We start from the raw sequence: 57671 nt of genomic DNA on the forward strand, positions 1-57671 counted from the left end.
AAGCAGGCTTGCCTGAGGCCTGCTGGCTTTAATGTGTGCGCTCAGCTTCAAAATAATTATTCTCACCACTATCGGCGAAGGTATTTATTAATCGCATTCCGGCTGCATGCAAGTGAGTTTCGTAATTCGCTATTCCCAAAGACTGTGAGGTCATCCCCGTACTCGCATCGGCCCACTGACAAGATTGTAGCGGTGCGCTAAACAAAAAGCGCGCACCCGGTTTCAGAGCTTGCGCGACGCGGTGGATTAAAGCGATTTGCTCGGACTCACTCAATAAAAACATCAAGCCTACCGCCACCACCGCATCAAAATTCCGGCCAAAGAAATCACTGTCCTGCACCTTCCCGCATTGCACCGTCACGGTGGGAAAGCGCTTGCTGAATTCAGCAAGCAAAGTAGGAGAACTCTCAATCGCCCACACCTGCAAGCCAGCTTCATGCAATACGCGGGTAATCGGATAACCGCCACCGCAGGCGAGTTCTAAAATCTCCGCTTCGGTATCTAAGCTGCGACACCAAAGCGCCACAACATCCGCACCAATTGTAGAACGATCACGAGCGCGTAAAAACTCGACAGCATGTAGATCGTAAGCGGCAGCTGAATCTATGGTCATTTTTGTGTTGGTTTTGAAAAATCAGTCGGAAGATACCTATTCGGTCGATGTATTCCAAGTAAAGCGTCTTAACATCCATTATGCCAACCACATCCCAGCAGAAACTCACCGTTCTCTAGTGGGGTCAGTAAGATAGAGTTTGGACACGCGCTTTGATTCGAGACATATTTACCCAGCGCGGTTTTGGGAGTCTTAGCGGGAACAAGGCGCAATAATGCTAGCACTCTTCTATAGTCACCCGAAAATTTGGAATAAGTAAAAGCGCCAAAATCAAAATGCGAATTATCAGTTTCGGAAATGACCGCGTAAGTCGTCGCAGATGCGATAACAATAGGCTTGTTAAGAATGACAATCGCTTTATAAGAGGTGCCTTCCCCAAAAGCAGAAGCAGCGTAGCCCGCCTGAAAATTATTGTTTTTCTCGACCAAGTCATAAACCGCTTTTTCAGGAGCGCCCTTACAAACCAGCGCGTCGCGCAAGGTTTTTTCTACAGGGTTCTCTGACGCGAAAGTAGAAAAATGAAGTAGTGCAGCGACCAAAAAGAAACAGGATTTTGCGCTCATATTGCTCCTAGTATTGATTTAAATTTTGATGCCATTTTATTCCTAAAATAGATCCTACATAAAGACATGGCTAGGATTAAAATGGATCGAGGTGGAGCGCCAAGACCGGCGGCTAGAGTGGAACATGCTTCAGCCACCGAAAGCCAATCATCCCCAACATTGCACCAACAAACATCAGCAGCGCATACAGCTCGCCTGCACCGTTTGCAATTGCTGCGACAACGACACCCGCCACTGCACCAAACAATAAGCGATGCCAAACACCAACCACAGGTCGGCGCTCGTCATCGACGAGATACAGATAAAACATAGTGCCGACAACGACAAAGATTCCAGCAAGGGGACGAACAGCTGCCGGCTCACACCAAGGTCCTGGCAGGAAATGGAAGGCAGTAAATATAGCGCCCAACACCATGGCGAGAGCGAGTTCAAACCAACGCATGTGTCTACCAACATCTGAATCAAGCTAAGCCAAGCAGCGGCTTGGGCTGGAGTGAATTATTAAGGGACAGGTTTCGGTATCACACGAGCGAGCCACCATACTATACCTACAGCGAATAGGTTGACCCCTACCATCCAAGCTTGTCCGGTCTGGAAAAGTGAGTAATTGAAGCTACTGCCGAACAGGAAGTTGGCATTGGCCTTAAGCGGGTCGATCTGGATAGAGAAAGTGATGTGGAAGCCACTCACCAAAAAATATCCAAAGATAGGAGAACTAAAGGAGGGGATCTGAACGAGCCAATACTTGACTGTGGAGCGTTCCGCACCAGGTTGCTGTTCTAGCAGCCGTGAACCGCACCAGACACCCCACGCATATAGCGCAACGAAAGCAATGCAGAAGAGCCACTCGATTGGGTTACTGCGAGTGAACAGCACAGTGAGTGCGGCAGCCACTCCGATGGCACCTCCGCCAAGAGTAAGAATTCCAAGTGACCGTCGCTGCCAAAGTTTCATTCTGCATCCTATCGTTGAATTGAAATGCACATATGCAGATCAGTATTTTTTGATAAAGCACTTATTTGCGCGCCATTGTCGAAAGACATATTAAATGCCTTTACGGCGAGCTCCATTCGTATTTATGAATAACACGTTGCTCTGCATTGAAGTCTACGGTTACGGGAGTAATGCCTAACGAGAATGGAAGCTCATACCATAGTCTCAGGGAGCATGATTCACCGCATACTGATCTTGAGCCAGAATCATAGCCCACACTGTCGCTCTTTGGTTCTATGTGCGACGGGATTCCAAAACGATCTAGCACCGTTTTTAAGGAGTCGCCATTTTGAGTCGCCGCAAATGCAGCTAGATAGTGCTGTCGCTGATAAATGCTCCAGCCGAAATAACCAACTAGCATCCAAAGGATGCCAAATACGAAGGAAGCCACTAGTTTTCTCATTATCGACATTGAACGCTTTAGTTGAAAGGCACGTGCACCAAAAATTAAATGTGATGATACGCTAATTCGCGCGCTCTACTCGAATGCTCAGTTTTGGAGGACTTTATCGAAGCCTTGTGCCATTAGGATTGCAAGCCTCTTCATCTTTCCGAGTTGGATAATATTGTTTCTTATGATCCAAGCCGTAAAAAAGAATGCCGTGGATACCCATTGCATCTCGCTTTGGAACGCGGCGCGTCCAGATTCGATCGAATACGTCATCAAGTCCATTCTGCTGTGCACGTGCCAAAACCTCATCAATAAAAGCGATATCGTGACCCTCAACGAAAATCAATGAAAATTCTTCTTCCGTCGCGGCAAAAATATCAAAGACAGAATTGTCCGCGCCGTCAATAATTTGGATATTCTTCATATGCTATAACGTGGAGGTCACCGGCGCTGCGCGGCTTTATCGCGCAGCATCCGGTGGACCGAAAGGTTATGCAGCGCCGCAGACATTGCAATACCAGCTCAAGGCCGTGACGGCACGCGAAATAGCGACGCCTCTGATGGTGCCCTCCGATTCGTCGCCGCCACTTACAAGGGCAACCACGCGACGTTTCATATCCACGATAGGAGCGCCGCTGCACCCTTTAAATGACTTGTGCCCTGGGTGGTCAACAGGCAACTTAAATACGTGAAATGCCCCTTCACTACGAAGGAATCGGAGGTTTGGGTACACGTTCATTTCAGTTGCGAATGAATGGAGACCGTGCATCTCTGGTTTGACCTCGCCCGCAAAGGCATAAATCGCCGTTGGGCTTGGTTCAACGAGTTCTTCAATTCTGAATATGTGACGTGGGCGGACGTCCGTCACTGAGCGTGGCGTTCTGTGGGCATACGTCGACTCCAAATCTGCTGCGACTTCGGCGAAGCAGAAGTCTATGTCATTAAGAATGCCAGACCCCCTCTTAATTTCAGCCATATACGAGAAGCTCTTTGGCCAGTACATCTCAGTGCCTTTTTCGTTGTCGTAACCCAGTTCAATCGCCCAACCCTTCGATTCAGGCTTTACTGCATGACGCGCTGAGAGTATGAATTTTCGGCCCGCAGAGATAATCAAGCACCCCGACGCGATTCCTATCGGGTTGCCGAGTTCGTCGAGGTGACGCAGTGGAATGCTCGTGACGAGCACCCACTGCAACCACTCTTGGATAGGGCGACTAAGCTGCATAACTTGTTTTAAAGTGAAGGAAACCAAAGTTAACATAGCAATAAAAAATAAGCAACAAAGTTCCAAATCTCTTAAATGCCTCATCCAGCCTAGCTGAAATTTGTTATACCAACTCAATACCCGGTATAACAGAATCGAGAAAAAAGGCGTGAGCGTCTAGTTGTTAATCGACTTCAACGTACCTCAGCACTCTCCACTCGGAACAACTCACAAGCGCCAGCACCTGTGTCGTCACGGGTCAGCGAAGATTGCCATCGCCAGCCATCGGGTGCACTGACTGCTACCAGCTTGCCGCGCAATTTGACCACCTGTCCTGGTCTTACCTTTTTCAATATTTCTTCAACGTGCGCATTCGCCGGGATCATATGCATATTGGCGCTATGACTGGCGATCTCTGCGGGCGGGCGCGGTGGTTCGTTTTCCCAACGATAATAATAGAAACGATTGCGCTGAGAAATGCTCAAGGCGGACAGGACTTCTGAATCGGACATCGATCCCCAACCTAATGCCAAATCCACAGGAGACAAATCAGCCTCGCGCCCGCTGGAATACAATTCCTTAGACAAGACGCGCGCCTCAATATTGAAATCAGCTAAGGCCTTGATCGTGTAACTACCTTTCTGCCAGACCTCGCCACGATCAAGCATGTTTTGCACAGGATCACGCTGCACCAAAACGCCATTAGCTTGAAGTATCGGTTTTTGTGTGCGTTGTTGATATTGATACCAACCGCCCACGACGATCAATGCGACAAAGAACCAACGCCATGAGAACATGTTTATCCTAGTTAAGTAGAAGTCTTCTCATCATACCAAAGTAGGATTAGCGACAGAAGCTTCTCTCAAAACACATCGCATAAATTTATCGCCATCGTCGATGTTATGTGCAATCAACATAGCGATTTCATCATCCGAGTAAGAGCTAAAAGTAAACCCACACTTGGTATACGTACTACCAAGATCAGCGCTCCACACCAATTCAATCGTGCCGGGTGGCAAGCGAGCCGCGTCGCCACCGATCTGATTAATTAATGACATCTCAAAGCGCTGTCCTTTAACTGACTCCACTTTTTGCGTGAGGATTTGCAAACCGCCTTCGCTCACATCAATGAGTACGCCCGCAATACCGCTGGGATTGTCTTCTGGTTTAAATACCCAGACCGGCAAAAAATCTTTTTCTTTCTGCACCAAGAAGAACTGAGTACGTAGCTTAAAAGGAGGTCAGCATCCAGACTGGAAAAAGCACGCTAGCTGCTACAAACACACAAAGAAAAATCGCAGCATACCAACGCACGCCCGACACCACAGGTGTAGGCAATTTCTCATTCAGCTTTGCATCAGACCGAAGAAGCCCATGCGTTGGATGAAACCAAAATGCACAACAAAGCGCAGCCCAAGTGATGAAGATAGGTGGCATGGAGACACCCGCAAGAGTATGAAGTGGCAATTTCCCAGGCATAACAAACATGAAGATTGCCACCCAGACAGCAGCGATACCAGTCAGTGCAGCTGCGAGCAATGCCCAGCGAGTTGGATAGAGTCGTATCGCAAGATTAGTCAGTAAAGTTGGTTTCATCGTTCGTAGTTCTCTTTCAATAAAGCTTGAGGAATTAAATTTGACACACCCTGAAGCCTACTTAGGTTTTACAATCAGTCTGATGGGTGCAAGTTTAAGCTGACGCTTTTAGACATGTATTTCTCGAATCATAACAACAGCAAGTCCAATAAAGCTAGTCGTAGGTTGCGGCTGAACAAAGTGAAGCCCAACATTGTTCGGCACAATCGAGGTCTATTCAGCGCGATCAAGTTTCAGGCATATGAATACGCTTTCGGCATTCTTACCTACTGCTAGTTATACTCAAAGAACTGATACCACAAACCATCAAGCAAGGATTTGAATGTAGCTCTATGAGTTCTGGCGCCCATTAAGATGCACCAATCATTGAGGTTCTCTGAGTATAAAAAAACGCTGTTGCTTCCCATGTCAAAACTCAACGATCTAATATCGTGCTTTACTGCAAATTGGATCAAATCAATAACGGTGTCAGTTTGGAGTACGTCATTACCATTTGACGCCTGAGTTAAGCTTAAATTGAAAGGAAGAATCCCAATTGTAAAGTTTGATATCGCTAATTCAGATAGTGGCTGCGCCATAATTTCAATAAGAAATTTCTGAACACTTTCGCTGTCGGACTCAGTATTTCCAGTCAATAGCTGTCTATTTAACGACTCTAAAATGTCGCTTTCAATCGATAACATAGTGCTTGCTAACGCAACGGCGAAGGGCCGACCGTCCACAAATTTACAAAATACTGAGTTGTATTGCGTCCAGTTTGATCGATTATTTGGTTAGGTGGTTTCCTCATTAAATTTTATCCATATGAACTTTAAATTTTGGGTAAAGAATCACTGCTATCAAGATTGCTACAGGCAATAAAATATAAAAAACTGTTTGATTCTCACTTAAGACAAAAAAATATCGCGCAGTTCCAGCAACGACTGTAGCCCAAAATACACTCGCAACAAATACAAAACAAAATAGCCTGATACTTCGACGCACAGCATTCGAGCAGAATGGCAGCACGATAATAAAACCCAATAACATCCAATTATTCCACTGCATTATCGTTCTCTTCGTATCCACAGTTTGCGCAAAATGAGGCTTGTGATGTGCGGAATAGATGACCGCATTTTTTGCATTCGGGCCCCCAATTGAGATGCCTGTGATGATTGATTGTATCGAAGTGCACGCCATCCACACCAGTCATTTCAAAGAATTTCTTTGTAGCTTCAGGTTTACAGTTCGCTCTTGCTGTCGCCAAATCGCACTTGTGTTCTTCACGGTAGCTTTTTATAGCTTGAATCGCACCTGCAAGAAGCGGCGATACTTGATTCCACTCTTCTTCGTCTAAGAACGGCATGTTTGCTTTACACTTCCAGCAATAGTAAGTCCTCATGTCCTTAGGATGCCTAACGTCAAAGCCGCCCGGCACGTAGCAACCACCGCGAAGACATCCTTCTGTTGAGTGTCAGTGCCGAGCGAAATGTTATGAGTCACTGACGGTCTCCATGGATACCGCCAAAAAAGTGATGCCTGGATCTTGTTCGAAATTTTTCACTTCAATTCGTGCAGAGTCCCACTGGCGATCGGAAATGTCTACAATCGCCATTCCAGACAAGGAACCATTAAATCCTTCATCTATTCGCAGATTAGACACACCTGAAAAGCGCAGATGCCGATTTCTTCCTGGGCCTTGGGCAACTAACTCAATGTAACTGTCTTTCCAAGACTGCCAGTCGATGCGGTAATGGAAGTCAACGAGCGACATATTGCCAAAGTCTGCAAAAAGTACAGCATCATTCATACATTTCCCCGTGACTCATAACTTGTACTAAAGTGATAAAAACCGACGTTAACACATTCTTAAATCTTCATCAACAAAGTTCTCAATCTCACAAAACCCGCGCCACATCTTGCTCTTTTTTTGCTATACCTATCTCAAGACAGGTATATCTAAGCGAGCTATCGCCGCTGCTTCCAATATTGTTGGCACAAGATCTTTTTACGACACAAATTGTGATCAGAAGATGTTCTAGGCAATAGAATTTACAGTAATGTCAACTTTACTTTTAAGAGTGATTTTCATCACAAGCTCGTTGCCTCTCAAAAACATGACGAACGCTTCGAATTCATATATGCACATCAGCAGATTCTATAGATAGCCTTGATAGCAAACCCAAAACTTCCTCGATACTTTAGCGCCAAGGCTTAAGCGGAATGACAAGCTGACTATCCGAAAACCATTTGATCTCTAAAGGCTCTTTACCATCCTCGCTTGTCTCATCGCTGACGTCTTTTCCTGTTCCCATATTGACTTGCGCGTTTGGGTTCTTGTTCACGTCCAGCACCATGACCAGTCGACTGCCGGGTGGGAGTAGTTTTGCGGTCATTCGCGCATTCACAATCGGCACTTGCGTTTTCTTTCCTGGTGTCAGTAGCTTGCGTACCGACATATCGTGGGCGTAGCTGGCGCGACTAATATAGTAATTGAGAAAAACGACTTCTCCTTCAGGCGATATTGCATAAAAATTGTAGCCAATGTCCACGTCGCGTTTGTTAATGGCTATTGAAAAGTAGCCGGTGATGCTTCCCGCTAGTTGCATTGCTTCCGTCAATGGCTCGGTGATAAACACGAGCCCATTACTTTTTGGCAGCTGCTTATGAATCAGTGGCCACATACCAGCTTCATTATTGTTCGTGTTTCGATCGGCCAAATCCACTGTTTGCGAGACAAAACCGAGCGTATGCGGCTTGCTTTTCGACAGTTGATAGTGGCCATCCTTATCTTGGGTCGTATTCAGATAAAAGTGCTGCGCCTCTTGGTTTAATTTCTGTAATGATGGATGGTGCTGCCAAGTGTTACTGCCCATCAGTTGATAATTCACTTTGTCTTTTAGCAGTGAAGGACGCGGCTTGTTGTGGAGCACATAGTCAAACCATTGAAAAGTGATTTCTTCGGTGTCTTTTTCTAAGGCGACAGGATCGAGTTGGTAATTACTATGATGAGAATACGGCACACCTTGCGCCGTGCCGTGGTTATACGGGCCGATCAATAAAGTGTGATTCGCTTGTGGATGGAATTGGTAGTGCTGCTTCAAAAAATCGATGGCTGAAATTTGCCCACCATCGAAGTAGCCAGTGATCGATAACACAGGGATGCCAATCTTCTTATAGTCATTTTTGTAGGGCAGCATTTGTTGGTAATAGTCGTCATAGTCAGGATGATTAAGCCACTTCTGAAACCACGGATTAGGCTTGCCTTCAATTTTGTCGATATCTCGAAAAGCGCGCCCGCTCTTATACAAAGTCACAAACACATCATCCCAATACTTCCTATCGGCATAGACAGAATGATCCATGGTTTTGTTGTTTGTCACATGAAACGCCCATTGATAATTGGGAGTGATAAAAATATTGTTCTCGATGGGCAGACCCGTCAAAGGATTCGCGGCTGCGTAAGGTACAATGGTTTTTAATGCGGGGTGCATGTGTTTGGCAGCGGCCCACTGCGTGAATCCTAAATAACTACCGCCATACATCGCCACGCGACCATCGCTCCAGGCTTGTTGTGTAATCCAATCTATAACTTGCGTCGCATCTTCGCCGTCTTTTTCCCATGGAATGATGTCATCTGGGCTGAGTCGCTTTCCGCGCGTATTGGCAATCACACCGACGTAACCGTGCGCTGCTGCATGGATCGCTGTCTTGATGTGCCAAGCTTCATCGGCGTAAATAGAAAACTGAAAAGCGGCAGGACGCTTACCAGCGTTTTGCCTTGGCCTCACTACCACTGCCGATAAACTCACGCCCGATTTTGTCTTGATCAGCACATTCGGTTCAATCACATAGCGCTTCTCATTTTCAGCCGACAAGACTTGATTTCCTATCGCTAAAATACGCTCATAAACCTTGTAGAGCTGATAGTTGGTCACGAGCTTGACAATGTCCTTCTTCTCAATTGTCGCACCAGACTGAAGCTGTTTAAACAGGCCCAACATAAAGTCCTGCCCCATTTCTAATGACCAGCCTAAGCAATAGCTCACTTTGTATAAGTCTTCGTTTGAAAAAGCACCCAGTTTTGTCGTCATCAAAATCAAGAGTGCTTGCGCATCAATCTGATCAGGCTTAGGCGAGGCTTGCCTAAGCCATGCATCGCTTGAGTAATGAAAATAGCCTAAGGGATTTTTTTGTTTGGCGATGAGCTCATGCGTCTGTTGAAAATCGCCTAAGAAAGAAGCGATGGCGATTTTGTCGTCATCCCTACTCGCATCATCAGTACCTAGCTTCGATTGCTTTACCAAATCATTCAGTTCATGTCGAAAATGATCTGACTGCAATAAATAGTAGGCATCCGCTCTTTGCTCCATTTTTGCGTCAGCTAGGCTAGCGGGCTTTGGATAGGTTTCACTAGACCAGGCTTGTCCAACGATCATGACTTGCATAATCAGCACGATGAATGCCATGATCGTGGATGGCTTTAGTTGTCTCATATGTTTACTCCATGTTGGTTGAAGTGAACGATCATAAAAAAGCACCACAAAAATGTCGTGACGCCAACATTACTTTTCATGACTTTTGATGACTTGGGCGGTTTTTCGCGAATTCCTCATATGAAGCAGGCGCACAAAGCATGCTGAACGTGATATTTTTCTAACTAAGAACATCTCTACACCCAAAAATTCATGCGCTGGCAAATCGAACAATTCCTTTTTTGCGATCAACAACAAACCTTGAGCAGCAACGAGCAGGTACAGCAGCTTGAACCGATGGCAGTCGAGTTGTTAAGTTATCTCTGCCAACATCCAGATAGCATCGTCAGCCGAGATGAGCTGATCAACTCGGTTTGGCTTGGTCGGCTAGTGACCGATAGCGCGGTGAATAAAGTCGTCACCAAGCTCAGAAAATATTTTGACGACGATGCCAAAAGCCCGCGCTTCATCGCGACTTTTCCAAAGAAAGGCTATAAGTTCATCGCGCAAGTTCGCGCTATTGAGACCCACAAGCCCTTCGCAGACATCACAGAAGTTGGCCAGCCAGAAGCGGATCAAATGGATACCGCGAGCATGGATAAAAACGAGCATTCAAAGCAATCCGCCACAGTAGAAAGTTCACGAAAGTCATCCCGCAAATTTGAGTGGGCAGCCGCTGCCATGTTAGTGATTGCGAGCTTCATTGGTTTGGTTCAATTTATCTCAATGAAGCAAACAGCTGCGCCCACCACGAGCACCAAATCGCTGGCACTCACGCGTGACGCTGGTGCCGATGTATTCCCTAGTCTGTCACCTGACGGCGCGCTGTTAAGTTATGTCGAAGTGCGCGATAACAAAATGATACTCAAGGTAAAAAGACTTGCTGACGAAAGCGTCTTTATCATTGACCATGGCGAAGCAAAAACGACCTCGATTGGCCCCGCCGATTGGAGTGATGACGGCACGCAGATCGTCTATTTGGTCACCACACCCGAATCCTGCCAATACTTCATCCGAACTGTTCAAGGACCATCGTTTTCCGAACCGCAACTGATTCACAACTGCCCGGTTGGCAGCTATGGAAAAATAGAATTCACTCACGATGTGAATAAACTGATTTACGCCGAAGCGGAGGGGCGCAATGCGCCTTACTCTTTATTTGAATTCAATCGACAAACTGGAAACAAACGCCGACTTCCCCAGCCTGAATTAGTCATCGCTGGCAATAGTCAGTTTGACCTTCATCCAACACAAAATAAGCTATTGATCTCCTCTCCCGACAAACAACAATGGGAAGGTTTTTATGAACTCAATTTAGATAGCGACGAACTCAAGCTACTGTTCAAACTCGATGCCTATATTTGCTGTGGCATTTGGAGTCAGCAAGGCGATCGCGTGATTTTGATGGGCGAACATCCGGCAAATCAATTACTCAGTTACGATTTAGTCGGCAAGAATGCCTACCCGATTTATTCTGGAAGTTTAAATTTAAGAGCGCCAACACGACATAGCAACGGCAAGGACTACCTCTTTCCTGCTGGCGAATCGAATCAAAACATTCTCCAATTTCGCTTTGATACACAAAACTCAGAAGAGCTGGTAACGAACTCAGTCGATGACAGACTTGCGACTTTTTCAGAAAAAAATCAAACCCTGGCGTTCATTAGCTTAGCCACTGGCGGCGAGGAAATTTGGCTGCAGCAGACCGTATCCAGTATCGCATCCAATAGCGCAAACAATGCCGCAAAAAGACTCAGTCAATTTAACGACGGCAGACACTACATTGACCTGCAATGGCGACCCGATGGCAAGCAATTGCTGGCTCTAAGTCTGAATGAAATTCATCTCATCGACGCCATCTCAGGGCAGTGGTCTAAAGCGAAATTACCGCAAAGAGAAATGCGCGCAGTTTCATTCAAAGACAATCAAACCATCGCCTTTAGCATCAACGTCAATGGTAAGTGGCAAATCAACTACTACCATCTCGACACAGACACCACTTCGGTAGAAAAAGACGAATGGCAGTATGTGAAATTTTCTGAGCAAGATGACGACACACTTTGGATCGACCAAATAGGCGATCTCTATGCAGGAAATACACCCAAAAAAGTGTTGGAACTTGATACGCAAAAAATCGACTGGCTATCAGGACGCGTCTTCAACATCCAAAAACATGGCGACGCTTGGTACTGGCAACACCGCGCCAATCATCGTTTACAACTCTTGCAAAAGAAAGCCCATCAATCACCAAAAGTCATCGTAACCACAGACAGCTATCATTTCAATGTGAGTAAGGCTGGCGTTTACTATCATCAATCGCCGCCGCAGAATATTGATATTTATAGAACGGTGACGATGCATTAAAGGATTTATTTTTCAGTGTAGTTTTGGAGTATGCGATCTGAAGTAGCGTTGACATTAGAAGTTAGTAGATCAAACTCTGCAAGCGAAGAAATGTATAAAAATCTGAAAAATTTATACATGACGACTCAAATAGATATAGAGATTTCAGTTTTCTATACATATCCATCAAACGCCGCCAAAAAAGTTTGCAGTCGCTATAGTAAATTTCATGCAATACACTGACATGAAAGAGATTCATTTCAAAGCAAACAATGATGCAGAAATTTGGCGAGCAGAACCGAATCCAAAGTCGAAGTCAAACACTCACATTCTTCCTTACATTTGATTTTCCATTCAACTAAAGTCGTCAACCAAGAATGCCGAAGCGTTCAAATCAACACATTCATCATCATTCCGGCACTAGATTTCATGTATTTGATTTAATTTATTATTCCGTCAGTTGCTATTCATTAATTCATCAAGGTCCACAGCCTGAGAAATTTGCATGTGGCGGCAGAGCGCAATCTAGATTGTCAACACTATTTTCGTTGCCGTTAATCTACCGTCAAAATCCTTGGGTATTCGCGATTTAAGGTTACTGCTAGTACTCACCTCGGGAGACTCCGCCGCGCTATATGCTTACTTCCAATTCGTAGCGACTGCACACATTCGGCTACAGGTTTTAGGACGAGCCAGTATAAAACTGATGTAGAAGAACCAATCTCAAAGAATGTCTTACATTCGCCGATATCTCCCTCTGCGAGGGATAAAAGCGAATCAAGGACGGACATTGACGATCTTTGGAATCAAAACGATTTCATTAACTACCATATCGCAGTGCGTCGACCAATAATGAAAATGCGGGTGATGACTGGCGGCGACTTGGGTAATACAAGTGATACCCTGAAAAAGTCGGCCACCAATCTTCTAGCACGGGCTTGAGTAGCCCTTTGTCGATTGGCTCCCGCACCAAATCCTCCAGCATATACGCCAGCCCCATTCCAGACACCGCAGCATTGAGCAATTGCGATGCGCCATTGACGGTCAGTTGGCCATCGACACGCACGTTCAGTTCTCGTGAACCTTTCTTAAACTCCCAAGCGTACAACCCGCCGAGTGTGGGCAAGCGCAGATTGATACACAAGTGTTCCTTTAAATCCTGTGGCGTTTTGGGTGGAGGATACCTCTCGAAATACACAGGTGACCCGACCAGTGCCATGCGCACGTCCGGCCCAATGCGAACAGCAATCATGTCCTTGGCTACCTGCTCACCTAAGCGTATTCCAGCGTCATACCGTTGTTCAACGATATCGACCAGTCGGTTTTCCGAATTAATTTCTATCTTAATGTCTGGATAATCTGGTAGTAGCTTCGCTAGTTTGGGTAGGAGAACCCAGTTGGTAGCATGTTCTGATGCCGTAATGCGAATAGTGCCGGCAGGTCTGTCCCGCAATTCACTCAATGACGCAAGTTCGAACTTTATCTCTTCAACCCTAGGTGCAACCGTCCGCACTAAACGCTCACCCGCTTCTGTGGGCACGACTTTCCGGGTCGTACGCGTTAACAAACGTATGCCCAGCTTGGCTTCCAGTTCCCTAACTGTCTGACTTAATGCTGATTGGGATATGCCAAGCTGAGCTGCGGCTTTGGTAAAGCTGCCTTCCCTAGCCACGGCGATGAACGCCAGCAAATCGTTTAAGTTTTCACGTGCCATTAATAAGTATTCCTTATAAGTTCATGCAAATTATATCGTCTAATCAAATGACTGCTTATTGGTTAAAGTATCTATCACTAAGCTTGTCAAACCGATTCAATAAAGTTTCGAAATGGAATGTCTTGGAATAAAAGGTTATTCCATGCAGAAACGAAAACTGAGATCCAGATGCAGTGCAAGCCTTCTCCGACGTGGAAGCTTCCGCAAAATCCTAATTTGCCATATGACGAGATACGTGCCCAAGAGCCAAGCTTATATAGAGAGGAATCGAAAATGAAACATGTCACTTTAAATAACGGAAACAAAATGCCAATTCTTGGATTTGGGGTGTTCCAAATCCAAGACGCAAAGGAATGCGAACGCTGTGTTATTGACGCCATCGAGACTGGTTATCGCTTAATCGATACGGCCGCTTCTTACCTTAATGAAGACGCCGTGGGCCAAGGTATTAGGAACTGTGGCATTGACCGCGACAGTCTTTTTGTCACGAGCAAGCTATGGGTGGAAGACACTGGCTATCACCGCACCAAACAAGCCATCGATAAGTCACTGTCTCGGTTGCAGCTGGAATATCTGGATCTGTACTTGATTCATCAACCGTTTGGCGATGTCCATGGATCATGGCGCGCAATGGAAGAAGCGCATCGGGAAGGCAAACTCCGCGCGATCGGCGTGAGTAATTTCCACTCAGACCGATTGATGGACATCATCGCGTTCAATGAGATAAAGCCTGCGGTCAATCAAATCGAAATCAATCCATTCCACCAACAAGTCGAGAGCGCGTCCTTCATGCATAACAACAGCGTGCAAGCACAAGCTTGGGCTCCCTTTGCTGAGGGCCGGAATAACCTCTTCCAAAACGAAGTACTTACGTCCATCGGTGCAAAGTATGGCAAGTCTGTAGGACAAGTCGTGCTGCGCTGGCTGATTCAACGCGAGATCGTGGTGTTGGCCAAATCAGTAAAGCGTGAGCGCATGTGGGAAAACATGGACGTCTTTGATTTCGCGCTCGATAGCGATGACCAAGCCCTAATTGCCCAACTAGAAACAGGTCATAGCAGCTTTTTCTCGCATCGCGACCCCGCGATCGTCAAATGGATGAGCGAACGACACCTCGGCACCTGAGATTTGACGCAATCTCGTTTAACAGAAAGAGGCCAAAATGAAATTACCTACCGCCGCACTCATTGCCTTCATATCAATTGCATCACTATCTTTCGCCGAAGACGTGATACGCATCAAAGTTATGCGCGCCGGCACGCAAGCATCCACTATCGGCCCAGCAGAACACTTTACGGGCAAGGTACGAGTCGATTCACGATTTCAGGGAACCGATCCAGCCCGTATTGGAGGTGCGACGGTGTCATTTGATCCCAGCGCTAGGACAGCTTGGCATACACATCCTCTCGGTCAGACACTGATTGTTACAACCGGCACTGGACTGGTTCAGCACTGGGGTGGACCGATTCAGGAAATCAGACCCGGCGATATCGTATGGATCCCGCCCGGAGTCAAACATTGGCACGGCGCCTCGCCAAGCACGGCGATGTCACACATTGCCATCGTGGAATCGCTGAACGGCAAGACGGTCACTTGGATGGAAAAGGTCAGCGATGCGCAATACACCGCTAAGCCGGAATAGTCCTTCGACTGCCTAGCAAATTATCAAGATAGCAAAGGTGCTCAAATGAGAAATAAAGGTTTCAACAAAAACCAATGTGCTTGGTTTGGCGCATTCACATTTGCTTTGTCTTTGGCGATGCTTGGAGTGCTTGTGATGACCACGTCCGCTGTCGCTGCAGACTACAAGAAAAATCCATTTATGCTTGTATACGACGGCGCCATCACGAAGAATGAGCCTGGAAAAGTCAATATACACTCGGTTAGGTACAAGCTTAATGGCATAAATATTAGCGCGAACGTTTATACGCCAGCAAATTATGATCCGCAGAAAAAATATCCTGTGATCGCTGTGGCACATCCGAATGGCGGGGTGAAGGAGCAAGTTGCTGGGTTATATGCCCAGCGACTTGCGGAGCTTGGCTATATCACGATCACGGCAGATGCTGCATATCAGGGCGGGAGCGGCGGAGAGCCACGCAATGTGGATAAACCCGCGCACCGTATCGAGGATATTCACGGCATGGCGGATTTTATCGCCGGTTATCCCGGCGTGGATACAGCGAATCTAGGACTACTCGGTATCTGTGGCGGCGGCGGATACGCATTGTCTGCTGCGAAAAGCGATAAGCGCTTCAAATCGATTGCGACACTGAGCATGTTCAACTCTGGACGGGTCCGTCGTAATGGCTTCCAAGATTCGCTACTCGACTCAATTCAGCAAAGGATGCAACTTGCTTCTCAGGCCCGTGTTCAAGAGGTGGCTGGCGCAGCAGTACGCTATTCGGGGGACTCTAAGCTAACAGATGAACAGATCGCGAAATTAGCTTTTGATTTGTATCGACAAGGGTATGAATATTATTGGAGGACACATACGCATCCTAACTCGACCTTTAAATACACCGCGAGCAGTTTGCTGGACTTGATGCGCTGGGACGCGACCGACCAGATCAATCTAATCAACCAGCCGCTACTGATGATTGCAGGCAGCAAAGCCGATAGCCTTTACATGACCGAAGAAGCGTTTTCTAAGGCCACGGGGAGTCAGGATAAAGAACTATTTAAGATTGACGGGGCGACGCATATCGAAACCTACTGGATTCCCCAATATGTAGATTCCGCGCTTGGTAGGCTAAGCGTCTTCTTTGCCCGAACCCTTTCATTCAAAGTAGAACCAAAGACAAGTAAGGCAAGGTAAACCTAACTGTAATTCCGCCCTCATTTGCCATTCAAGGGCACAATGTAGGGAGGTCTTTGCAAATGGGTACGCCGCCAACATGAATATCTAATAGAACGGAGAGCCGATGAATGTTATGCAAGCCCAAATAAATCGCAAGATCACGGCGCTAAACTTTGTGTGCGCCCTGACCATAGGGATGACGCTTGCACCCAGTCACGCTGCTGAGGTGGCGCTCACCAAGCAAGCGTCGACGACACAGCGTGTCTCTGACACACTATCGGTCAAACAGCAAACTATTCCTTTGATCGCTGCCTACATGGCAACGAGCGATATGACTAAGCTCAACGCCGCCTTGACTCAGGGACTTGACGCAGGCCTGAGCATCAGCGAGATAAAGGAAGTCCTGGTGCAACTTTATGCCTATGTCGGATTTCCTAAAAGCCTTAATGCGCTCGGTGAGTTGTTAAAAGTCGTGGAAGCACGCAAACAGCGAGGTATTCAGGATGAAATCGGGCGCGAACCTAGTCGCCCAATACCTACTGGTGATGAGCTGATTGCAGTCGGCAAGGCCAACCAAACTCGCATCTCTGGTAGTCCGGTGGTGGGTCCTGTGATGGATTTTGCCCCCATCATTAACCAGCTTCTGCAAACCCATTTGTTCGGTGACATTTTTGAGCGCGATAACCTCGATTGGCAGAGCCGAGAATTGGCGACCGTCGGTGCGCTAGCAGCCACACCGGGCGTCGAGGCACAGTTGCGTTCTCACATGCGGGCTAGCATGCGAGTGGGTCTGACGGCACGGCAATTAAACGAGGTGGTCGAGATTTTGGCAAAACACCTTGATGAACCAACGTCCAAACGTGCGCGTGCGGCACTAATTCAAGCAGTTAATTACACATTGGGAGGTTGACCATGAGATTTGCGAACACGATACCGGCGCTAATGATGCTTATCGCGCTTAACGCCTGTACTACTCTTTCCGCAGGCTCAGGTAATTCTACTGAGCCCCTAGTTCTTCAGCAACAAGGTAGCTTCGCCGTAGGAGGTAAAGTGGCGAGCATTGCTGGCACGTACAACAATAACAACCCGACCGCTCAAGGTCAGACCTTCCACGGTGATCATCTCTACGCCTTCTACCAAGTCCCGCAGCGTCCTCGACCTTTACCCATCGTTATGTTGCATGGCGCATTCCAGTCGGCGCGTAGCTGGGAAACCACATCAGATGGCCGCGAAGGTTTTCAAACGATCTTCCTGCGTAGAGGTTACTCTGTCTATCTCGTCGATCAGCCACGCCGCGGACGGGCTGGCAACAGCACCGTAGGGACAAGCATTGAGCCAACACCACTTGATCAACTATTTTTCGATCAGTTTCGAATCGGCAAGTGGCCGAATTATTTCGATCACGTGCAGTTCGACAACAAGCCTGAGACGCTAAACCAGTTCTTCCGCTCAGTCACACCAAATACAGGGCCATTCGATGTTGACGTGATCTCGGACGCAATGGCGGCGCTATTCGAAAAGACCGGACCCGGCATCTTGTTCTCACATTCGCAAGCGGGCGGGCCGGGTTGGTTGACGGCGATCAAAACCAAGAACGTCAGAGGTATCGTTGCGTTCGAACCGGGGAGTGGCTTCATCTTTCCCGAGCACGAGCTGCCGAAAGAAATGCCAAGCGCAGCAGGAATATTGAAGCCAGAGAAGGTGTCTCTAGAAGATTTCAAAAAGCTCACCAGAATTCCGATTGTCATCTATTACGGTGACAACTTTCCGGTGGAACCGACCACGGAACGTGGGCAAGACAACTGGCGGGTACGCCTCGCCATGGCAAGAATCTGGGTAGACGCCATCAACAAACACGGCGGCGACGCCCAACTGGTTCATCTGCCAAAGATAGGTATACGGGGCAACACGCACTTCATGATGTCCGATTTAAACAATATCCAGATCGCCGATCAAGTATCGAAATTTTTGGTTGAGAAAAATTTAGACTGAACCAAGAAGCGGAGATAGCTCGCTAAGATTAGAGTGGAATGGTCTGCTGTTGCTCGAACATCCAAAAGCAAATCTTGGATGTCCGCATCTGGCCGATGGAGTTGAAAATTTGTGAGAGATATTTGAACAAACACCGGAAAAATAAAGCGATCCAACTTGGGAGAGTTTTCTTCCTAAGTTGGATCAATTTTTTCGCGGAGGAAATCAATAGTAGTCAATTATCCAAAATTAATACGTCATCTATATCTGAAACTAATTGCTGTTGGCACATAATCCAACTCATGCATGACACTGCTATTCCACCGTCACACTCTTAGCCAAATTCCTAGGCTTATCCACATCCGTCCCACGCGCCAACGCCGTGTGATACGCCAACAACTGCAAAGGCACGGTATGCAAAATCGGGGACAGCATGCCGTAGTGTTCGGGTAGGCGGATCACGTGCACACCTTCGCTTGGTGTGATTCTAGAGTCAGCGTCGGCGAAGACGTAGAGTTCACCGCCACGGGCGCGGACTTCTTGCATATTCGATTTGAGTTTTTCGATCAATGTGTCGTTTGGTGCGACGGTGACTACTGGCATGTCTTTCGTCACTAAGGCTAGTGGGCCGTGTTTGAGTTCGCCTGCTGGATACGCTTCTGCGTGGATGTAAGAAATCTCTTTGAGTTTTAATGCGCCTTCGAGCGCAATGGGGTAATGCAAACCCCGGCCTAAGAACAAAGCATTTTCTTTGCGGGCGAATTCGTCTGCCCAGGCGATGATTTGTGGTTCTAGTGCGAGCACTGCGGTGATCGCGACCGGTAAATGGCGCAGGGCTTTGATGTGATCTTGTTCTTGTGTTTCGCTCAAACGACCTTTGCTTTGTGCGAGTGTGAGTGCTAACAAGAATAAGGCGGCTAGCTGGGTAGTGAACGCTTTGGTCGACGCCACGCCAACTTCAACACCAGCACGCGTGATATAGGCCAGCTCGCATTCGCGCACCATGGCGCTAGTGGCAACATTGCAAATCGTCAGACTGTGCGGCATGCCGAGTTCACGTGCGTGTTTGAGTGCTGCTAGTGTGTCTGCGGTTTCACCACTCTGTGAAATGGTGACGACTAAACTCTTAGGATTGGGCACGCTGTCGCGGTAGCGATATTCACTGGCGATTTCTACATTGACCGGAATTTTAGCGATCGACTCTATCCAATATTTGGCCGTCATGCCGGCGTAGTAACTGGTGCCGCAAGCGAGAATTAATACATTGTCGATCTCTTTGAATACGCGGTAGGCTTTGTCGCCAAATAGCTCAGGCATGATGTTGGTGATGCCTTCTAAGGTGTCGCCTAATGCACGTGCTTGTTCGAAGATTTCTTTTTGCATGTAGTGACGATATGGGCCGAGTTCTGCGGCACCTGTGTGGGCGTGCACAGTGCGTACTTCGCGTTCGACTTGTTTGCCATTCACATCGACAATCCACACGCGTTGCAATTGCAAATCGACGACATCGCCTTCTTCTAAATAAATAATTTGGTCTGTTGTGCCTGCTAATGCCATTGCATCGGAGGCTAAGAAATTCTCGCCTTTACCTACACCCACGATTAATGGCGAACCTTGACGTGCACCGACCACGCGATGTGGTTCGTCGCGGCAAAATACGGCGATTGCATAGGCACCAGTTAAGCGTTTGACCGCTTGTTGTACGGTGTCAAATAAATCGCCGCTATATAAATGATCGACTAAGTGGGCGATGACTTCGGTGTCGGTTTGACTCTCGAATACATAGCCCGCTTGAGTTAGCTCGGCACGTAGCTCTTCGTGGTTTTCAATAATGCCGTTGTGGACTAGGGCGATACGCGCGTTATCACCATTGCGAGAGAAATGCGGATGCGCATTCGCCGAGGATGGCGCGCCGTGAGTCGCCCAGCGCGTGTGCGCGATGCCGGTAAATCCTGCCAAACCAGTTTGCTCTACTTGGGCTTGCAACTCGGCCACGCGTGATGTGCTGCGCGAACGCTGTAATTTGCCATCGACATGCAAGGCCACGCCGCATGAATCATAGCCTCGGTATTCAAGGCGCTTGAGACCTTCCAATAAGATAGGAGTGATATTACGTTGTGCTACTGCGCCGACGATGCCACACATAGAGACCTCTGCTGAAGATAAAAAGCCAAGATAGGCTGAATACTGAGCATGCTAATCGAGTCGACGTGAAATTTCCTTTCAAAATTTATGTAAAAATGCTTAAATGGATCACCACCATTATTCAATGCATAGAAATTTCATTGGAACTACTATTTTGAAATTTTAAGTCACAAAAACCTATCCACCTATGACAAATTTAGATGAACTTGATAAACGCATCTTGCAAACCTTGCAAGTCGATGCATCGCTCAGCAATCACGAACTAGCTCAACGGGTACATGCCTCGCCACCAACTTGCTTACGCCGCGTGAACCGTTTAAAAAAAGAAGGCGTGATCGCTAAACAAGTGACGATCTTGTCGCCCGAAAAAGTCGGTGCAGGCTTGACCGCGATTGTTGAAATCACGCTCGATCATCAGGCGACGGAACATCAAATCGCGTTTGAGCAATTGGTGGCGAAAGAAATCGCGGTACAGCAATGTTATAGAGTGTCACCGGGACCGGACTTTGTGGTAATCATACAAGTGGCGGATATGGCCGCCTATCATGCGCTGGCGCATCGCTTATTTGCGACGCAATCGAATGTTCGCAATGTGCGCAGTTTCTTTTCTATTTCACGTAGCAAATTTGAAACACAGGTGGTGATCGCGTAAAGAGGCGCAAGACAAAGCCATACAAAGAAATTGACCCGTCTTGCCCTCTTCGGTTGCTTCGCCATTGCACCGCACTTGATCTAAGTACTTGATTTAAGTACTTGATTTATGCATTGGAATTACGCAAGGATACTAACTAGCTTTTGACTCTTTCCAGCGCTTCAAAATACTTGCTTCCTGCTCTGATGTGAATGCCATTTTCACGCGACCATTTTCTGCGCCCAATTGTGTCTTATACCAAGCTAAGGTATCGGTCACAGTTTGCTCAACCGGACGAAAACGCATGCCAGTTTTTACCGCACGGGCATTGCTCCAGGTGTGAAAGCCTTTTGAATTACCGTAGTAAGGCGACCAGATAGGAAACTCAATATCAGTTTGTTTATCCATAAATTCACTCGGTATCCAGGTGACATTGCTACTCGCATTAGTCGCTTTTTTACACGCCTCGATGACGCGTCCCCATGGCATGGTTTTTTCAGGGCCGAGCGCATTAAACTTGCCTGTCGTTTGATTTTCAACCACCAACACTAACCACTCTGCGAGATCTCTCACGTCAATAATCTGAAATGGCTCCGTCGGTGCGCCAGGCACGGCAATTTCACCACCTTTATCGAAACGCACTGGCCAGTATGTAAAGCGTCCGGTCGGATCATCAGGCCCTACGATATAGCCAGGGCGAACAATCGTGGTACGACCTGGCAAGGCTTTTTCTGCAGCTTGTTCACAGGCTGCTTTTAAACCACCATAATTTTCAAAATTCTTCCCCATTTCTTCCACAGCCGGGTTCGACAACACTGCCAGCGGCGTATCTTCATCACCGTGCATGGGCACGGGTTCTTTATAGCAGCTGATACTAGAAATATAGATGTACTGCTTTACGCGAGGCGCCAGCAATTGTGCTGAAGCGCCGACCATACGCGGATAATAACCAGAGTCATCGATGACCGCATCCCATTCACCTGTCTCTAGCGACTTGATACCTTCACCTTTATTCGGATCACGATCACCTTGGCGTTTTTCGATATTCGGGAATAAGCCAGGACGCGTTTTACCACGGTTGAATAGGGTCAGGGTATGGCCGCGCGCAGTCGCTGCAGCAACAATGGCGGGGCCAAGAAAACCGGTACCGCCCAAGACCAAAATACGTTTCGGTGCGCTTGCTGGCTCGGCGGAATAGACAGGTGCGCTAAACGTATTGGCGGCACTTGCTATCCCCGACATACCAACCGCACTTGTGAGACCCGCAGCAGCACTTAACTGCATAAATTGACGACGTGAATTTGACATGATTCGCTCCTTATATAAAAAATTACCCGAGCACAGACCCGCTCATTTCTTTAAACGGCGCCCGATAGCACCACCAACAAACAACCACACTGAGGAAGTCGATAAAGCGGCTACCGACATAGGCACAGCCAGCCATGCCAACAAACTTGGCAACCATACACCCAGCATATCGCCGCCGCGATACACAAAAGTATCAATAAACGCTTTTGATTTGTAACGTTCGTCAGGACCAAGATGAATATATAAGATCTCGCGCGCTGGTCTATCCACGGCATAGTGCAAGCCACGCCGCAGTACTTGTACAATTGCCAGAGCCACAAAGCCTGGCCAAATGACCAAGGCACCAAAACCGAGCATCGTAGTCAAAGGTAAAATCAGCAAGACACCCGATACACCTATGCCGCGCAGCAAACGACTGGTCACAAATAACTGCAAGCTCAAAGTAATGACGTTGCCCCACAAATCCATACGAGCAAAAGCCGCCGTGCGCTCCGCATTATCGACAAAACTCTTGGCAACAATATCTGCTTGCATCAGGTACAAAAAAGTCGAAGTCACTGCATACAGCAAGATGTATGCACAGATCATTTGCAAATAAGTCGACGACAAAATAGAACGCAAACCCTGCTTGTAATCTGGCCCCGGCTCTCTAACTTCTTGCTTACGATTACTCAAATTAAAATGCTTGGCCAGTCGCAACATGCAAAACACGGCCAACTCCAAACCTATGCAGGCCAATACCATCAGCCCAACTGGCTCCAGCTTGATTCCCCAACTTCCGCGACTTAGTGCTTCGGTCGTGGCGGCGCCAATAATCGCCCCTAAGCTGCCGCCCATAGAGATCATGCCAAACAGACGCTTACCTTGATCCTCACTAAATACATCCGTCATCAGGCTCCAGAAAATGGACACCACGAACAAATTGAAGACACTGAGCCAGACATAAAATACATAGCCAAGCACGGCACCGCCGTGTTCCGGCAAGAGATTGAACAGGACAACGAATAGCAGAAGATTTGCGGCAAAAAAATGACTGACAATAGGGATGAAACGACGACGCGCTAGTTTAGACACTAGCATTGCATAAATGGGATTGGCCAAGAACATAGCAAGCATAGTCGCGGTCATTAACCAAGGCAATTTATCAACCCCCTTGGCAATACCCATTGCTTCGCGTACCGGGCGCAAAAAATAAAAACTTAATAACAAAAAGAAAAAGTAAGCAGCAGCCCATAACAAAGCACGCCCTTCACCGGCTTGCAATAATACGAATTTGCGCCACCCGGAAGCGGTCACCGGCTGTGTCATATCAGTTGAATTCATGTCTACCCCATCACCAAAACACCCGCAGGCACTTTGATAATTTATTTTTGATTTTTTTTAAACAGCACTCTGCTTATGGATGAGCAAAGCTTGCGATTGGAGGCGCATTTGTGTTGGAAGTTCAGCTACAGGTCCTAAAAATAAGCAAATTTATTTATCGTCAAAACTGGAACTATCCACACTGAACAAGGTCTGCGCGCGCGTTATTTTTGGGAGATATTTAGATAAGGCGGCGATAGCCTGAGATCTGTCAGCATCAGAACTTTTGTCCCAAAATTCAAATACCCATACAAATTGGTATCAAAGCCAAGTCACTAAGCTAAGTCACTAAGCCCGGACTTCGACTTAGTACGCTAAAAATAACCAGATCATGTTATCAAGCTGAATTTGCAATTCATTTTGAGATGCAAGGCATGCCCACAATGTGTGCTCGACATGAAGGCCAAGACTTTATAGCTAAGCAAATCAGTAAAAAAAATGCACTAAACAGGCTTTGCACCACGTCAGCGTTTTAGTTCAAGTTATGAAAAAGTGATAGAACAAATAAGTTAAATGATTTAAATCATAATTTAACGTCGCATTTCAACGACAAAAATCTTATTTTCTCAGGGGGAAATATAAATTATTTCTTGACTATGACAAGATATACGATTTGTGAATGGTCGACATTACAAATCAAAATTGTATTTATATTTATTGTATTGATATGATTCTACCTGTCGCAACGATGCATGCAACAAGCACACAAAGTAGCGACAAATATTGAAATTAACTTATCTCAAACAAAGGAAATATTATGTTAAACGCATTCGTAGAAATCCAACTGGTAGTAACAATGGTCGCTGTTGTTGCTGTATTCTCTGCTTACTTCTTCGATTCTTCTACCAATTAATTGCTTAGCGATTTTGAAGATTATTAGTAAGGTCGTTAATAGTACAGTTCAAAGCACAATTAGTAGCAAAGCTGCAAATGCAGCAATAAAAATTAATGTGCGGTAGTCAGATTAGCAAATTCTAGTTGTAGATCGCAGTAGTGGTTCGCAACAGTGGATCAAAGCAGTATCGTAAAGCAGTCTATTAAAGTAGTACAACAAAGCAATAAGCTTGCAGCAAAGACCATCGTCGTAGGGATGCAAGAAGTATCCCGCCCAGAGTCTCAAGGGCACTATGACAGTTGTCTGACTAGGGGGATATTCTTCCCCCTGGCTAGTGGCAAGAATCCAAACAAATTCAACTCCCCCGTCAAACCTAACAGCAACTGACCCAATCAGCGAGCGCAGCCTTTTCCTAGTTCACCGTGTCTTCTGGGATTTACTTTTTGATTTTAACTGGGCGCTGCCAGCCTTCTACGGTTATTTGCTTGGCGCGCGACACTGTTAATTTACCTTCAGGCGCATCCTTAGATAAGGTTGTGCCAGCCCCTAAGGTCGCACCTTTGCCTACCCGTACCGGCGCTATTAATTGGCTATCACTACCAATGAAAGCATCGTCTTCAATCACGGTACGGAATTTATTCACGCCGTCGTAATTGCAGGTGATCGTCCCTGCACCAATATTGACACGACTACCTATAGTGGCGTCGCCCAGGTAGGCCAGATGATTGGCCTTGCTGTGCGCCGCAATTTGACTATTTTTGACTTCAACAAAATTACCAATATGCACGTCTTGCGCCAGCTCTGCGCCTGGACGCAAGCGGGCGTAAGGGCCAATCTGGCCTTTTTCCCCAACGACCGCCTCCTCTATGTGACAGAAGGGCTTGATGTCAGACCCCGCACCTATCTTGGCGTTTTTGATGACGCAATGGGCGCCAATTTTGACGCCATCGGCTAATTCAACTTGGCCTTCGAACACGCAACCTACATCAATCGTCACATCACGACCACAAATCAGATTGCCACGCACATCGATGCGCGTTGGATCGAGCAAAGTCACGCCCTGCTCTAACAAATTCAAGGCGATATTTTTCTGATGTACGCGCTCTAATTCGGCCAACTGTATTTTGCTGTTGACGCCCATGGTTTCCCATATCGCATCAGGTTGCGCCGATGTGACTGCTACGCCATCTGCCACCGCGCTAGCCACGATGTCGGTCAAATAATATTCGCCTTGCGCGTTTTGATTAGAGAGTTGACTTAACCATTTTTTCAATGCCGCTGTCGGCGCCACCATGATGCCTGTGTTAATTTCAGTCACGGCACGCTCTGTCTCGTTGGCATCTTTTTGCTCCACGATGCGACGAATTTTCCCGTCTTCACGAATGATGCGCCCCAAGCCTGTCGGATCCGTCATTTGTGCCGTCAGAATTGCTAATTGATCGACGCCAGCGGCCGCAAGCAGTCGCTGCAAACTGCTGGCACGAGTCAGAGGAACATCACCATACAAAATCAAAGTAGGTACAGCTTCGTCCAGATGCGGGATAGCTTGCGCCACGGCGTGACCCGTGCCAAGTTGTGGCTCTTGTTTAGCGAAAGCAATATCGTCCGCAGCCACTGCAGTCGGCACTTGCTCACCGCCATGACCGTAAATAATGCAAATCTTGGCTGCGCTTTTGCTCTGCAATTGCCGTGCAGTCTCAATCACGTGTTGCAGCATCGCTTTACCAGCAATGGGGTGCAAGACCTTAGGTAAATTCGATTGCATGCGTTTGCCCATGCCGGCAGCAAGAATAACGACGTTCATAAATTTTGTATAAGTAAGAAACTGGAAGGCGCAAGTCTATCACGCCGATCCGCCTTGGAGCATCAGCGCGGCGGTGTCATAATCCCGTATTCCATCGCATTGAATGTTCCACCATGACGCCAGAACTTAGAAAAGAAGCCTCAGAACTACAGCTCCATAAACGCGGCATACGCATCAATGTGCAACTGCATGTGATCGAAGCTGATGAGGAAGTTAAGTTGCGCAGCAAGCAGGAAGTCGAAGCCAGACTTTGGGCGCTGTGGGCAGTCAGCCAGGCAGGCGCGAGCGATAATCCTACAATAACTCGCGCGATCCACGAGTATCTGCGTCAACACGGTTTGCTTGAAGCCTTATCGGCTCAGGAATCCGACTTTCTCAGCCACCGATCTGAACCTGCGGAGCGTCGCCACATGTTTCGCGAGCGATTGCATGCCTTCCATTTTCTCGCTTGGTGCGCGGGCTTATTGGACAAAATTGATCTAAGCACGAAACCCATCAACAGCGCCCCCCTATTGCCATACTTTCCTGCAATCAGTGACTCCAAAGTAGAGCGCGAAGCAGCGCTACCCTTGACGGATGCGATCAAGTTGCGGCGCAAAGATGTCATTATGGACTGGTCAGATTTATTATATCGCCTGCATTGGGCGGTACGCCATGCCCAACTGAACAACAAACCCAGTCCCGGTAATATCGATAGTGCCATGGTCAGAGAATGGCATCAGGCAGTCAATTGGATGTGCTGCTACGACGATGAAGCCGACTGGGACAAGGTCAGTACGGAGACCACGGCATAAACCAGAAAAAGACAAACAGTAAACAAGGGAACCTTCACCCGCAAGACGGGTCTATCGCTGTGGATCACGAATTCCCCCGACCTGTTTGCTGCTGATTTTTCGCTTGCAAGGGGAAAGCGATGTAAAAAATTAAATAATTCGCTATAAGTAGCCCGGTTTACTACAACATCAACAAGGAAAACTATGAGACTGTCCCTGCGCCACAAAATCCCTATGGCTGTACTCATCGGTGCGCTCGTTGCCTGCGCCAGCGTAACGATCACCACTGTCAGCCTCGCCACTCCGGCCAGCGGCAAAGCCTCAAGCGAAGATGCCCTAGTCACGAAAGCTAAAGCGATACACAAACGTGTACTGACGCTCGATACACATAATGATATTGATATTAATAATTTCGGATTTTCTCGCAATTACTCACAAGATTTAGAAAATCAAGTCACTCTACCGAAAATGATTGCGGGCGGTTTGGACGCTTCATTTTTCATTGTCTACACCGGACAATCGACCGAGGCAGACGCTTTTGAAGCCGCTGGCTATAAACGTGCTTACGACAGCGCCATCAATATGTTTGAAGGCATACATCGCATGACCACGGTGCTCGCGCCCAGCCAAATAGAATTTGCGCACAGCGTTGCCGATGTCAAACGGATTTATGCCAAAGGTAAAAAAGTCGCCTTGATCGGTGTAGAAAATGCCTACCCTTTAGGTGACGAAAAAGTCGCTTTAAAACGCGTTAAACAATTCTACGAACGCGGCGCACGTTATATGTCACTCGCGCATCAAGGTCATAGCCAATTATCTGATTCGAACACTGGTGAAGCCATCGGTTGGAAGTGGAATGGTCTATCCCCACTCGGCAAGCAAGTCATCAGTGAAATGAACAAATGGGGCATTATGGTGGACGTATCGCATCCGTCCAAAGAATCGATGATGCAAACCCTGGCAATTACCAAAGCACCTATCATCGCCTCGCATTCATCTGTACGCGCTTTGTGTGATGTCAGCCGCAATATGGACGATGAACAATTGCTGGCACTGAAAGCCAACAATGGCGTAATCCAGATCGTCGGCTTTAACAGTTATTTGAAAACGGACTCAGCAGAACGTCGTGCCGCCATTAAAGTGGTGCGCGACGAATTTAACTTGCCGGGCAATGTGTCGCTTGTTGGCATACGTCGCGGCCCCGTCGGCGGCTTTAGCGAAGAGCAACGCCAGGCAATATTAAAACGCTTCGATGAAGTTGATGCCAAGTTCCCAGCACCGACCCGCGCAACAGTCAAAGATTTGGTCAATCATATCGACTACGCCGTGAAAAAAATCGGTATAGATCATGTCGGCATTTCTTCCGATTTTGACGGCGGTGGCGGTATCGAAGGCTGGAATCACGCCGGTGAAACTTTCAACGTTACTTTAGAATTAGTACGTCGTGGCTATACCGAAGAGCAGATCGCCAAACTCTGGAGTGGTAACCTGTTACGCGTGATGAGCGATGTTGAAAAAGTCGCCAAAGAATTACAAGCAAAGAAATAATCGCGCGGTAGCGCAGCGTCGATTCAGAATCAAAAATTAAAAAGCGCAAAGAATTGACCACTTTGCGCTTTTTTACTTCCTAGGCTTCAACCGGAGTCGGTCAAAATTTCACTGCGGCTTCTCTTCCATCAAACCCACCAAATTGCCATCAGGATCACGGACAAAGCCTATCCACAAATTATGATCGGGCATAGGTGCGACGAATTGCGGCGCACGTTCAGCAACAGCACAACGGGCAACAATTTCAGCAAAGCTCGCTTCTATATCTTGCACTTTAAAGTACAAAACAGAATTAGCGCCCACCGCACCTGCGCCTTGTGGCGTACTCAGCATAATACGCACGCTTCCTGCAGCCAGAAACGCTAATGTCGGGGCTGGGCTAAATAAGAATTGCAGTCCCAACACATCGCGATAAAAAGGCAGCGCAGTAGCAACATCACTGACCGTGATGGCGATTTGTCCTATGCCAGAAATTGTAGTCTCCATCTTGTCCTCACAAAAATTCATATCGATTGAAGCGCATTTTAGCCAGATTCCACCACCCGCAAAGTCCAAAAATCGCGTGCCATTTTTTCCTGCACTACATACTCATAGGGCAGAGTGAAATAGCCTTGCTGTCCCCAACTCTTGCCCCATGAGTTCATCATGATAAAGCGCTCGCTTTCATCGTTGTAGCCAACCGCCAACACCGCATGCGCACCCACTTTAGTTTCATCTTTTTTAGGCAAATTCAGAACGCCACGACTGGTCATCTGCGCACTCTCAAACGCACTGTACACCGTTAAACCAAACACAAAAGGAAAACCTTCTGCCAGGCACGACTTCAACTCATCTAAGTCATGCCGCAATCGTTGGTAAGCGACACTTTGAAAATCCAATGCTTGTTGATAAGCATGGCGCGGTGGCTTGGTCGCATATTGATGAGCACGATACGGCCAAACGCTCTCGCGACAAATGCCTTGTTTTGCTACGCTCTTCATGGCATCACGAATTTGCGCGCCTTTATTTTGCCGCTGCTTACCCGCCAATGCGCGCGCGTTGTAATGCAAAAACAAGCGAGATGGATGATAGACCGGCACGGCACGTTCCTGCTCGCGCGCCTGGCGCATCAGATTAAAACGAAACGCATTACAAACCGCATTCGCAGTACAACTACCGATACGTGAGCCCTGATCAAACACGGGGGGACAATGGCGCCGCAAATCGACACGAGCTGGCAAGAGCAAGGCTGGCACCTGAAACGCATGATCTCTGGCATCGGGCGCATCGGGCTGCAGTAGGAATAGTTTCGATGGCACAGTAATCATCCTCTCAAAAAAGATAAATAGCGAAGACTAAAAGCAAAGCTTAACAGCAAAAACGCCTGGCGTTCAGTTCAGCTTATATGAACATCAAGACCACAAAAGCATACAACGCCAGACTAAGAAATGACTCATCTGATCTCTATTTGCATATAAAAATTCCAAGTAGGATTTTTTAATTTGCAAATGATAATGATTCTCATTTATAATTAATCTAGCAACCGGCTTTACACCCCAAACAAAGACTAATAAAACTTGATCTATGAATCTCGCAGACCCACTTAAAACCGCTCAAGTATCCGCAATACCGTCTGCACCATTGGCAACTGCATTGAGGATTAACAGCAAAGACCTATTGCAGGGGCACAAAGAATTAGAAATCGAACACAAGGGCGCCTTGTATCGCCTACGTTGCACTGCTTTGGGAAAGTTGATTTTAACTAAATAGCGCTCCGTTGAATCAATGAGCGCCCTCCCGCAAACGCTGATGGCGTTTGCCACGAGAGACGCAAGACTCTATCTTCGTGCGGGGGCGCTCCTCTAAAGTCTTGCGAGGTTTTCTGAGCGCAGCGATCGCTGGTTTGGCGCGATCCTATAATGAGCAATGTCATGCAGGTGCAATCGCTGAAAACGGCAATCGCAACCGGTAGTCTGCATTACTCATTCTTTGGTAAGTCACAGTAATCGATACTTAGAACATATACAAATCTAAAGAAAAAAACCATTCTTCCGCGAGGCAAGATGTATACTTTTCAGCAAACAAATTGAGGGACACTACTATCAAAGAAGAACAGACGATGTCAAAACAAAATTGAGACACTAGAAATCATGTTGAGTCACCTTAAAAACCCAACATGATCTTCAGAACAATTCAAATCAAGACGCCTCAAACACCTCAATCGCGCCCGGACGGCGCAGCATCTTGTTGACTTCATCCAAATGCAATTCTTCTGCCACGATCATTTCTCGCGCATATTCTTCTAGCAGAACCGAGCTGCCTTCGACGATTTTAAGCAAAGCATAGTATGCCGACAAAGCGGTAGTTTCTAGCTCCAAACTTTCGCGCAAGATGTCGCCGATGTCGTGTTTTTCGGTTTCTAATAAGGCGCCTATTTTTAATGAAGGATGACCTCCAAGTAAGGTCGCTAATTCTCCCGCTTTATGCGCATGCGCCAAGCTTTCATCGGCATTTCCTTTTAACCAGGAAACGATAGGAATACGGTTATAGCCATACACCATCAAAGAGTAGTGGGTATATCTGACTACGCCGGCGAGTTCTAATTCCATAATGTGATTGAGGGCGTCGATCGCCTGCTGTTTCTTTACATCATCCATGTTATTTCTCCTGATTTTTTGAAGTTTTCACGACACAATAGAACACAAAAATACTACGCCAGACATCTGGAGCATTGTGTACCTAATTGCCTGCCTATGTAAACGTAAAACGACAAGCCTGTCACATTCAATGACGATGGCCTGCCGTTGCTTTTTAAATCAATTTAGAACAGTACGTTTGCGCTCAATGATATCGTTCGCGGGCTTCCGATGCTGTAACGCGCGCCGCTATTATTCAAAGTGCTGACGTATTTCTTGTCCGTCAAATTATTCACGTTCAATTGCAAAGATACATTGCGCGTTGCCTGATAGCCGATCACCGCATTCGCTACCCAGCTTGATGCAATCGAGGGCATGTTTTGCAAGCTTGTATTAACACTAGGATCGACAATACGTTTTTGCTCAGACGTATAGCGAAGGCCGCCACCGACTGTCCAGCTTGGCGCCACTTTGTAGCTGCTCCACAAAGTGGCAGTTAAATCAGGCGACCAACGTGTCGCAGCGCCCGCCGAATTATTGCCCGTCGAACCTTGCAATACTTTGGTCTTCATCGTCGCAACGCCTGCCGTGATTTGCCAATCTGGATTCACTTGCCCGACCAAGCCCAACTCAACACCTTCAACGCGGCGCTTACCAAATTGAGCGAAAACATTGGTCACCGCATCGACTTGTACGATTTCGTTGGCGTTATCCGTACGATAAAAAGCGGCCGTGAATGCCAAAGCCTTATCTAACAAATCCCATTTGGTACCCAGTTCTAAGTTAGACGTTTTTTGTGGATCGGCGAGCGGGCCATTGACATTGTTCGCTGCGCTGCTCAAAGAGAAATTAGCACTGCCTGGTGGCGTCAGTGAAGTTGCATAAACACCGTACAAGCGACCATTTTTTGCAAGCTTGTAGACCGTACCTAACTTCCAACTGAGTAAATCGTCGCTCTTTTTCACTTTCGCCGCAATCAAAGTGCCAACCGGTAGAGTGGGATTCGCTGCCACAGTGGACAAACTCACAGTACGCGATTCTGTGCTGTAACGCTCGTAACGCAAACCGGCATTCAACTGCCAGTCATTATTCACATCAATTGCATCAAATACATAGAGTGCTGCGGTCTTAGTTTGACCGTCGCTGCTCGCACCATTTTTTAGCAAGGCAGGCAACGCGGTGTTGGCATCGGGTTGGTATAAGTTCGCCGCGGGAATGACTGCCCCTGTGGCAACCGCCAGGGTGTTCGTGGTTTGACGTTCTTGCAGCAGCTCGACACCGGCCGATAGGCTATGTTTGAGTCCCGCCGCGTCAAAACTGCTATTGACACTGGTTTGATTGGCGAAGATGTCGTTGCTTTGATCGAGGCCTTGACGAGTACGCGCTACCGTCCAGGTATTTTGCGCACCGGTTGCGCTTAGGCCGTTAATGCCAGTCAATGCGCGCTTCATCGATGACTGGCCATAACGCGTCACGTTACGCAATACCGTATTTGTGTTCAGATCAAATTCGAACTTCGCGGTTGCCATATCGGCTGCTACTTTTTCAAAATCATTGACACTGCCGTAGTAATTCTTTGAACGCACTTTTGGTGCAGCCAGCAGTGCTGCATTAGCGTTATAGAAACCCGCTAAACCGACAGTAGGGATGCCGCCATCAGGTACATTGTCTTGACGTATATGTTGGGAATAGAAATAAGCGCGCGTCTTTTCGCCCAAACCTACAGCAATAGAGGGCGCAATACCATAGCCATTATTTTCTAATTGATCGCGCCCTGCTACGCCACCAGCTTGTTTGAATACATTCAATCGTAGGGCGCTTGTGTCACCCATTTTTTGATTAATGTCGACAGTGACGCGTTTGTTATTGCCGTTATTAATACTGGCTGTAGCGCTGATCGCATCTTCTAGAGTCGGTACTTTCGACGCCAGATTAATATAGCCTGATGCCGCACCGCGACCCACGTCGGCGCCGGCAGGGCCTTTCACCACTTCAACTTGTTCTACGTTAAAGGTATCACGCGTCACCGCACCAAGATCACGCACACCATCGACGAACACTGAAGATTGCGTAGCAAATCCGCGCATCTGGAAAGTATCGCCTGCACTGGTATTGCCGTTTTCACCTAATTGCATGGTGATACCCGGCGTATTGCGCAAGGCATCCATCATGTTGAAAGCGCCTTGCTCTTGCAGTAATTCTTTCTTGATCACTGACACCATTTGCGGGGTCTCTAACAATGGTTTCACCAATTTGCTGGAGCTGGAAACATCGGCCTTAAATGGCACATCTTGTGTCGCTTGCACTCTCACTTCTGGGAGTGCAGATTCTTGCTTAGATTTTTCTTGCGCAGATTCTTGCAGCTTTGCTGCCTTGTTTTCTTGTGCCTGTGCAGACAAGGGGATAGCCAATGCGGCTAAAGTCATCAAGGTATGGCTCAATTGAACCGCGTTTTTTGCGTGTTTTCGACTACGAATAATTGCCACAGAGTTTCTCCGGAAAAATTAATTAGAACAAGATAGTGGGGGGGAGGCTGGCTGGTGAAAAACTGCTTGGGGTGAGCAGTATCGGTGGCTGGCTAGAGGCTTATTTACGCAAATAATAATAGTTCTCATTTAGATTTGCAAGAACTAAATGATAATGATTCTTATTTACTTATCGAGGGAGTTTGATTACAATGCGACACACTGACCTTGCCAACTCAACCAATTGATCGATCATGATGCTGCACATTCCCGCTGTACTTAGTCTTGAAGAAGTCAACTATCTGCGCAGTCGCTTGGAGACCACGGATTGGGTGGATGGCAAACAGACGGTGGGAGCACAAGGCGCACAAGTAAAACAAAACCGGCAATTACCAGAACACGCCGAAGTTAGTATAGAACTAGGAAAAATTGTCTTAGCCGCAGTCAAAAAACACCCGCTCTTTTTCTCCGCGGCGCTGCCTTTGCGTATCGTTCCGCCCTTGTTCAATGCCTATGCGGGTGGTGAGCACTATGGTTTGCATGTCGATGGTTCGGTTCGTCAGCTACCGAATACTGACTACAGCACTGTTCACCACTTACGTACCGACGTCTCGTCCACTTTATTTTTGTGCGATCCAGATGAATATGATGGCGGCGAACTAGAGGTGGTCGATACCTATGGCACGCATGAGGTCAAACTGCCTGCTGGCGATCTAATCTTGTATCCATCAACCAGTTTGCATCAGGTCAGACCGGTGACGCGTGGTGTCCGCGTTTGTTCTTTCTTTTGGACGCAAAGCATGGTTCGTGACGATGCGCGCCGTAATATGCTGTTCAATATGGATCAGACTATACAAACTTTACGTACTCAATTAGGTGATAGCGCCGAAGTGCTTAGCTTGACAGCGCAGTACCATAACTTAGTTCGTATGTGGGCGGAGACTTAGTGTCAAACAGTGATTTTCGTTTCAGGACAACAAAGTGATACAAAACAAATGTCAAGATTCAATCGAATAGGAATACTTCTCCAATAAAATGTCACTTATTGTTTGTACAGGCGCTGCATTTCTTGAACCGCTTGAATTGCCAATCAAAATAATTTGCCACAAAAATCTTCATTCCACTTTAGAACAAAAACACCGTGCCCACACCTCAACAACAACGCGCTTTTTGGCTACGCCACTTACATAACTGGCATTGGATCAGTTCAGCTATTTGCCTGATCGCTATGATCTTGTTTTCCATCACGGGATTCACTTTAAACCATGCTGGCGATATCGAAGCTCAGCCCTCTATCAGTAAAAAACAAGCGACGCTGCCAGACTCGTTGCTAAGCCAATTGGTAAAAGAAGTTCCGCAGCGTACAAAAAAAGGCGCAAATCAAGAATTACCGGGCAGCGTCAAACAATGGCTAGAACAAAATCATCAAATTGAGGTCGAAGGAAAAGCCGCAGAATGGTCGCCCGAAGAAATTTACATCGCACTGCCAAGGCCAGGCGGCGATGCCTGGCTACGAGTCAATCTGGAAGACGGTGCCATGGAGTATGAAAAAACCGAGCGCGGCGTGATTGCTTATCTCAATGATTTACACAAAGGTCGTAATACGGGCAAAGCCTGGTCATGGTTTATTGATGTCTTCGCTGTGGCTTGTTTGATATTCTGCATTACTGGCTTATTTCTATTAAAAATGCATGCCAATAATCGCGCCTTAACCTGGCCACTGGTCGTGCTGGGATTAGTAACACCTATGTTATTGGCTGTTATGTTTATCCATTGATTTTGATTTCATCTTACTTAATTATTTTTGATTCATCTATTTAGATCGCTCATTGACGAGGTACTTATGCAAAAGCTTCTCCCCTTCGCAATCACCACTTTACTCGGTTCTTCCGCTATGGCTGCGGAACTTGTAGTCAAAGTCGAGATACCCAAACTCGATGTCGCCGAATATCACAAGCCCTATGTCGCACTTTGGATAGAACGCCCAGATCAAACGATGGCAGCCAACCTGCAAGTCTGGTATGACGTCAAAAAGAGTAATAATCAAGGTGCAAAATGGCTAAAAGATTTGCGTCAATGGTGGCGTCGTACAGGGCGCGAATTAACATTACCTATCGACGGCGTCAGCGCGGCAACTCGCATTGTTGGTGAGCATACAGTGAGCTTCTCTGGCAATAGTGGTGCATTAGAAAAATTACCTGCTGGCGATTACAACTTAATCGTTGAAGCAGCACGTGAAGGCGGTGGTCGCGAGGTCTTGAAAGTGCCATTTCAATGGGGTGGCAAAGACAGCCCGGCAGTGACGGCACAAGGCAGCAATGAGCTTGGCAAAGTCAGTGTTCAGGTCAAAAAATAATCTCACTACTCCCATACCCGCCCAAGGATTTCATTATGAAACGTATCGCCCTTCCTATCACCTTATCACTTGCTTTGTGCAGCACTTTATTAGTGAGCTATAGCGCGCTGGCTGACCGTCCTTTTATTTTGCCTGGCATGACCTTAAACTCAGGCAATGCCCCACTCGTTACGTTTGACGCTGCGGTCGGAGAGAATTTATTTTACTTTGATCACAATACACTGAGCATCGATAACTTGATTATCACAGCAGCAGATGGCAGCATCGTCAAACCGGAAAGCACAGCCTTAGGCAAATTACGTAATAGCTTTGATCTGCGTGCCAATCTCCAAGGCACTTATAAAGTCAGTATTGTCAACGATATGCTGATCGCAAATTACAAAGAAAACGGTGCGCCAAAACGCTGGCGCGGCAATGCAGAAAATTTTGCAAAAGAAGTGCCTGCGAATGCAGAAGAACTACAAGTCTTCCAAAACCAAAGCCGTATCGAAACTTTTGTCACCAACGGCAACCCCAATAACACTGCACTCAAACCCAGCGGCAAAGGTTTGGAGTTGCAAGCGATATCGCATCCAAACGATATCGTTGAGGGCGAACCTGCCAGCTTTCAATTTCTATTGGATGGCAAACCGGCTGCAGGCGTCAAGGTCACCGTCATTGCCGGTGGTGCGCGTTACCGTCAAAAATTAGGCGAGCAGTTTTACACCAGCGATGCAGCGGGCAAAGTCAAGATCAACTGGCAAGGCGCAGGCATGTACTGGCTACAAGCGCGCACCAGCGATAATAAAGCCGTGATCCCCGCAGCCAAAGAGCGTCGTGCCAGCTACATCGCAACTTTAGAAGTCATGCCTCAGTAATTTCTCCCTCAAGTTACTGCGCGCCACCCCACTCTTTTTACTGGCGCGCAGGGCTCATTGGTATCAACATTTGTACTCGCCACTTTGATCAACCGCCGCCCCTCAATCAGCTCGTGACTACGCTTAATCCCTCTATCCCAAATCAAAGGCAGGTACTCATACCACTCAACATGAGTCAACCGAGTATTCCTGATGCCAGTATGCGATATCTTGATCTGCGCGGAGTCACGATGGGAACCTACTGGCAGGTGCAGTGCTATGCCGGGACCAAACTCAGTAGCGAGGACCTACAAACAGGAATACAAGCACAGCTAGATCAAGTCGTCGCGCAGATGAGCCAGTGGGAAATCGATTCTGACATCAGTAAGTTCAATCGTGCGCCGGCCAATACCTGGCAGGTACTACCAGAAGATTTTTTCAAAGTATTGCAACATAGTTTATTTGTCGCGGAACAGACCCACGGTGCCTACGACCCCACCATAGGACACCTCGCCAATTTATGGGGCTTCGGTCCAGATGGAAAAATAAGCGCAATACCTGATGCGGCAATCATCAAACCAGCATTACAGCTCACAAAATGGCAGCAAATTAAACTCAACGTGGACAATCAGAGCGCCCTGCAGCCAGGTAATATTCACCTCGATTTATGCTCAACAGCCAAAGGCTTTGGCGTAGATCAAGTAGCGCGCTATTTGCAAGCTTTAAGAATACAAACTTACCTGGTAGAAGTCGGCGGAGAGTTACGCGGCTTAGGCTGCAAACCCGACGGTCAGCCTTGGTGGGTAGAGTTGGAAGACCTGCCAGAATCCCGCGACCCGGCTTGCGTTGCAGCCCTGCACGGTATCGCCATCGCCACCTCAGGTGATTACAGAAGGTATTTTGAAGTGGCAGGACAACGCTATTCACACAGCATAGACCCACGCACTGGCTACCCAGTACAACACGGCGTCGCATCGGTCACCGTACTTCACCCAGAATGCATGATCGCCGACGCACTAGCTACAGCAATGACCGTACTGGGATTGGATGCAGGCATGCACTACGCCAAACAACTACACGCCGCAGCACGCTTTATCGTACGCGAAGACCATGGCTACAGCCAACATTTGAGTCCCGCATTTCTGGCGATGATGGATGAAGATTTAGATGAATGAAAAAGTGCTGACGCTGAAATTTAGTCACCGAGAACTACTCGAGCAACCGCCTTTATCGCATGTGACAGCGCCATTTTTTATCGTGCACAAATGGGAACCCGAAGCGCGATGGCGCCTGCGCCGGCTTTTTTTGGTTACCCTTTTTGGCAAAGCAAAAAAGGTAACTGGCTGTCGGGTCAACCCCCATAGGCGCTAACCAAAATCAGAAAGTCAAAACCAAAACCTCTCAACACGGAGACACAGAGGCGCAGAGAAAGGCCGGAGAAGGCTAATATTATTCAATTTTCTTCAGCTAGACATTTCCTCTGTGCTTTCTCTGTGTCTCTGAGCCTCTGTGGTTAGTGGTTTTAGAATTTGGTTAGCGCCTATGGGGTCAACCCCGACCAGCGCCAGCATTATTAAGTTCAAACAAATAATTTACTTAAAAATTTTTAAAAAAATGCAGTCACAAAAAAAACAACTAAGACTAAACACCCTACTACTGTTAGCCCTAAGCATCAGCGCAGTATGCCTATTCGCACCATTAAATCACGTCCTAAGCATTCACGGCGCTCGTATCAGCACGGTCATTAGCTTACTGATTAGCTACGCCCTGTTTTATTACTGGATACAAGTCAGACACCAACGCGCTCATCAATCCAGTCATCTGGCCACGGTAGACTTACACAAAATTAGCCAAGAACAAGTCCTCATCGTCTACGCCAGCCAAACTGGCTATGCGGAACAACTTGCCACACAAACCCAACACAGCCTGCAACAAGGCGGCATGCAAACCCAGCTTTGCAACATCAGTCAACTCCATGCTGACGCGCTACAACAGGCACATAAAATTTTGTTCCTGGTCAGCACCACTGGCGAAGGCGATGCCCCTGATAGTGCCGCCAAATTCACCCGCAGTGTAATGAGTCAAAATTATAAACTCGCACAACTGCATTACGCCGTACTCGCGCTTGGTGATCGCAATTACCAAGCCTATTGCGCCTTTGGGCACCAACTCGATCACTGGCTCCATCAACAAGGCGCGCAAACCCTGTTCGATACAGTTGAAGTTGACAACGGCGACGATGGCGCACTACGTCACTGGCAACATCATCTGGGCGTGCTTTGCGGTCACACCGACCTCGCCGACTGGCATCAAGCCGAGTATGAGAATTGGACCTTGAGCGAACGCCGCTTACTCAATCCGGGCAGTCAGGGCAATCCCGTCTACCTACTACGCATCATCCCAGGCACCCGCATTAAGAATAGCAGTTGGCAAGCGGGCGACATCGCCGAAATCCTGCCCCGTCGCCCAGGTAACGACCAAACTTTACCGCACCGCGAATATTCAATTGCCTCTATCGAGCAAGACGGCGCAGTCGAACTCATCGTACGCCAGATGCAACAAGCCGACGGTAGCTTAGGACTAGGTTCAGGCTGGCTCACTCACTATGCCGATATCGGCGACACAATAGCCTTGCGCCTGCGCAGCAACCGCAGCTTCCATCCACCGGCCAATCACTGTCCCCTCATACTGATCGGCAACGGCACCGGCATCGCTGGCCTGCGCGCTCACCTCAAACAACGTGCACTACATGGGCAAAATCAAAATTGGCTATTCTTCGGCGAACGTAATCGTGCAAACGACTTTTTCTGTCAAGCAGAAATCGAACAATGGCAAGCCGATGGCACCGTCAACCAACTAGACCTAGCTTTCTCACGCGATCAAGCTCAACGTATCTACGTGCAAGATAAACTACGCGAGCAAGCCGCCGAATTAAGCACTTGGGTCACACGAGGCGCAGCAATCTACGTGTGCGGTAGCTTAGAGGGCATGGCGGGCGGCGTCGATGCAGCACTGCGTGAGATTTTGGGAGATACCGAATTGCAGCGTATGCGTGAAGAAGGTGTTTATCGGCGAGATGTTTATTAGAACCTAGATGTTTGCTTGTCAGAATGAATTTAGCTATAGTCCATATTTGAAAACATCGAAAAGACAAGTTCTTGCGATATTACTCACATTGATCAAAAATCTTGGTAAAACTAAATGATGGCCGTAATAAAAAATCTCCTGATAGCGGCCAGCCTACTCAGTTTTCCTACGCAAGTGCTCGCACAGTACAAAACTTCACCTGTACTGTCTTTGTATTGCGAAGACGATAGACCACTGCAGTTTTATGATGAAAACAAAAAACTAACTGGACTAAGCGTCGAAGTCGTACAAGAAATCCAAAGACGCATAGGCAATAAAGATCGCATCCAAGTCGTGCCGTGGTCGCGCGGCGTCGACAAGTTGAACAAAGAGCCCAATAGCTTTCTGTTCACAATGGCACGCACACCTGACCGAGAACATCTCTATCAATGGATAGGTCCTATCCTGTTTATTGAATATGGTCTGTACGTCAAGGCGGATTCCACCATTCATATTCAAAAGCTCGAAGATGCCAAGAAAATTGGCCTGATTGGCGTGTACCGTGACGATATCCGAGACCAGACCCTCAGCAAATTAGGCTTCACGAATCTGGATCGTGCCAGCTCAGCATCCTCTAGCTTCAAGAAACTAATGATAGGCAGAATTGCTGCCTACGCCGACGCAAAAAAAGGCGTCGCTATCACGGCTAATTTAGCGGGCTATCAAGCATCGGATGTCAAACTAGCCTACGATTTATTTAAAAATCCGCTCTACATTGCCGTTTCAAAAAATACGGATGCAGCCATCGTCGCTCAATGGAATAGCACTTTAGAGGACATGAAAAAAGACAAAAGTTTTCTTAAGATTTTGAAGAAATATAATGAGCACTAATTCGATCAAACGCTAAAGAAGACGCGCTATCGATAAGATGTAACTTAGCAAACAAAATGAATGCCTTCTAATACAAGCTTGTTCTACTTTTCCTATACTTCCATGACCATGATTTTCAAATCAATTGTAGTCGCTGCCTTAGTAAGCATATTCTTTTTAATATTCGCCGTTAGCGCCATGTTTTTAGTTGGCGGAGATGGATCTGCTCCTGCATTCACTTATTTCATGTTGAAACTTATCGATGTACCACGCCAGATGTTTGGAATCTCGTCTGAGGGCATGCTGTTACCTGCAAGCTTGTTTTGGGGCTCCATCGCTGGCTTTAGTACACTAGTAATTCACTTCCTCAAAATCGTATTGGGCGGGCCACAAAACCCTGTCGATAAGGAAAATAGCGCTGAACCAAAATAGTAGGTTTTTATCGCTACTAGATAGCAAAGAAAACTGTACCAGCTCAATTAGGGCCTGTTAACATTTAAATCGGGAGTGCGAATGCGGAAAAACGGGCACAGGGCTAGGCGTCAAGGCGCGCCGCAGTGCGAGCACTGTAAGCGACTTGCAACAACGCCATGTGCCCGTTTTACCCATTCCCGAAGGGTTAAAGCCAAAAGGCGCGATGGACAGCGTTGCAGCTCTTGCCGAGGCACCAGCCTCGGCGGCGAACTACGCCTTGCCATCCCACCTTTTGGCTTGAACGCATCTCCCGATTTAAATGTTAACAGGCCCTAATAAAACAATTTGATCAAATCGCCGACGTGCTTGCGAAATCAAAATAGATAATTGAAGAGTACAAGCAATTCATCGCTACAAGCTCGCTGCTACAGATACCGTTCATCATTTTTTACTTCTCGCTATCGGGAACAAGTTATTTCCAGCTTTCAATCAATGTGGCTATCCAAGGACAAATAGATATGCAAATCATTGTCGCAACTGACATACACGGCATCAACGATGATCTCAAAACACTGTTTCAAGATGTCGGCAATCAAATTAAATTCCTGTCGCCATGGCACACTGATGGTCATCCATTTGACACAGAACAAGAAGCGGTCGCCGCTTTTCATGCCGACAACGGTCTCGTCACCTATCAACAAAAAATTGCAGAAGCGGCAGGGACCACCCCCGCCCTTTTAATTGGATTCAGCGTGGGCGCTACGAGTATCTGGCTACATACTGCCAGCGAAAAATGTCACCCTGAAAGTTATGCTCATTTGATTTATGGTTCTCGCATCAGAGATTATTTGTCCCTTGTTCCACGCTGCAGAACTACACTCACCTTCGCGGAACAGGAATCGTCCTTCCAGCCAGAAACCGTAGTCGCCAAATTGATGGACACCCAAGTTGAATGCAGCATCATCAAAGAGACCCATCACGGCTTCATGAATCCTCGCTCGCCTCACTTTGATGAAGCACTTACACGACAACAGTTAGCGCACATGAAATCATTCCTGATGCGATACAAGGAACATGATTAAGTAAGTCTTGTCGGATACAATCGCTCGCACAAAATTACACGCAAACTGAGAGCAACTCACCATGCATTTTCTTGAAAACGGATTTGAGATCGTCGACGATTTTATCTCTCAGTATTGGCTAGAATTAATCGTAAGTAAAATAGAGCAATCCGAAGATCTGAATCTCAACAGCGGTGTCCGACATATCAATAAGAAATTGCCTGTTATTACGGATTATCTTAACAGCGCCGAGTTTCAAAAAAAGTCTCAGATTTTTTTGCCAGTCAGCGCCTTATTGGTCAGAGCCATCTTGTTCAATAAGTCGCCTGAATCCAATTGGTACGTGAGCTGGCATCAGGACAAAACCGTTTCCGTTTCAAAGCAATTTGATGCAACTGGCTGGCGTACATGGAGTGTGAAGGATGGCAGTTTGCACGTGCAACCGCCATTAGAAGTTTTAGCGGAAATGGTAACCATACGTATGCATTTAGATGCGACACCAAAAGAGAATGCTTGTCTCAAAGTGATTCCCGATAGTCACAAGTTGGGTTTATTGTCACCCGAGCAGATCAGCGATATCGTAGCGACAAATGAAGCGTATTACTGCGAAGCTAAGAGAGGTGCCGCATTGATCATGCGTCCGCATTTGCTGCACGCCTCAAGTAAAAGTACAATCCCCGGCAACCGGCGTGTTTTGCATTTCGAGTTTAGCAATTGGCATCTACCAGATGGTATTTATTGGGACTAATTTTATTTGCACGCCGTTTTCTGGTTGATGTAATAAGTGCCTGCGTAAAGCACGATTCCTCACCTTTTCAAAAGGCAAGTTCTAGGATACTTCCAACATGAGCATCAATTCTTCACCTCGTTTCATTCTGACGATTTGATTACTTTAATTTACGATATGGACACCAAACAGAATTTACCCTTACTGTCTGACCAACTTCAATTACGAAGACTAAACGTCGCCGATATTATTGACTTCCAAGCCTATCGCTTAGATCCTGAAGTGGGAAAATATCAAGGTTGGCAGGCCACTTCTCAGGAAGATGCCTTGGCCTTTCTGGCTGAAATGGCGCAAATCAATCTACTCATACCGGGCGAGTGGTGTCAGCTTGGCATAGTACTGCGAGACGAGCAGCGTCTGATCGGTGACATTGGCATTTGCGTATCACGCGACCAAGATGAAGCGGAAATAGGATTTTCTCTAGCGTCGGCTTATCAAGGACTAGGCCTGGCACAAGTCGCACTGCAGTTAGTGATCCAATGGATCTTTCAGCAAACCCGGGCGCAGCGTATTAAGGCTGTCACTGACGCGAGGAATCTGTCATGCATTAAACTACTGGAGCGCTTGGGCATGCAAAAGACGGAGACACAAGAAACGATGTATAAAGGCGAGGCATGCGTAGAATTTACTTACCTATTGCGCCGAGCGATGTTCGTAAATAAGTAAAATAAGACTTTGATGCTCGCTTTGCAAAAAACACAGGCCAAAATCATGCAAAACTGTTTCTATCATCACCGTAGAGCCTTTCTCGCCTTCGCTGCAGGCAGTTGCCTTTCTCACTTTCAACTTGTCCAAGCAGGAGAAACGCGGATAGCAGCGCCAAATGTAGTGCCGATCTCGGCACGATTGTTCACTTCCGGGCAACCCAACTTAGAAACGCTGACCAACTTGTCAAAGCAAGGATTTGAAGCGCTCATCTATCTTGCACCGCCCACTTCTTCTGATGCGGTTCCCGGCGAAGCTGAAATTATCCGCGGACAAGGCATGGAGTTCGTCAACATACCGATACAATTTGGCAACCCGACACAAGCAGATTTCGAAGCATTCGTCGAGGCTATGAACCGATTTCGCCAGCGCAAATTACTAGTTCATTGCCAGGTGAACATGCGCGCTTCTAGTATGACTTTTCTATATCGTGTCATTGTTGGACGCGAAAAGCCCGAGCTTGCCTACGAATCCGTGGCGAGAGTATGGTCACCGAGCGGCGCTTGGAAGAAGCTCATCACAGAGCAATTAAAAAAAGCAGAAATTAATTTTGAGCCTTATTAAGGTTTGCGTTTTTTATTGCGTTTTCGAACCACATGAAGAAAACTCCTAGAGCCGTCTATTTTTTGCTACGATGCTGCGCTTAGGCGTTTTTTAAGCCTGTCGTTTTCTTATTTCACTATTATGCTGCGCGAAAAATTATTCTTAAGTATTATTTTCTTGGTTTTATCTATGATGGGTGGTTTAGCTTGTCTGCCACTATTCGTGTTAATCACAGGCGACGTGGCAAAAGCCAATCAACTAGGCACCAGCACATTACTTATTTTGCCAGTAATAAGTCTGGGCTTGCTATGGTCCTCTAAGCTCACTTCTGTATATGCGCTGCGTCGCAATTGCTTTATTGCCTGGGCTGTCATTTTGATGACGCTAGGGATAACGAATTTAATCTTGATCAAAGCCTACACGGACTCCCATAGCACCATCATTATGTTAGGCGTGGTCTGCGCCATTATTAGCCTGCACGCGCACAATAAAGACAAGAAAAGAATGCTGAGCTCTACCTAATTCAATTCCGCCTTATTGAAGAATTAGCTATCGAGCCATAGGCTGCTGATTTTCGTTTTCCAAATTTGATTAAAACTCAATGGTCATGTCTTAAAAAACTGCGAAGGCGATTGCCCGAAAGTTTTTTTGAACATCGCGGAAAAGGCCGATTGGCTGGCGTAGCCTAATTCGGCGGCCACCACGGACAGCGGCTTTCCACTGGCAATTAAAGGGGCGGCACGTGCCAGGCGCATTTGCTGGCGCCACAATCCAAAACTCATTTGCATTTCACTTTGAAACAAGCGCGCTAATGTACGCTCGGAGGCGCCGACTTGTTTGGACAAATCTTGCAGGCTGAGATTAGAAGCAGGTTCTGCGATCAAAATTTTACACAGGCTACGCAGACGATTGTCACGCGGCATAGGGACATTTAAAGGCAAGGGTGCCGCATGCGCCAGTTCGTCTAATAAGCAAGCCGCCAAATGGGCTTCACGCTGTGTATGTTGAATGCTACCCGCTTGATAGTCTTGAGACAGCTCTAACACGGTCAAGCAGCGCACCAATTCGCGCATCAGGCCTGACACCTCCAACACCACGCATTCTACGCCCATGATTGGCACCACCGAGCTCTCAATATGGATGGCTCTTAGCTTCGCTCGCTCTAATGTTCGTACTTCATGAACCACATGAGCGGGTATCCAGATCGCCCGCTGTGGCGGGACAAACCAGGTTTGATGATTGGCATTAACTTGCACCGCACCATCAATTGCATAAGTCACCTGACCCCAATCATGCTGATGCGCGCTGAGTAATTCATCGGCCTCCAAATCGCGGGCGACCACGCGCACCGGACGTGCTGGTGTCGGCGATAAACTAGCGGGGGGTGAACCGGTATGCGTGAGCGGTGTGTGCAACATGTTTTATGATCCTAGAAACCTTAGTTGGACGGGTTCGAGTGTGCGTTTTTCCGCGTTGCTGGCGAGGCGTGACGACGACACAACCTCCAAGTTGATAGGAGGAACAACGAAGTCCAGAAGCGCGGCAAAATGGGCAATCGAATTCGTAGCGCTCCCACCAAAATGGTGAACAGAAAAAACATGATGAAAGCTAATACTCATACGGCATCCTAGGCGGAATTAAGCGGTCAACTGAGGTTTTTAGGATGATAGTGCTTGAATTTACTTACTTTATTAGCCACAACTTAACTCAAGTGATGGCGACAAAATCAGGAGTTGGCGCAATTTGAATAAATTATGACTGTTTATCTTAAAACAGACGAGGTTTTTTTGCTTACACTGAATTAAATCGAGCGGTGCAAGCGGGCATCGAGCACGCAAAAAATACAGCGCTAAGTAAGTTCTAAGAGAAAGCACTAAATTATGACCAGTATCACTGCCAGCCACGAACCTAAACAAACACCCAATAGCTTCAAACAAGATGCTATGGTGATCAGCCTAGTTGGTTTAGCACATGGTATTTCACATTTCTTCCATATGATTTTGGCACCGCTGTTTCCTTGGTTGAAGGAGGCATTTAGCCTGTCTTATGCTGAACTTGGTTTGTTGATGAGTGCATTTTTTGTGGTGTCTGGCCTAGGTCAGGCTTTATCGGGATTCGTCGTCGATAGGATAGGTGCTCGTGCGGTTTTGTTTTTTGGGATTAGCTGCCTGGCATTATCTGCGCTGGTGCTGGCAGTCGCTCCGAACTATACGATGTTGATGTTGGGTTCTATGCTGGCTGGCCTGGGGAATAGTGTGTTTCACCCTGCCGATTACACCATCTTAAATAAATGTGTGACGACGCAACGCTTAAGTCACGCTTTTTCTGTGCATGGCATCAGCGGCAATCTGGGCTGGGCGGCAGCCCCCGTATTCTTAGTGACACTCGCTAATCTGTATAACTGGCGCATCGCTTTAATGGCAGCCGCCGCTTTGCCAGTGGCCGTATTGGTGATTTTGTTCTTCTATCGCCATCTCTTGCACACAAATCCTAAGCCACATGCAAACCCAAGTTCAGTAAAAAATACGCCCGACGCAAATGGTGCTGAGAACAGCCTGTTTCACTTTATGCGCTTACCTGCGGTGTGGATGTGCTTCTTATTTTTCTTCATGATTTCTATGGGCATAGGCGGCATACAAAGTTTTTCCGCAACGGCCTTACGCGATGTCTACGGCATGTCTCTGGCCTGGGCGACCGCCGCCTACACTGCTTATATGTTGACGTCAGCAGCAGGTATGATTTGGGGTGGTTTTATTGCGGCCAAAACCACGGATCATGACCGTACGATCACAATAGCATTTTCTTTCTCAGCAATCATTGCCTTGCTGCTGGCAACCGGCTGGGTCTCAGGCATGATGGCGGTGATATTAATGGGCGCGGTGGGTCTGGGTGCCGGGATCGCAGGTCCTTCGCGCGATTTGTTGATCCGCGCCGCTTCACCTAAGAACGCAACTGGTCGCGTATATGGCGTGGTGTATTCGGGTCTGGATATAGGCCTGGCTTTTTCACCAGCGCTGTTTGGTGCCATTATGGATGCGCACCAACCGAATTGGGTTTTCGCTTGTATAGGCCTATTTCAATTGTTAGCCATATTTACCGCAGTCGGCGTCGGCACTAGCACTCGAAAAATACGCAAGCAGTCCACAGAACAAACCCCATCTCGTAATTGAAAATCTAATACTTCTTACCAGAACCTAGTCTCATCCAACAAGTTTTGCAAGATTTTGCAAAACTTGTTGCTATAGAACAATGATTTATATCGAAATGCTTTTAGTAAAGCGCGGTGCGCGTGGTAGGATTTTGCCCGCAGGATCTTCGAACTTTATGCGTACAGACTTACAACTCCAACAAGCTCCCAGTTCTAATCCAATAAGACCGCCCATCACCTCAATACCCACCGCCATCACTTAGCTGGCTTTCGTTTGAGGTATTTTTTGCGGTCTAATTTATGACCAATTTCAGGAGAGCACTATGATCGGCCTAGGCCTCATTCATCGAATTAATGTCAGCAAACGCTTGGGTGCGCTAGTACTCAGCTCGCTACTGGGCATTGTTGCCATCAGTGTGTTTTTTGTCGTCACAGAAAAAAACCTGATCCTAAAGGAACATCAACTCGGTATTCAACACAATGTTGAATTAGCCAACTCACTAGTAGAGCACTACCAAAAACAAGTCACCGAATCCAAAATGAGTGAAGCAGATGCCAAGCAAGCTGCACTTGCCGCGGTGAAAGCCCTACACTTTGGTGAAAACGGCTATATGTGGATTAACGATACCCAGCCAAAAATGTTAATGCACCCCATTTTACCCGCGATGGAGGGGCAGGATCTTTCGGAAAAGAAAGATAGCAAAGGTAAAGCGCTCTACATCGAGATGCGCGATATTGCAAAAAGCAAAGGTGCGGGCTTTGTCTCTTTCATGTGGCCAAAACCAAATAGCTCGCTGCCTGTCGAAAAACTGGCCTACGCCAAACTCAATCCACAATGGTCTTGGATCATTTCTTCTGGCGTCTATTTAGATTCTATCGATGCCATCATTTATCAGCGCACGATACAAATTCTGATTATTGTCTCTCTATTTTCCCTCTTGCTATTTGCGTTCGGTTTAATTATCGCCCGTGGCTTAACCAAACAATTAGGCTGCGAGCCGCAGTATGCGATGGATATTACCAGCGCCATCGCTGCGGGCGATTTGACCGTGCATATTGAACTCGATACAAAAAATCAATCTAGCCTGCTGTATTCCATCTTCAGCATGCGTAACAGCTTGCGCGATATTATTCGTGAAGTACGCAAAGGCACAGAATCGATTGTTACCTCATCGACTGAAATCGCCAGCGGCAATATGGATTTATCTTCACGCACCGAGAGCCAGGCCAGCGCACTAGAAGAAACCGCTGCGTCTATGCTGACTTTAACTGATGCCGTCAATCTGAATTCTTCCCACGCACGTAACGCCAATCAAATGGCGGCGTCAGCATCCGATGTGGCCATCAAAGGTGGTGCCGTGGTGAATCAAGTGATCGATACCATGAGTGTGATTAATGCGTCCTCACAGAAGATTGTCGACATCATCTCGGTCATCGATGGCATCGCATTCCAAACCAATATTTTGGCATTGAATGCGGCGGTTGAAGCTGCCCGCGCGGGTGAACAAGGCCGTGGTTTCGCCGTGGTTGCATCGGAAGTACGCAGCCTGGCGCAGCGTTCTGCCAGCGCAGCTAAGGAAATTAAGATGTTGATTGGCGACTCAGTGGAGAGCGTCAAGCGCGGCACGCAATTAGTCGACCAAGCGGGCGACACCATGAAAGAAATTTTAGAAAGTGTAGAGAACGTCACCCAAATCATGGAGCAAATTACCAAGGCCTCAGACGAACAAGCGACCGGAATCGCGCAAGTAAATACAGCGATTCATGAAATGGACGATGTCACTCAGCAAAATGCCGCGCTGGTCGAACAAGCCGCTGCCGCCGCAGGTGCCATGCAAGAACAAGCTCACGCCTTAACGCAAGTCGTGCATATGTTTAAGATGCGTGGCGATCCAGTGGTAAGTGCGCAGGGCAAGCACATCAAGCCTGCACCGCAATTGCATTAAACCTTAGTTGAAAAAAGAATGGCTAGTCTGGTTTTCCATCCAAAGCGAGGAAATCACACTAGCCATTTTTTTATGCCGCGTAGGTGATTATTACAAAAATAGCTAGCTGTCCGCCTGCGGCTTCCTTACAATAGCTCAAGCCTATTTGATCAAGGAATTCACATGAAACTATCTCGCTGCATCTCCCTCACTTTATTCAGCGTTTGCATCGCTGGAAGTAGCTACGCCGCAGATGACTGGCGCAGTCTAGACCCAGAAAACACCTTAATCATCGACTCGAGCAAAGGTCGCATGGTCATAGAAATGCGGCCAGAAATGGCGCCCAAAGCAGTCGAGCGCATCAAATTACTGACACGTGAAAAGGTCTATGATGGCCTGCAATTTCATCGCGTGATCGCCAAGTTTGTCGCACAAACTGGTAACCCCAATAACAAAGATGGCGGTGGCACAGCCTATCCAAATCTGCCGCCAGAGATGATGTTCAAACTCCCGTATCAAGCGGTCGATGTCTTTGCCAGCAAGAGCAGCGATGCGGCAACAGGCTTTCTCGGTAGCGTTCCCATGCAGTCTTTGCCGGTCACCGATGCCATCACAAAATCCAACGGTCTGTTACGCAGTTGGGGCGCGCATTGTCCTGGCGTTGCTGGCATGGGGCGCAATGAAGCACGCGACTCAGCCAATAGCGAACTATATTTCATGCTCGACGCCAGCCGTCGTCTGGATCGCGATTACACGGTATTTGGCCGGGTCGTCATCGGCATGGACGTTCTGCTTAACATCACCCACGGTGAACCACCCGCCAATCCCGATATCATGAAAACTGTCAGGCTATTAGCGGATCTGCCTGTCAATGATCGTCCCAAAATCAAAGTCATGAGTGGCCAAGCTTTAGAAAAATTAGTCGCTCAAAAGCGCCACGAAAAAGGCGGCGATTTTAGTATTTGCGATGTAGACATACCTGCAAAACTGAATTGAGCCCTACCCCTAGCTATCTGAAAATGGGCATTTTTGAAAAACTCAAGTAGACATCAAGCAGATTCTGTCACGCAGAATCTGCTTTTTTTTATGAGCTCAGCATAATTATCTGTTTCGGTCAATTTGATACAACAACCAGGCTAGCTATTTCGGTTAAGATGAGATCGCTCGGGCGCTAACTTCTTATCTATCCACTTGGCTGCAGAACATGACTTCTCATACTACCGTAACAGTGAACTCTTCAAGTCTACTAAAAAATTACGCCAGCATTTTGCTACTTTTAGGTGGAATTTGTATCGGTAGCGCAGTGGGTTTCATCTACGGCAATCGAATTGAAAGTATCAAATTCATCGGTGATATTTTTTTAAATTTATTATTCACTGCCATCATTCCCTTAGTATTTTTTACGATTGCCTCCTCCATCGCGAATCTGCAAAGAACCGATAGTCTGGGTAAGCTATTTGGTATCGTTAGCGGTGTTTTTTTGGCGACTATACTAGTCTCCGCTGCGGTGATGACGGCAGTGATGCTCATGTTCCCGATTGCACATGATGCGACTTTGAGCGCGATGGCACAGCAGGCTTTATTAGACAATCCCGCCAATAACAATCACAGCGCCGGCACCAGTATCACTCAGGTATTAACGGTCAATGATTTTTTTGAATTGATGGCACGTAAAAATATGCTGGCATTAATCTTGATTTCACTTTTGGTGGGTTTTGCCACGCTACGCGCCGGAGAAAAAGGCAAAGCGTTTGCGAGTTTTTTGGATTCGGCGAATGAAGTGATGAAACAATTACTTGAGTTAATTATGAAAACTGCGCCCCTGGGTTTAGGTGCTTATTTCGCTTATCAAGTCGGTGTCTTCGGTCCGCAATTATTAGGTGTATATGTTCAGCCTCTGGCGCTGTATTACGCGACTTGTGCCACCTACTTTGTGATTTTCTTTAGCCTGTATGCCTACATGGCTGCAGGCAAATTAGGTTTGACAATTTTCTGGAAAAACAATCTGACACCGGCGCTCACTGCAGTCGGCACTTGCAGCAGTATCGCCACGATTCCAGCCAATTTATTGGCGGCAGAAAAAATGCATATTCCTGATTACGTCCGTAACATCGTGATACCACTAGGCGCGCCAATACATAAAGATGGCTCCAGCATGTCCTCGATTATCAAACTCGCTTTATTATTCGCGATGTTTGGTAAAGATTTTTCTGCGCCCACCATGTTGTTAGCGATTATGGGTATCACGGTCATTGTGTCGATTGTGGAAGGTGGCATTCCTAATGGCGGCTATATAGGCGAAGTATTTGCGATTACCGCTTTCGGTTTTCCTATGGAACAGGCACTACCAGTCGCGATGGTGATCGGCACTTTAGTGGACCCTATTGCGACTTTGCTCAATGCCAATGGCGATCTGGTATCGTCTATGCTAGTCACACGTATTGCCGAGGGTAAGGATTGGCTCACATCAAGGTTAAATAAGTAAAAAAGCTGCAGGATCGATGATCACTGCAGCTTTTTTACTGTCAATTCACCTCACTTAGCTCATACTGAGTTTGCACTTGGTTTGTACTCACTCATACCGCAATGCATCAATAGGATCTAACTTTGCTGCTTTGCTGGCCGGCATCACACCAAACACGATACCGACCCCCGCCGAGAACACAAACGACAATACGACAGCCCACCACGGCACGACGGCATCAGGGAAATCTGGAATCATTTTTGAGATCCCAAATCCCAAACCATAGCCGAGTATCAAGCCTATCAAACCACCTAACACCGAGAGCGTAATGGCTTCGATCAGGAACTGCATCATGATGTCGCGGCTACGTGCACCAATCGCTTTGCAGATACCAATTTCGCGCGTACGTTCAGTGACCGATACCAGCATGATATTCATAATGCCGATACCGCCGACTAATAAGGCGATTCCGACAATGCCGCCCATCACCAAAGTTACCGTCGCCGTAATACTATCTAAACTCTTAGACAACTGATCAGAGGATTCCATATCAAAATCATCGGGCGCATCGGGATCTAATTTATGCGATTTACGCATCACAGCTTTGATACGCGGTTTGACCTCTTCCAGCTTAGAAATATCTTTCAAGGACACCGTAAATTGCATATTACGCAGGCGCTGATTATTGCCCATCAAACTGCGCCCTGTGCGGAAAGGGATGATCACATAATCATCTTGTGACATGCCAAACAATTCACCACGCTTTTCCATCACACCAATAATTTTAAACCACTCATTACTGAAGCTGATGTATTGACCGATAGGGTTTTCTGGCAAGTGCAAAGACTCAATCAGCTTAGGTCCTATCACCGCCACTCTACGCGCACTCGACTCATCCGAATCACTCAAGAAACGTCCCATGCTTGCGAAACGTTGTTGCACTTCCTGATAGGTCGGCGTGGTCGCCATGATACGTGCTGTGGTATCAGTACTACCAAAACGAACCGTGGGTGACGACAATAAAACCAAAGGACTGACATCGGCGATTTCATCAACATGCGTACGCAATTGTTCTATGTCTTCAAATCGCAATTCATTGAACTTGCCGCGCATCGCGTCTTTCATAGTGTTATGCGCAGTGATGGTTAAAGAATTACCGCCCAAACCTTCAAACTGCTTGGTCACACTTTTCGACAAACCTTGAATCAGCGAGATCACGGTAATCACCGAGGCGACACCAATGATAATTCCGAGCGAGGTCAAAAAACTGCGCATACGATGGGCGCGAATTGAATTAAGCGCTGACCGGATACTTTCTAATAAAAGAAACATATTTACGCTCCCGGGACATTACGAACATCGCTTAACACACGACCGTCATGCAATCTGACGACGCGATGGCACTGTGCAGCGATATCTGGTTCATGCGTCACCATTACGACCGTTTGACCATTCCTGTGCACTTCTTTGATCAAATCCAGAATTTCCAAACTAGTACTGGAGTCAAGATTTCCTGTAGGCTCATCCGCCAACAAAATCGCCGGCTTACCGACCAGCGCACGCGCGATCGCAACCCTTTGCCTTTGACCACCCGAGAGCTCATTCGGACGATGATGCATACGCGACCCCAAGCCTACGTGATCAAGTGCCTCGGCCGCCAAACGACTGCGTTCTTTATACCCTATGCCCCGATAGATCAAAGGTTGCGCCACATTGTCGAGTGCAGTAGCACGCGGTAACAAATGAAAGCTTTGGAAAATAAAGCCGATCTCAGCATTTCGCACTAAGGCCAACTCATCGCTTTCCATCGTTGCCACATCGCGACCATTAAGTTGGTAGGTACCCGCACTCGGCCTATCGAGGCAACCCACGATGTTCATCATGGTTGACTTTCCCGAACCGGAAGCACCGATAAACGCAACAAACTCATTGCGTGCAATGTGCAGATCCACACCGCGCAAGGCATGCACAGTTTGGTCGCCCATTTGATAGTTTTTTTCGATAGCGGTCAGCGTAATCACGGTTTTTTCCCATCCGCACTGGCTGAGCTGGCGGGCTTACTTTCGGACTTAGATTCAGATGCTTTTCCCTCTTTGTTCGCTTTATCGGCCGGCTTTAATTCCTTGACTTGGTCACCGTCACGCAATGCACGCAGCACTCGCGCAGGCCCCGTCACGACATTATCGCCTTCCGCGACACCTGACAAAACTTCTTGATTATTGTCATCTGCGATGCCGACTTTGACTTCCTTTTTACGCGCGACGCCATCTTTTACAATAAAGACCACGCCAGCGCCCTTAATTGTTTCTTTAGCCTCTTTCGTGTCTTTATCCAACTTCATGCTATCACCGGTCAAGATCGCTTGAATTGGCAACACTGGTTTTGGACTGCCGCCGCCAGTAATAATCTCAACCCGGCAGGTCATCCCGGTGCGAATACCCAACATGGTTTCCGCCAGACGTAACTTCACTACATAGCTTTTGCCCTGCGAGGCACCCGCTACAGCAAGCTTTGGTGCCATCGAGACTTCTTCAACAGTTCCCGCTACAGCTTGGTCGTCGAAAGCTGCCGGATACACTTTGACTTTCTGTCCCACTGCGACTTTTGCTACGTCAGCCTCATCGACATTCACCTCCGCCATGATGCTGCCCACATCGGCTATCGTCATCAAAGAAGAACCCGCCATGCCCGTCGCACTTGCAACCGCTGTTTCACCTATCTTAATCTGAACTGCGGTCACAGTACCGCTGATTGGCGCTTTGACTTCGGTTTTATCCAAACGCTTTAATGCCTGATCCAATGATGCATTGGCTTGTTGCATGCTTTCACGTGCCGCATGCAAATCTACCTTTGCGACATTGAACTGATGCAAAGCATCTTCATACTTGCTGGTATCAATAAACTTCGCTTCGGCAAGACGGCGACTACGATCTACATTGACTTGTTGACGATCGACGTTCAACTGCGCACGTTCTATGTTCACTTGTGCACTGCGCACAATGGCACGTTGTTGTGTCACTTCCGCTTTGATCAAGGTAGGATCGAGACGCAGCAAGACTTGTCCTTGCTGTATCTTGTCGCCTTCTTTGACCAGCACTTCAGAAACCTTGCCGATCACCTCACTCGATAATTGCACTTGCTGACGGAAAACAAAATTTCCCGATGCCAAAATCGAAGGTTGAATTTCTTTCTTGCTGACTGCGGCTAATTCAACTTCCAGCTTAGGCTTACTACCACTAAATTTAATGGCAAGTGGTACAGCAATTACAGCGACTAACGCGGTAATTCCAATCAGTTTACTTTTATTCATAGTCGCTATCGCTTAATTAGAGAATGCAATTTTTAATGCCCAGCCGCCGTAGAAGAAGGCGTAGGGTAATACGGCTGCGATTGCGCAAGCAACATTGCTGCGTCCGGTCCAAACACGCAAACCTACAAAAGACAAAAACACAGTCCACAGCGTAGGCAGGTTCAGATTATTCAAGAAGCTCGCCCATGGTGTTCCCAGTTGCGCGTGCGCTAGCAGATAATTCATAGACAGCATATTCAAGTCTTCCAATGCGACTTGTCCATGTCCTGTTGCAACTTGGATTGCCATCAATGGCAAGCCCAACAATGCCGGAACGCTAATCCAAATTGCAAAGTGAAACCACTTGCCGTAGCCGATTTCACTACCCAAAACTTTAGACGCAACCCAATAGTACAAAGCGAATACAGCGTAAATGATAGGAGTTGCAATTAACACGCCGCCCAGGGTCGAATACATCATGGCATTACGCGTCATGAAACTCGCCATTGCTGCACGCGCTTCAGGCTTCAAGTCTGGTTGAGCGCTTAGAGTATGTTCGAGCAACCAGGCGAAATCGACCGTCGAGTAGTACCAATAAAACACGGCCATGGTACCAACGATAATCAATGCTAAAGGCAGCCATGCTGCCGGTTTCTCTTTCAAAGACTCAAAGGCTGATCTTGGTTCGTAAAATATTTTTGCCAGAGTCGATAGTGCATTTGTAGACATCATGTTTCCTTTTCTTTTTTATTGATGAAGGGAAGGCTTACCCGGTTTTACTGAGATTCAAACTATTTCAAGACTTTGTTTCGACAAATGCTTGTCGAATTACAGACAGCATCATAATCCTAGCTTGTCGAAATTGCATAATTTTTAAATTCGGTAGAAATAGGTTTCTTTGCACGCTGAATTTTCTGCATTTGTGCGTTTCGCTCACGAAGTCCGCAGAAAATCTGAGCTTTCACGATGCTCAGATAGCGCTATTGCACTCATTTACAGCTAACTTCCACGTGCTAAAGTGTAATCGGCGCAACACTAGCCAGGCTGAGGATGCGATAAACGACGATTTATCAGTGACGAATGCCCGCCAAACAGGATGAAATTTTTCTTGGTTGCGACAGAAGTTAGTGGCAATGCTAGAAGCTGTGGAATACAGGTAAAAAAAATGCGCCCCTAAGGCGCACTTTCCACAGCTTTAAACATCAGTCCTGATCCGTAAGCAAATTGATTATCCCTGTCGTGGGCGTAGCGCAAGGCTCATCATCGAACGCGATATCGCCGTTAGGAACCGCATCGCCCGTCAATGCTAGGTCACGGAAATTGAATAAATCTTTATCCATCAAATGCGACGGCACTACGGTCGATAGAGCAGAAAAAATATTATCAACACGACCCGGATGTTGTTTATCCCAGTCACGCATTAATTGTTTCACATGTTTGCGTTGCAAGTTCTCTTGCGAGCCACACAAATTGCAAGGAATAATCGGGAACTGTTTCACTTCTGCATAGCGCTCGGTATCCGATTCTTTGACGTAAGCCAAAGGACGAATCACTATGTGCTTGCCGTCATCGGATTGCAATTTGGCGGGCATGCCTTTGAGTTTGCCGCCGAAAAACATATTCAGAAAAAAGGTTTCCATAATGTCGTCGCGATGATGACCGAGTGCGATCTTGGTCGCGCCCAATTCATCCGCGACTCGATACAAGATCCCGCGACGCAAACGCGAACATAATGAGCACGTCGTCTTGCCTTCAGGAATCAGGCGCTTGACGATGCTGTAGGTGTCTTGATTTTCGATGTGATAAGGAATGCCAAGCTTATCCAAATACGCAGGCAAAATATCTTCTGGAAAACCGGGTTGTTTCTGATCGAGATTGACGGCAACGATATCAAAATTAATCGGCGCTCGCTCGCGTAAAGTCATCAAAATATCGAGCAAAGCGTAACTGTCTTTACCGCCCGACAAACACACCATAACTTTGTCGCCATCTTCTATCATATTGAAATCGCCAATCGCTTGTCCTACCAGACGACACAGGCGTTTGTGCAATTTATTATTCTCGTAGGCGATCTTTTCA

54 protein-coding genes (1 of these 54 cut by a window edge) are annotated in these 57671 nt (G+C 47.2%); 27 read left to right on the forward strand and 27 right to left on the reverse strand.

Annotated elements, in window-relative coordinates; all coding sequences use genetic code 11:
• Positions 1-28 precede the first annotated feature (28 nt).
• From AC1RR2_RS11900 to AC1RR2_RS11955, 12 genes are all read right to left on the reverse strand, one after another.
• Positions 29-613, reverse strand: coding sequence for a class I SAM-dependent methyltransferase (locus tag AC1RR2_RS11900; RefSeq protein ID WP_493222475.1), 585 nt, complete (start codon positions 611-613; stop codon positions 29-31).
• A gap of 68 nt (positions 614-681) precedes the next feature.
• The gene (locus AC1RR2_RS11905) at positions 682-1152 is read right to left on the reverse strand and encodes a hypothetical protein (protein ID WP_493222476.1); all 471 of its coding nucleotides are present in this window, start codon (positions 1150-1152) and stop codon (positions 682-684) included.
• A gap of 136 nt (positions 1153-1288) precedes the next feature.
• Entirely contained in the window at positions 1289-1618 is a 330-nt protein-coding gene (locus AC1RR2_RS11910) for a hypothetical protein (protein WP_493222477.1), read from the reverse strand.
• Positions 1619-2675: 1057 nt separating this feature from the next.
• Positions 2676-2984, reverse strand: coding sequence for a hypothetical protein (locus AC1RR2_RS11915; protein ID WP_493222478.1), 309 nt, complete (start codon positions 2982-2984; stop codon positions 2676-2678).
• A gap of 66 nt (positions 2985-3050) precedes the next feature.
• Positions 3051-3821 (reverse strand): hypothetical protein, encoded by a 771-nt coding sequence (locus AC1RR2_RS11920; protein WP_493222479.1) that lies wholly within the window; start codon positions 3819-3821, stop codon positions 3051-3053.
• A 137-nt stretch (positions 3822-3958) separates the two neighbouring features.
• Positions 3959-4561, reverse strand: coding sequence for a hypothetical protein (locus tag AC1RR2_RS11925; RefSeq protein WP_493222480.1), 603 nt, complete (start codon positions 4559-4561; stop codon positions 3959-3961).
• A gap of 30 nt (positions 4562-4591) precedes the next feature.
• Positions 4592-4972 carry a PilZ domain-containing protein gene (locus tag AC1RR2_RS11930; protein WP_493222481.1) on the reverse strand — a complete coding sequence of 127 codons (381 nt, stop codon included), beginning with the start codon at positions 4970-4972 and terminating at the stop codon, positions 4592-4594.
• A gap of 22 nt (positions 4973-4994) precedes the next feature.
• The gene (locus AC1RR2_RS11935; protein WP_493222482.1) at positions 4995-5360 is read right to left on the reverse strand and encodes a hypothetical protein; all 366 of its coding nucleotides are present in this window, start codon (positions 5358-5360) and stop codon (positions 4995-4997) included.
• Positions 5361-5632: 272 nt separating this feature from the next.
• Complete coding sequence (locus AC1RR2_RS11940; protein WP_493222483.1) at positions 5633-6043, reverse strand: hypothetical protein; 411 nt, start codon at positions 6041-6043, stop codon at positions 5633-5635.
• A 350-nt stretch (positions 6044-6393) separates the two neighbouring features.
• Positions 6394-6705, reverse strand: coding sequence for a hypothetical protein (locus tag AC1RR2_RS11945; RefSeq protein WP_493222484.1), 312 nt, complete (start codon positions 6703-6705; stop codon positions 6394-6396).
• Between the two features lie 126 nt (positions 6706-6831).
• The gene (locus tag AC1RR2_RS11950) at positions 6832-7149 is read right to left on the reverse strand and encodes a hypothetical protein (protein WP_493222485.1); all 318 of its coding nucleotides are present in this window, start codon (positions 7147-7149) and stop codon (positions 6832-6834) included.
• A 391-nt stretch (positions 7150-7540) separates the two neighbouring features.
• Entirely contained in the window at positions 7541-9835 is a 2295-nt protein-coding gene (locus tag AC1RR2_RS11955) for a CocE/NonD family hydrolase (protein ID WP_493222486.1), read from the reverse strand.
• A 192-nt stretch (positions 9836-10027) separates the two neighbouring features.
• On the opposite strand from AC1RR2_RS11955, the gene AC1RR2_RS11960 reads away from it, so the two are divergent.
• On the forward strand, positions 10028-12178 hold the full coding sequence (locus AC1RR2_RS11960) for a winged helix-turn-helix domain-containing protein (RefSeq protein WP_493222487.1): 2151 nt from the start codon (positions 10028-10030) through the stop codon (positions 12176-12178).
• Positions 12179-12977: 799 nt separating this feature from the next.
• On the opposite strand, the gene AC1RR2_RS11965 is transcribed toward AC1RR2_RS11960, so the two are convergent.
• Positions 12978-13871 carry a LysR family transcriptional regulator gene (locus AC1RR2_RS11965; protein WP_493222488.1) on the reverse strand — a complete coding sequence of 298 codons (894 nt, stop codon included), beginning with the start codon at positions 13869-13871 and terminating at the stop codon, positions 12978-12980.
• 273 nt (positions 13872-14144) lie between these two features.
• Between AC1RR2_RS11965 and AC1RR2_RS11970 the strand changes: the two genes are divergently transcribed.
• The 5 genes from AC1RR2_RS11970 (at position 14145) to AC1RR2_RS11990 (ending at position 18663) form a co-directional block, all read left to right on the forward strand.
• Positions 14145-14996, forward strand: coding sequence for an aldo/keto reductase (locus AC1RR2_RS11970; protein ID WP_493222489.1), 852 nt, complete (start codon positions 14145-14147; stop codon positions 14994-14996).
• A 37-nt stretch (positions 14997-15033) separates the two neighbouring features.
• Positions 15034-15513: a (R)-mandelonitrile lyase gene (locus AC1RR2_RS11975; RefSeq protein ID WP_493222490.1), complete on the forward strand. Its 480-nt coding sequence runs from the start codon at positions 15034-15036 to the stop codon at positions 15511-15513.
• A 135-nt stretch (positions 15514-15648) separates the two neighbouring features.
• Positions 15649-16689, forward strand: a complete 1041-nt coding sequence (locus AC1RR2_RS11980; RefSeq protein ID WP_493222537.1) for an alpha/beta hydrolase — start codon at positions 15649-15651, stop codon at positions 16687-16689.
• A gap of 106 nt (positions 16690-16795) precedes the next feature.
• A complete protein-coding gene (locus AC1RR2_RS11985; protein WP_493222491.1) occupies positions 16796-17581 on the forward strand; it encodes a carboxymuconolactone decarboxylase family protein in 786 nt (261 codons plus the stop codon).
• A gap of 2 nt (positions 17582-17583) precedes the next feature.
• Positions 17584-18663, forward strand: a complete 1080-nt coding sequence (locus AC1RR2_RS11990; protein ID WP_493222492.1) for an alpha/beta hydrolase — start codon at positions 17584-17586, stop codon at positions 18661-18663.
• Between the two features lie 294 nt (positions 18664-18957).
• Here the strand turns inward: AC1RR2_RS11990 and glmS are convergent, their stop codons facing one another.
• Positions 18958-20787 carry a glutamine--fructose-6-phosphate transaminase (isomerizing) gene (glmS, locus tag AC1RR2_RS11995; protein ID WP_493222493.1) on the reverse strand — a complete coding sequence of 610 codons (1830 nt, stop codon included), beginning with the start codon at positions 20785-20787 and terminating at the stop codon, positions 18958-18960.
• Between the two features lie 187 nt (positions 20788-20974).
• Here glmS and AC1RR2_RS12000 point away from each other — a divergent pair, with 187 nt between their 5' ends.
• On the forward strand, positions 20975-21439 hold the full coding sequence (locus tag AC1RR2_RS12000) for an Lrp/AsnC family transcriptional regulator (protein ID WP_493222494.1): 465 nt from the start codon (positions 20975-20977) through the stop codon (positions 21437-21439).
• 132 nt (positions 21440-21571) lie between these two features.
• Here AC1RR2_RS12000 and AC1RR2_RS12005 read toward each other — a convergent pair whose 3' ends face one another.
• From AC1RR2_RS12005 to glmU, 3 genes are all read right to left on the reverse strand, one after another.
• Positions 21572-22726, reverse strand: a complete 1155-nt coding sequence (locus tag AC1RR2_RS12005) for an NAD-dependent epimerase/dehydratase family protein (RefSeq protein WP_493222495.1) — start codon at positions 22724-22726, stop codon at positions 21572-21574.
• A 42-nt stretch (positions 22727-22768) separates the two neighbouring features.
• On the reverse strand, positions 22769-24049 hold the full coding sequence (locus tag AC1RR2_RS12010; protein ID WP_493222496.1) for an NTP/NDP exchange transporter: 1281 nt from the start codon (positions 24047-24049) through the stop codon (positions 22769-22771).
• Between the two features lie 1310 nt (positions 24050-25359).
• On the reverse strand, positions 25360-26727 hold the full coding sequence (gene glmU, locus AC1RR2_RS12015) for a bifunctional UDP-N-acetylglucosamine diphosphorylase/glucosamine-1-phosphate N-acetyltransferase GlmU (protein WP_493222497.1): 1368 nt from the start codon (positions 26725-26727) through the stop codon (positions 25360-25362).
• A gap of 113 nt (positions 26728-26840) precedes the next feature.
• On the opposite strand from glmU, the gene AC1RR2_RS12020 reads away from it, so the two are divergent.
• The gene (locus AC1RR2_RS12020) at positions 26841-27521 is read left to right on the forward strand and encodes a DUF4272 domain-containing protein (protein WP_493222498.1); all 681 of its coding nucleotides are present in this window, start codon (positions 26841-26843) and stop codon (positions 27519-27521) included.
• Positions 27522-27704: 183 nt separating this feature from the next.
• Entirely contained in the window at positions 27705-29048 is a 1344-nt protein-coding gene (locus AC1RR2_RS12025; protein ID WP_493222499.1) for a dipeptidase, read from the forward strand.
• 108 nt (positions 29049-29156) lie between these two features.
• Here AC1RR2_RS12025 and AC1RR2_RS12030 read toward each other — a convergent pair whose 3' ends face one another.
• Positions 29157-29534, reverse strand: a complete 378-nt coding sequence (locus tag AC1RR2_RS12030) for a VOC family protein (protein WP_493222500.1) — start codon at positions 29532-29534, stop codon at positions 29157-29159.
• A gap of 38 nt (positions 29535-29572) precedes the next feature.
• Positions 29573-30346, reverse strand: coding sequence for a C1 family peptidase (locus AC1RR2_RS12035; RefSeq protein WP_493222501.1), 774 nt, complete (start codon positions 30344-30346; stop codon positions 29573-29575).
• 265 nt (positions 30347-30611) lie between these two features.
• Here AC1RR2_RS12035 and hemP point away from each other — a divergent pair, with 265 nt between their 5' ends.
• Positions 30612-30797, forward strand: a complete 186-nt coding sequence (gene hemP, locus AC1RR2_RS12040; RefSeq protein WP_493222502.1) for a hemin uptake protein HemP — start codon at positions 30612-30614, stop codon at positions 30795-30797.
• A gap of 428 nt (positions 30798-31225) precedes the next feature.
• Here hemP and AC1RR2_RS12045 read toward each other — a convergent pair whose 3' ends face one another.
• Positions 31226-31684, reverse strand: a complete 459-nt coding sequence (locus AC1RR2_RS12045) for a ferritin-like domain-containing protein (protein ID WP_493222503.1) — start codon at positions 31682-31684, stop codon at positions 31226-31228.
• Positions 31685-31848: 164 nt separating this feature from the next.
• Positions 31849-34149 carry a catecholate siderophore receptor Fiu gene (locus tag AC1RR2_RS12050; protein WP_493222504.1) on the reverse strand — a complete coding sequence of 767 codons (2301 nt, stop codon included), beginning with the start codon at positions 34147-34149 and terminating at the stop codon, positions 31849-31851.
• Between the two features lie 233 nt (positions 34150-34382).
• Between AC1RR2_RS12050 and AC1RR2_RS12055 the strand changes: the two genes are divergently transcribed.
• The 13 genes from AC1RR2_RS12055 (at position 34383) to AC1RR2_RS12115 (ending at position 45288) form a co-directional block, all read left to right on the forward strand.
• A complete protein-coding gene (locus AC1RR2_RS12055; protein ID WP_493222505.1) occupies positions 34383-35075 on the forward strand; it encodes a Fe2+-dependent dioxygenase in 693 nt (230 codons plus the stop codon).
• A gap of 194 nt (positions 35076-35269) precedes the next feature.
• Complete coding sequence (locus tag AC1RR2_RS12060) at positions 35270-35905, forward strand: PepSY-associated TM helix domain-containing protein (RefSeq protein ID WP_493222506.1); 636 nt, start codon at positions 35270-35272, stop codon at positions 35903-35905.
• A 66-nt stretch (positions 35906-35971) separates the two neighbouring features.
• Positions 35972-36484, forward strand: coding sequence for a DUF2271 domain-containing protein (locus AC1RR2_RS12065; RefSeq protein ID WP_493222507.1), 513 nt, complete (start codon positions 35972-35974; stop codon positions 36482-36484).
• Positions 36485-36519: 35 nt separating this feature from the next.
• Entirely contained in the window at positions 36520-37341 is an 822-nt protein-coding gene (locus AC1RR2_RS12070) for a DUF4198 domain-containing protein (protein WP_493222508.1), read from the forward strand.
• Positions 37342-37511: 170 nt separating this feature from the next.
• Positions 37512-38495: an FAD:protein FMN transferase gene (locus AC1RR2_RS12075; protein ID WP_493222509.1), complete on the forward strand. Its 984-nt coding sequence runs from the start codon at positions 37512-37514 to the stop codon at positions 38493-38495.
• A gap of 439 nt (positions 38496-38934) precedes the next feature.
• Positions 38935-40407 (forward strand): sulfite reductase subunit alpha, encoded by a 1473-nt coding sequence (locus tag AC1RR2_RS12080; protein WP_493222510.1) that lies wholly within the window; start codon positions 38935-38937, stop codon positions 40405-40407.
• 117 nt (positions 40408-40524) lie between these two features.
• Positions 40525-41277 (forward strand): substrate-binding periplasmic protein, encoded by a 753-nt coding sequence (locus tag AC1RR2_RS12085; protein ID WP_493222511.1) that lies wholly within the window; start codon positions 40525-40527, stop codon positions 41275-41277.
• A gap of 102 nt (positions 41278-41379) precedes the next feature.
• A complete protein-coding gene (locus AC1RR2_RS12090) occupies positions 41380-41688 on the forward strand; it encodes a hypothetical protein (protein ID WP_493222512.1) in 309 nt (102 codons plus the stop codon).
• Positions 41689-42188: 500 nt separating this feature from the next.
• A complete protein-coding gene (locus AC1RR2_RS12095; RefSeq protein WP_493222513.1) occupies positions 42189-42752 on the forward strand; it encodes a dienelactone hydrolase family protein in 564 nt (187 codons plus the stop codon).
• A gap of 61 nt (positions 42753-42813) precedes the next feature.
• Positions 42814-43479 (forward strand): phytanoyl-CoA dioxygenase family protein, encoded by a 666-nt coding sequence (locus AC1RR2_RS12100; RefSeq protein ID WP_493222514.1) that lies wholly within the window; start codon positions 42814-42816, stop codon positions 43477-43479.
• A gap of 156 nt (positions 43480-43635) precedes the next feature.
• Positions 43636-44184: a GNAT family N-acetyltransferase gene (locus AC1RR2_RS12105; protein ID WP_493222515.1), complete on the forward strand. Its 549-nt coding sequence runs from the start codon at positions 43636-43638 to the stop codon at positions 44182-44184.
• Positions 44185-44196: 12 nt separating this feature from the next.
• Entirely contained in the window at positions 44197-44787 is a 591-nt protein-coding gene (locus tag AC1RR2_RS12110) for a protein tyrosine phosphatase family protein (RefSeq protein WP_493222538.1), read from the forward strand.
• A gap of 120 nt (positions 44788-44907) precedes the next feature.
• Complete coding sequence (locus AC1RR2_RS12115) at positions 44908-45288, forward strand: hypothetical protein (protein WP_493222516.1); 381 nt, start codon at positions 44908-44910, stop codon at positions 45286-45288.
• Positions 45289-45371: 83 nt separating this feature from the next.
• Here the strand turns inward: AC1RR2_RS12115 and AC1RR2_RS12120 are convergent, their stop codons facing one another.
• Positions 45372-46184: an AraC family transcriptional regulator gene (locus AC1RR2_RS12120; RefSeq protein WP_493222517.1), complete on the reverse strand. Its 813-nt coding sequence runs from the start codon at positions 46182-46184 to the stop codon at positions 45372-45374.
• 462 nt (positions 46185-46646) lie between these two features.
• On the opposite strand from AC1RR2_RS12120, the gene AC1RR2_RS12125 reads away from it, so the two are divergent.
• The 4 genes from AC1RR2_RS12125 to AC1RR2_RS12140 all read left to right on the forward strand — a co-directional run bounded on the left by AC1RR2_RS12125 (position 46647) and on the right by AC1RR2_RS12140 (position 52324).
• Positions 46647-47936 carry an MFS transporter gene (locus AC1RR2_RS12125; RefSeq protein WP_493222518.1) on the forward strand — a complete coding sequence of 430 codons (1290 nt, stop codon included), beginning with the start codon at positions 46647-46649 and terminating at the stop codon, positions 47934-47936.
• A 301-nt stretch (positions 47937-48237) separates the two neighbouring features.
• Positions 48238-49860 (forward strand): methyl-accepting chemotaxis protein, encoded by a 1623-nt coding sequence (locus tag AC1RR2_RS12130; RefSeq protein ID WP_493222519.1) that lies wholly within the window; start codon positions 48238-48240, stop codon positions 49858-49860.
• Positions 49861-50022: 162 nt separating this feature from the next.
• The gene (locus tag AC1RR2_RS12135) at positions 50023-50835 is read left to right on the forward strand and encodes a peptidylprolyl isomerase (RefSeq protein WP_493222520.1); all 813 of its coding nucleotides are present in this window, start codon (positions 50023-50025) and stop codon (positions 50833-50835) included.
• Positions 50836-51043: 208 nt separating this feature from the next.
• Positions 51044-52324, forward strand: a complete 1281-nt coding sequence (locus AC1RR2_RS12140; protein WP_493222521.1) for a dicarboxylate/amino acid:cation symporter — start codon at positions 51044-51046, stop codon at positions 52322-52324.
• 87 nt (positions 52325-52411) lie between these two features.
• Here the strand turns inward: AC1RR2_RS12140 and AC1RR2_RS12145 are convergent, their stop codons facing one another.
• From AC1RR2_RS12145 to ttcA, 5 genes are all read right to left on the reverse strand, one after another.
• Positions 52412-53635, reverse strand: a complete 1224-nt coding sequence (locus AC1RR2_RS12145) for an ABC transporter permease (protein WP_493222522.1) — start codon at positions 53633-53635, stop codon at positions 52412-52414.
• A gap of 2 nt (positions 53636-53637) precedes the next feature.
• Positions 53638-54324: an ABC transporter ATP-binding protein gene (locus tag AC1RR2_RS12150; protein WP_493222523.1), complete on the reverse strand. Its 687-nt coding sequence runs from the start codon at positions 54322-54324 to the stop codon at positions 53638-53640.
• Positions 54321-55613 carry an efflux RND transporter periplasmic adaptor subunit gene (locus AC1RR2_RS12155; RefSeq protein WP_493222524.1) on the reverse strand — a complete coding sequence of 431 codons (1293 nt, stop codon included), beginning with the start codon at positions 55611-55613 and terminating at the stop codon, positions 54321-54323. The genes AC1RR2_RS12150 and AC1RR2_RS12155 overlap by 4 nt, the downstream gene beginning before the upstream one ends.
• Before the next feature lie 12 nt (positions 55614-55625).
• Positions 55626-56321 carry a YIP1 family protein gene (locus AC1RR2_RS12160; RefSeq protein WP_493222525.1) on the reverse strand — a complete coding sequence of 232 codons (696 nt, stop codon included), beginning with the start codon at positions 56319-56321 and terminating at the stop codon, positions 55626-55628.
• Between the two features lie 473 nt (positions 56322-56794).
• On the reverse strand, positions 56795-57671 hold the 3' portion of the coding sequence (gene ttcA, locus AC1RR2_RS12165; RefSeq protein WP_493222526.1) for a tRNA 2-thiocytidine(32) synthetase TtcA. The gene runs 62 nt beyond the window's last position; 877 of the gene's 939 nt are visible here — the last part of the coding sequence; its start codon lies off the right edge, out of view; it ends in the stop codon at positions 56795-56797.

The sequence above is a fragment of the Undibacterium sp. GW821-FHT11H02 genome (assembly GCF_058808015.1).

What these genes read in the sequence shown, in the direction of transcription:
- AC1RR2_RS11970 (WP_493222489.1), top strand. Translation starts at nt 14,145, where the DNA reads ATGAAACATGTCACTTTAAATAACGGAAACAAAATGCCAATTCTTGGA.
- AC1RR2_RS12120 (WP_493222517.1), bottom strand. Translation starts at nt 46,184, where the DNA reads ATGTTGCACACACCGCTCACGCATACCGGTTCACCCCCCGCTAGTTTA.
- AC1RR2_RS11920 (WP_493222479.1), bottom strand. Translation starts at nt 3,821, where the DNA reads ATGTTAACTTTGGTTTCCTTCACTTTAAAACAAGTTATGCAGCTTAGT.
- AC1RR2_RS11910 (WP_493222477.1), bottom strand. Translation starts at nt 1,618, where the DNA reads ATGCGTTGGTTTGAACTCGCTCTCGCCATGGTGTTGGGCGCTATATTT.
- AC1RR2_RS12140 (WP_493222521.1), top strand. Translation starts at nt 51,044, where the DNA reads ATGACTTCTCATACTACCGTAACAGTGAACTCTTCAAGTCTACTAAAA.
- AC1RR2_RS11975 (WP_493222490.1), top strand. Translation starts at nt 15,034, where the DNA reads ATGAAATTACCTACCGCCGCACTCATTGCCTTCATATCAATTGCATCA.
- AC1RR2_RS12085 (WP_493222511.1), top strand. Translation starts at nt 40,525, where the DNA reads ATGGCCGTAATAAAAAATCTCCTGATAGCGGCCAGCCTACTCAGTTTT.
- AC1RR2_RS12100 (WP_493222514.1), top strand. Translation starts at nt 42,814, where the DNA reads ATGCATTTTCTTGAAAACGGATTTGAGATCGTCGACGATTTTATCTCT.
- AC1RR2_RS11945 (WP_493222484.1), bottom strand. Translation starts at nt 6,705, where the DNA reads ATGCCGTTCTTAGACGAAGAAGAGTGGAATCAAGTATCGCCGCTTCTT.
- AC1RR2_RS11900 (WP_493222475.1), bottom strand. Translation starts at nt 613, where the DNA reads ATGACCATAGATTCAGCTGCCGCTTACGATCTACATGCTGTCGAGTTT.
- AC1RR2_RS12000 (WP_493222494.1), top strand. Translation starts at nt 20,975, where the DNA reads ATGACAAATTTAGATGAACTTGATAAACGCATCTTGCAAACCTTGCAA.
- AC1RR2_RS11980 (WP_493222537.1), top strand. Translation starts at nt 15,649, where the DNA reads ATGACCACGTCCGCTGTCGCTGCAGACTACAAGAAAAATCCATTTATG.
- AC1RR2_RS11935 (WP_493222482.1), bottom strand. Translation starts at nt 5,360, where the DNA reads ATGAAACCAACTTTACTGACTAATCTTGCGATACGACTCTATCCAACT.
- AC1RR2_RS12090 (WP_493222512.1), top strand. Translation starts at nt 41,380, where the DNA reads ATGACCATGATTTTCAAATCAATTGTAGTCGCTGCCTTAGTAAGCATA.
- AC1RR2_RS12155 (WP_493222524.1), bottom strand. Translation starts at nt 55,613, where the DNA reads ATGAATAAAAGTAAACTGATTGGAATTACCGCGTTAGTCGCTGTAATT.
- AC1RR2_RS12135 (WP_493222520.1), top strand. Translation starts at nt 50,023, where the DNA reads ATGAAACTATCTCGCTGCATCTCCCTCACTTTATTCAGCGTTTGCATC.
- AC1RR2_RS12125 (WP_493222518.1), top strand. Translation starts at nt 46,647, where the DNA reads ATGACCAGTATCACTGCCAGCCACGAACCTAAACAAACACCCAATAGC.
- AC1RR2_RS11915 (WP_493222478.1), bottom strand. Translation starts at nt 2,984, where the DNA reads ATGAAGAATATCCAAATTATTGACGGCGCGGACAATTCTGTCTTTGAT.
- AC1RR2_RS12055 (WP_493222505.1), top strand. Translation starts at nt 34,383, where the DNA reads ATGATGCTGCACATTCCCGCTGTACTTAGTCTTGAAGAAGTCAACTAT.
- AC1RR2_RS12070 (WP_493222508.1), top strand. Translation starts at nt 36,520, where the DNA reads ATGAAACGTATCGCCCTTCCTATCACCTTATCACTTGCTTTGTGCAGC.
- AC1RR2_RS12160 (WP_493222525.1), bottom strand. Translation starts at nt 56,321, where the DNA reads ATGTCTACAAATGCACTATCGACTCTGGCAAAAATATTTTACGAACCA.
- AC1RR2_RS12145 (WP_493222522.1), bottom strand. Translation starts at nt 53,635, where the DNA reads ATGTTTCTTTTATTAGAAAGTATCCGGTCAGCGCTTAATTCAATTCGC.
- AC1RR2_RS12095 (WP_493222513.1), top strand. Translation starts at nt 42,189, where the DNA reads ATGCAAATCATTGTCGCAACTGACATACACGGCATCAACGATGATCTC.
- AC1RR2_RS11940 (WP_493222483.1), bottom strand. Translation starts at nt 6,043, where the DNA reads ATGTTATCGATTGAAAGCGACATTTTAGAGTCGTTAAATAGACAGCTA.
- AC1RR2_RS11950 (WP_493222485.1), bottom strand. Translation starts at nt 7,149, where the DNA reads ATGAATGATGCTGTACTTTTTGCAGACTTTGGCAATATGTCGCTCGTT.
- AC1RR2_RS12080 (WP_493222510.1), top strand. Translation starts at nt 38,935, where the DNA reads ATGCAGTCACAAAAAAAACAACTAAGACTAAACACCCTACTACTGTTA.
- AC1RR2_RS11990 (WP_493222492.1), top strand. Translation starts at nt 17,584, where the DNA reads ATGAGATTTGCGAACACGATACCGGCGCTAATGATGCTTATCGCGCTT.
- hemP (WP_493222502.1), top strand. Translation starts at nt 30,612, where the DNA reads ATGAATCTCGCAGACCCACTTAAAACCGCTCAAGTATCCGCAATACCG.
- glmS (WP_493222493.1), bottom strand. Translation starts at nt 20,787, where the DNA reads ATGTGTGGCATCGTCGGCGCAGTAGCACAACGTAATATCACTCCTATC.
- AC1RR2_RS12030 (WP_493222500.1), bottom strand. Translation starts at nt 29,534, where the DNA reads ATGGAGACTACAATTTCTGGCATAGGACAAATCGCCATCACGGTCAGT.
- AC1RR2_RS12105 (WP_493222515.1), top strand. Translation starts at nt 43,636, where the DNA reads ATGGACACCAAACAGAATTTACCCTTACTGTCTGACCAACTTCAATTA.
- AC1RR2_RS12075 (WP_493222509.1), top strand. Translation starts at nt 37,512, where the DNA reads ATGAGTCAACCGAGTATTCCTGATGCCAGTATGCGATATCTTGATCTG.
- AC1RR2_RS12020 (WP_493222498.1), top strand. Translation starts at nt 26,841, where the DNA reads ATGACGCCAGAACTTAGAAAAGAAGCCTCAGAACTACAGCTCCATAAA.
- AC1RR2_RS12010 (WP_493222496.1), bottom strand. Translation starts at nt 24,049, where the DNA reads ATGAATTCAACTGATATGACACAGCCGGTGACCGCTTCCGGGTGGCGC.
- AC1RR2_RS12025 (WP_493222499.1), top strand. Translation starts at nt 27,705, where the DNA reads ATGAGACTGTCCCTGCGCCACAAAATCCCTATGGCTGTACTCATCGGT.
- AC1RR2_RS12110 (WP_493222538.1), top strand. Translation starts at nt 44,197, where the DNA reads ATGCTCGCTTTGCAAAAAACACAGGCCAAAATCATGCAAAACTGTTTC.
- AC1RR2_RS11955 (WP_493222486.1), bottom strand. Translation starts at nt 9,835, where the DNA reads ATGAGACAACTAAAGCCATCCACGATCATGGCATTCATCGTGCTGATT.
- AC1RR2_RS11960 (WP_493222487.1), top strand. Translation starts at nt 10,028, where the DNA reads ATGCGCTGGCAAATCGAACAATTCCTTTTTTGCGATCAACAACAAACC.
- AC1RR2_RS12130 (WP_493222519.1), top strand. Translation starts at nt 48,238, where the DNA reads ATGATCGGCCTAGGCCTCATTCATCGAATTAATGTCAGCAAACGCTTG.
- AC1RR2_RS12065 (WP_493222507.1), top strand. Translation starts at nt 35,972, where the DNA reads ATGCAAAAGCTTCTCCCCTTCGCAATCACCACTTTACTCGGTTCTTCC.
- AC1RR2_RS11985 (WP_493222491.1), top strand. Translation starts at nt 16,796, where the DNA reads ATGAATGTTATGCAAGCCCAAATAAATCGCAAGATCACGGCGCTAAAC.
- glmU (WP_493222497.1), bottom strand. Translation starts at nt 26,727, where the DNA reads ATGAACGTCGTTATTCTTGCTGCCGGCATGGGCAAACGCATGCAATCG.
- AC1RR2_RS11925 (WP_493222480.1), bottom strand. Translation starts at nt 4,561, where the DNA reads ATGTTCTCATGGCGTTGGTTCTTTGTCGCATTGATCGTCGTGGGCGGT.
- AC1RR2_RS12115 (WP_493222516.1), top strand. Translation starts at nt 44,908, where the DNA reads ATGCTGCGCGAAAAATTATTCTTAAGTATTATTTTCTTGGTTTTATCT.
- AC1RR2_RS12045 (WP_493222503.1), bottom strand. Translation starts at nt 31,684, where the DNA reads ATGGATGATGTAAAGAAACAGCAGGCGATCGACGCCCTCAATCACATT.
- AC1RR2_RS12005 (WP_493222495.1), bottom strand. Translation starts at nt 22,726, where the DNA reads ATGTCAAATTCACGTCGTCAATTTATGCAGTTAAGTGCTGCTGCGGGT.
- AC1RR2_RS11965 (WP_493222488.1), bottom strand. Translation starts at nt 13,871, where the DNA reads ATGGCACGTGAAAACTTAAACGATTTGCTGGCGTTCATCGCCGTGGCT.